Genomic DNA, 56,153 nt, shown 5'->3' with positions numbered 1-56,153 from the left:
CGCTCGACTCGGTGAACGCGCTGCGCGCCGCGTCGGCGCGATAAAAGCGATCGAACAGACGGCCCAGTTGCTCCTCGGGAATCGGCGCGCCGTCGTTTTCGACCACCACGGTGGCGCCCCCTTCGTCCTGTGTGCCGCGCAGGCGCACTACCGTATCGCTCGCGCCGTAGCGCACCGCATTGACGACCAGGTTGTTGATCGCGCGCCGGCACAACATCGGATTCACCGATGCCACGCCCTCGGCCTCGACCACGAAGCGCATGCCGCGTTCGTCAGCCGGCCCTTCGAAATAGTCTGCGATCCTTACGAGTTCGCCACGCAGGTCGACCGGCTCGCGGTCCACAGAAAGCGCCGCATGATCCGCATGCGCCAGAAATAGAATATTTTCCGCAATATGACTGAGGCGACTCAGTTCCTCGAGATTCGATTCGAGCAGTTGCTGATACTCTTCGGGCTCGCGAGTCCTGGCAAGCGTGACCTGGGTTTGCCCGATCAACGCACCGACCGGCGTGCGAATCTCGTGCGCCAGGTCGGCCGAAAACTGCGACAGACGTTGATAGCCATCCGCAAGACGGTCGAGCATGGCATTGAACGCATGCGTGAGCTGGCGCAATTCGAGCGGCGCCGCCTCGCTGTCGAGCCGCACGGACAGGCTCGCCGGGCTGATCTGCGCGGCCCGCGTGGCAATCTCGCGCACCGGGCGCAACGCGCGGCGCAACACGTAGTAGGCGAGCAGCGTCGCGGCCAGCATGCCGATCAGCGTGGCCAGCACGATACGGTTGCGGTAGGCGGCCAGCATGCGCACTTCCTGCGTCATCGGGTGGCCGGCGATCACTTCGACTTCGGTGCCGTCTTCGCGCGCCGTGGCGGTAGCGATTGCCCAATGCACCGGCACGCCGTCGGCCAGCCGGGTCTGGCGAATGTCGGCAATGGTCGGCAGACGGCCCGCCTCGCCGGCCTGCAAGGCGGGCACGGCCACGCCCTCCGGATTCACGTCGATAAACGGTGCTTCGCCCGGACGGCGAAACAGCAGCACGTCCTGTTCCGCGCCGAGCATGGTCTCGAACAGCAACGGCCGGTTCTTCAACTCGCTGACCGAATAGAGATCGTGCACAATGCGGCTGAAATGCTCGACGCGGGCGGTCAGCACCAGGTCGGCGCGGAGCTGCAACGACAATTCCGCCGAACGGTAGAAATAGGCGCCCAGCGTGCCGATCACCACACACGCAATCGACGCGAACAGCACTGTGGTGCGAGCCGTGAGCGAGCGCCCGGTCCAGAATTTCATGAGCCGTCGCCGAAGGTGTAGCCGATGCTGCGCACCGTATGAATCAGCTTCTTTTCGAACGGATGATCGACCTTGGCGCGCAGCCGTTTGATGGCCACGTCCACCACGTTGGTGTCGCTGTCGAAGTTCATGTCCCACACTTCGGAGGCGATCTGCGTGCGCGAGAGCGCTTCGCCCTGGCGGCGCACCAGCAGATGCAGCAGCATGAATTCCTTGTTGGTGAGCGGAATCTCCACGCCTTCGCGCGTTACCTTGCGGCGCAATACGTCGAGTTTCAGGTCGGCGATTTCGAATACGTCGCTCTCGCGGGTCACGCCGCGGCGCAGCAGCGTGCGGATGCGCAACACCAGTTCGGTAAATGAAAACGGCTTAACCAGATAGTCGTCCGCGCCGAGTTCGAGACCGCGAATACGGTCGCTGACGTGGTCGCGCGCAGTGAGGAAAATCACCGGCAGATCGCGCCGTGCCCGCAGCGCACGCATGATTTCCCAACCGTCGATACCGGGCAGCATCACGTCGAGCACCACGAGGTCGTAAGCATTTTCGAGCGCCATGTGCAGGCCGTCCGTGCCGGTGCGCGCGAGATCGACCGCATAGCCGCTCTCGCGCAAACCCTTCTTCAGGTAATCGCCGGTTTTCGGATCGTCTTCAATGACGAGGATGCTCATGGTGTTCGGTGCTCCAATTCGGGCTTCGGCCCGAAGGCCCGCTACGCTGCTCGCTGAAACGCTAAAACGCTGGACGTGGATATGTCAGCCATTCTACGTGGCCCTCGCGCGCCATTCATGACGTTTTTGTCATCCGTCTGTCACTCGCCGGAGCCGGTCGCGAGTCTAATCTGCCCCCATCGTTCACCACCTGGAGCAGATTCATGAAGATCGTTTCCGCGCGTGCGTTGCGCACCTTCGTCGCCCCCGCGCTCGCCGCCGCCGCATTCCTCGCCGCAGGACCCGCGGCATTCGCCCAGAGCGCTGCGCCCACCGGCGTACGCGGCACGGTGACGTCGTTGTCGGGTGACCTGCTCAAGGTCCACACGCGCGACGGCAAGGACGTCGACGTGAAGCTCGCCAAGGACACGCCGATTCGCGGCGTCGTGCTCGCCAATGTGAACGACATCAAGCCGGACAGCTATGTCGGCACCGCCGCGATTCCGCAGGCGGACGGCACGCTGAAGGCGCTCGAAGTACACGTGTTCCCGGCCAGCATGCGCGGCTCCGGCGAAGGCCATCGTCCGTGGGATCTCGGCGGAAACAGCTCGATGACCAACGGTACGGTGGGTTCACTCGTGGTCAGCAACGGCCGCACGATCACCGTGAAGTACAAGGACGGCGAAAAGAAGATCGTGATTCCGCAAGACGTGCCTATCGTCGCGCTGGAACCGGGCGACCGTTCGTTGCTGGTGCCGGGCGCGAAAGTCGTGCTGTTCGCACACAAGGAAGCTGACGGCTCGATGGCCGCCAACTTCATCTCCGCGGGCGAGAACGGCGTAACGCCGCCGATGTAATACGGCGTTGCCTTTGTACCGTTTGTACCGCTTCTCCCGCTTGTCCGGGCAGCCGTGTTCTTCAATGGCGCGGCTTTCCACTTCCCGTTCGTCTCGTGACCTCCGCACCATGCCAGAACCGCAAAAGCGCCAGCTTGTTCACCCGCTCGTCGTGCGCATCACGCACTGGATCAACGCATTTGCGATGGTCTGCATGGTGATGAGCGGCTGGGCCATCTATAACGCGTCGCCCTTTTTCCCGTTCAGATTTCCGGTGTGGGCGACTGTTGGCGGATGGCTCGGCGGCTCGATCGCCTGGCATTTCGCCGCAATGTGGCTGCTGTGCGCGAACGGACTGCTGTACTTCGCGTATGGCCTCGGACGTGGCCATTTCCGGCGCAAGCTGTTGCCGGTTCATCCGCGCGACGTGATACATGACGCAAGCCTCGCGCTGCGGTTCCGGTTGCCGCACGATACCGGCAAATATAACGCGGTGCAGCGTGCGCTGTATCTGCTCGTACTCTGCCTTGGCGTGTTGCTGGTCGCATCGGGGTTATCCATCTGGAAGCCGGTGCAATTCTCCTGGCTCACCGCGCTATTCGGCGGCTTCGATTTCGCACGGCGCGTGCACTTCATCGCGATGGCGGGCGTGGTCGGCTTCGTGGTCGTGCATCTGGCGCTGGTACTACTGGTGCCGCGCACCTTGCTGCCCATGCTGACCGGTCGCGCACCGCGCGCAGCCCATGAAGGGGGCCGGGCATGAGCACATCCGAACGCAACGGCGACGCCCGCAAATCCCGCATCGTCCTCGCCGATCATCAGCCGCAAATCGAACGGCTGCAACGGCGCCTGTTCTTGCGCTCGTCGCTCTCCATTGGCGCACTGGCGATGCTCTCCGGCTGCAACATGCAGGACGGCGATTCGGTCGACAAGGTGCTCTGGGCCATGTCGCACTGGAACGATCGCGTGCAGGGCTGGCTGTTCGACCGCAACAAGCTGGCGCCGACCTACTCGGCGCGCCAAATCACCGACCCATTCCCGTTCAACGCGTTTTATCCGGAGTTCGACGCACCGGATATCGACGGCTCGACGTATCAACTGGAAGTCTCGGGACTCGTGTCGGACAAGCGCAGCTGGAACCTCGATCAGTTGCGCGCGTTGCCGCAGGTTTCGCAGATCACGCGCCACATCTGCATTGAAGGATGGAGCGCGATAGGACAATGGCGCGGCGTGCCGTTTCGCACGTTTCTGGAACGCGTCGGCGCCGATCTGAGCGCGCGCTATGTCGGCTTCAAATGCGCGGATCGCTATTACTCCAGTCTCGACATGGCAACGGCATTGCATCCGCAGACGCAGCTCACACTCGATTTTCGCAATGAGCCGTTGCCGGCCAAATACGGCTATCCGCTGAAATTGCGCGTGCCGACCAAACTCGGCTTCAAGAATCCCAAGCACATCGCGGCGATCTTCGTGACGAACACGAATCCCGGCGGCTATTGGGAAGACCAGGGCTACAACTGGTTCAGCGGGCTGTAATCGCGCTTGCGTGTCCGGTCACACGGCGGTGACGTAACGCGCCACCGGCTTGACCACGCGCGGCGGCGGCGCATCGTAAAGGGTGCGCATGCGCTTGACCTCGTCGACCGGGCTCAGCCCGAACAGGCGCTTGAACTCGCGGCTGAATTGCGACGCGCTTTCATAACCGACTCGCGCAGCCGCCGCACCCGCATTCAAACCATCCTGCACCATCAGCAAACGCGCGTGATGCAAGCGCGTGGTCTTCACGTATTGCATTGGCGAGGTAGCCGTGACGGCTTTGAACTGCGCATGAAACACGGCGAGGCTCATGCCTGCTTCCGACGCGAGCGTATCGACGTCGAGTTCGCCGTGGTAATCGGCATGAATCCGCCTCAATGCCTTGGCAATGCGGCCGAAATGATTCTGATGCGTGAGCGCCGCGCGAATCGCGTCGCCCTGCTCGCCCGTCAGCACGCGATAACAGATCTCCCGCACCACGCCAGGCGCGAGAATGCGTGCGTCGAGCGGCGAAGCCAGCGCTTCCATCAGGCGCTGCACCGCATTGCATAGCGCCGGATCGAGCGGCGTCGAATAGATGCCGACGGGTTCGTTCTGCGCGGCGCCCTGGGTCTCGTTCAACGCCATCAGCAATTCGGCCACCATGGTGAGATCGACACGCACCGAGATGGCGAGGAACGGCTCTTCCAGGCTCGCCTCGGTCTCGCATTCGAACGGCAAGGGCACAGAAAGCACCAGATACTGCTGCGCGTCGTACTGGAACACCTGATCGCCGAGAAAGCCGCGCTTGCGGCCCTGGCAGACAATCACGATGCTCGGCTCGTACATGACCGGCATACGCGGCATGGGACTATTTGCGCGCATCAGGTTGACGCCTTCGAGACTCGTGCGCGTGAAGCCCGGATTGGGCGCGAGCGCGTCGAATAATTCGACCACACGCTGCTGGGCGGGATCGGCCGGAACGGGTTCAACTGATCGGGTTGACATGACGGTATAGTGACGCGCAAGAGAATAATGCTTGAAATTTAGCACCAAACGACCTATCGCGCTGCTCGCCAGGAGTTTTAGGCAAATCTTCAAGACATTCAGGTATTCCCGGGGTTCGTTCCTGCTCCTATGATGGGAACCCTGCCGGATCATCCATTTCCGCGCTGCGCCGGGCTGGGTTGCCAATTCCATGTTTGACGAATTTGCCAGCCACCGCCCGCGCCGTGATTCCGGTTCATGACGAGGTTGGCCACATCGGTGACATGTGTTGCCTATCGCCGGCGCCTTACGATTTCACCCTCTTTGCTGGAGCTACCCATGAGCACGACTTATGCCTATGCAGCGACCGACGCCACCGCGCCGCTCGCCCCGTTCGAAATCCAGCGCCGCGAACTTCGCGCCCATGACGTGCAGATGGAAGTTCTGTTTTGCGGCGTGTGCCATTCCGACTTGCATCAGGCACGCAACGAATGGAAGAACACGGTTTTTCCGGTGGTGCCGGGCCACGAAATCGTGGGCCGCGTAACCGCGGTCGGCCCGGACGTGACGAAGCACAAGGTCGGCGATCTGGTCGGCGTTGGCTGTCTGGTCGATTCGTGCCGTACGTGTGCGAGTTGCGAGGAAGGACTTGAGCAGTATTGCGAGAACGGATTTGTCGGCACGTATAACGGTGTCGACCGGGTAGACGGTCAGATCACTTACGGCGGCTATTCCACGCAACTCGTCGTGGACGAAGAGTTCACGCTGAGCGTGCCGGACAATCTCGACCCTGCCGGCGTGGCGCCGCTGCTGTGCGCGGGTATCACGACGTATTCGCCGCTGCGCACCTGGGGTGCGGGTCCTGGCAAGAAAGTCGGCATTGTGGGCCTTGGCGGCCTGGGTCATATGGGCGTGAAGCTCGCGCATGCGATGGGTGCGCATGTCGTGCTGTTCACCACGTCGCCGTCGAAGATCGAGGATGCGAAGCGCTTGGGTGCGCATGAGGTGGTGATTTCGAAGAATGCCGAAGAGATGGAAGCGCATTTGAACAGCTTCGATTTCATTCTGAATACGGTGGCTGCGCAGCATGATCTGAATCCGTTTTTGAATCTGCTCAAGCGTGATGGGACGATGACGCTGGTCGGCGCGCCCGAGCATGATCATCCGTCGCCGCAGGTGTTCAATCTGATTTTCAAGCGTCGCCGGTTGGCTGGGTCGCTGATTGGTGGAATTGCCGAGACGCAGGAAATGCTGGATTTCTGCGGCGAGCATGGGATTACTTCGGATATCGAGGTGATTCCTATGCAGGGGATTAATGAGGCTTATGAACGGATGCTGAAGAGTGATGTCAAGTATCGGTTTGTGATTGATCTGGATTCCTTGCGGAAGTAAGGGGGCTTGGGCCGCGCTGCGGTGGTTCTTTTTGCCTGCGGCGTGGTGGTTTGTGGTTTGTGCTTTCTGTTCTTTTTTGTTGGCCTTTCCTTGAGTTCTTTGTGGTCTATTAGTGTTGCCCCTGTGCGGGGCGGCACTCACTTTCTTTGCGGCCGCAAAGAAAGTAAGCAAAGAAAGCGGCTCACACCGCCAATTCTTAAGTGGGGGCCTCGCACATCCACGGCAGTGGTGCATCTGGAATCCGTGCGCTCGCACGTTCCGCGTTCGTGACAAAGCCGTCATTCGCTCCCGCTCCGCACTACGTGCGTCGCGAACGGGTTTGCATAGGAAACCGTCAGGAGTTCCGTGCGGGTGGGGCCGTTGGCTTCGCCTCGGCGACACGCCATTAAAAACCGCTGGTCAATGCAATACGCAGCGGCGCCGGAAGTATGACGGCCTTGTCACCGGGGCTGAATGCGCGAAGACACGAATTCCAGATGTACCGCTATCCCCTCCAAGCCAGGGAACCCGCTTATGAGTTGGCGGTGTGAGCCGCTTTCTTTGCTTACTTTCTTTGCGGCCGCAAAGAAAGTGAGTGCCGCCCCGCACAGGGGCAACACTAATAGACCACAAAGAACTCAAGGAAAGGCCAACAAAAAAGAAAAGCACAACCCCAAACCGCCGCGCAGCCCCCAACCCCGACTGGAGCAAAAACCGTGATCGACAGAATAACCGCAATGCGCACATTCATCCGAATCGTGGACACCAACAGCTTCACCCGCGCAGCGGAATCATTAAACATTCCGCGCGCCACGGCGACCACCATCGTCCAGAATCTGGAAGCGCTACTAGGCACCGCCCTCCTCGCCCGTACCACGCGGCGTCTAAGCGTCACACCAGAAGGCGCGGCCTACTACGAACGCTGCGCGCAAATCCTCGCCGACATCGACGAAATGGAAGCCAGCATCCGTCACGCCACGGATAACCTGACAGGCCGTCTACGCATCGAAATGCCGGGCGCCGTAGCCAGCACCATCGTCCTGCCGGCACTGGACGATTTTCACACACGCTACCCAAACCTCGATCTCGCCATCGGCATCAGCAACCGCACAGTCGATCTGATCTCCGAAGCAATCGACTGCAGCATCCAGCTAGGCGAATTGCCGGATTCCAATCTGGTCGCGCGCCAACTCGGCACCCTCGAACACGTGACCTGCGCAAGTCCGGCCTACCTGGCCCGCTACGGCACGCCCACGGACCTCGACGATTTGCGTGGACACGTCGCCGTCAATTGCATGTCCCCGCATAATGGGCGCGAAGTGGACTTCGACTTCGAAGTGGATGGCGACGCGCAAAACGTCAAGGTAAAAGGGTTCGTCAAAGTCAGCGACGAGCAGGCCTATCTCACCTGCGGCCTGCAAGGCCTCGGCCTGATCCAGCCCGCCCGGATCGCCGCGCAACCCTATCTGGACTCAGGCCTCTTGCGCGAAGTCCTGCCGCAATGGAAGCCGGTGCCCATGCCGGTCTCGGTCGCATACGTGAAGAATCGCCGCGTGTCGCCGCGCGTGCGCGCGTTTGTCGACTGGCTGGCAGAGTTGTTCGAAAAAGCGGAGCACGTCGATCAGGATCTCTCGCGTGTCCGTCAGTTGCTGCGCGGCCTGCATCCCGCCTGAGGCGGGTTCAATGCAGGCGCGCAAGGCGGCAAAAAAACTCGAACTCAAAAGAATCGGGATTATCGAAGCGATCGACGGTCATCACCTTCCACTATTCCGCCGACGGCAAACTCGACTAGCCGGCAGCCCTGCCATCGTTGGCGCCGAAGAAGCTCATATCCACCCCCACCCACTTATCCACGGCCTGCGTGCCAACTGAAGGATGCATCAATTCGCCTGGCGTCAGCGTGCCCGCGCCATTAAGGCTGGCGTGCCTGCTGTGCCGAACCCGGGCATGCGGGATCCTTACCCCAGTGACCGTCGCATACGCGCCAGCGGCACAACTGGTCTTCAAAGAAGCCACGCTGTCCACACTCTTTCACGCGTTCCGCCAGTTTGGCATTGCCGGTAGCGCTCGCGCTAACCTTGGTCGCCTTATCCGCTGCTGCGGTTTTGGTGTCCGCCGGCTTGGTCCGAGCGACGAGCGCGGCCAATAGATCGGCATCCGAATCATCTTTCGAAGCGTTGCTGTTCGCGTGGGCGTTCTTCGATTGAGCGACCGCGGTCGGCGCGCTCGCGTGACGGTTTCCGGCAGTCGTGCTTTCCTTCCTGCCGTGCGCCACGCTCTCGTGTTTTTCCTTGCCGGCTACAGCCACCGCACTTTTGCCGTGCTTCGCCGCCGGCGCCGTGACCGCCGAAGCCGCCGTCGCGGACGCAATCAGTAGAGGCGCACTACTCGGCTCCGCGCCATCGGCCAGCGCGCGCGACAGCCGGCTCCCGTCGCCGCTGGCGGACGCTGTAGCGGATGCCGTAGCAGCCTTGCTGTCACTATCGTCGGCGACGATCGTCGCCGCTTGCGACGACGCCGCAGCCGGCGCCTCCGGCGAGCCGCTCGCAGCAGCGGCCGGCGCGGCCGCCTTCTCGACGCCGGCCGCCGTGGCCGCTGCCAGCGATTCGCTCTGAACGCGGCCCTGCATATGCCACGCCCCCCAACCGCCCGCTGCGATCACGAGCAAGGCGACCAGCAGGAGCGTCGCCTTCGGCCGGCGTGATTTCTCCGCAGGCGGCGCAACGCGGCCTTCGAGGTTCGCAAGAATTCGCGAACCATTGCCGTCAGCGCCTTTAGCCTTATCGGATAACAGGCTAGGCGGGGCTTTGGAATTCGAACTTTCCGGCGCACTCATTCACTGTCTCATTGAATCCTGGATTATTTCGCCGCGATAATACGTTCCGGCTCCTCTCAGAGCAGGCCTGATTCTAAGAGCAAGCATTACAAAATACAATTGTTTCCAATTTCCGGGGTCGCCTTTGATTGCCGTAGTACTTCTTGCCTATTTCGCCGTCGCCGTCGTGATCGCCGCAATGCTGCTATTGCCGGCGGTCCGCGCCTCTTTATTAGGCGCCGCACTTACTATTCATGGTCGCGTTATGCGCGGAGCATCGCGTAGTGCATCGCGCGCACGTGGCCAATTAGCACGCTCGGCAAAAATTTCGCAATCGACAGCAGTCGATATGCAAAAGTTACTGGTAAAGCGGCGCTTGCTGATTTTTACCACGGCAGGTATTCTTGCCACGCCTCCATTGGTGGCATTGGCTTTACGTGGTCGGCAATTATTCCAATTCGATGACACTGCGCGCGTACCGGACGAGAAAATTGCCGCGTTATTGAAGGGCGAACAGCTCGTACCCCCGCCGCCGCTACCGCCGGAGGTATTCGCCACGCGGGAAGTCGAGCAGATCCGGCCCGCGCTAAAAGACGCGAGCCGCGACTGGAATCTGCTCGACGCTGATTTCAGAACCCGTTTATTGCTCGTCTACAAAATCATGCACGAGCAATATGGCTATGAAATGGCTTTGCTGGAAGGTTATCGCAGTCCTGAGCGGCAAAACCGCCTGGCGCAAATGGGGGGCAACGTCACTAATGCCGCGGCGTTTCAAAGCTACCATCAATACGGTCTCGCCGCGGACAATGCGTTTTTGCGCGACGGCGAGCTGGTCATTTCAGAAAAAGACCCTTGGGCCATGCGAGGTTATCAGTTATACGGACAGACAGCGGAACAGGTCGGTCTTACGTGGGGTGGCCGCTGGAAAATGATGGATCTTGGGCACGTCGAATATCACAAACCCGGCTTCGTCCTCGGGCGCGGTCATTAAGGCGAGACGGGTAATAAAGAGGTAGCAATGGGACGTTCAATCAATTTTTCTGGCAAAAATCGGCAATGCCACGTGCATATCGGCATTGAGCCGGGCATCTTCTCCAAGACCGTTTGTCGCGGATTTAACAATTCAGCCGCATTCGCTTTGGCCTGAATATGCTTTCGTTTTATTTCAAACGCCGTACGCGCCATGTTCTGCGCCACAGCATGCGCCACGACACTCATCACCAAGACCTGAACGGCTTATGCGACGCTTTCTCAACGTGTTGACTCACACACGCACGCTCTCGATCATCGGCCTGCTCGCGCTCGCTGCCGTTTTATTCATTGGCGCCGATACCTTGCAGATCGACCTGATGTGGCCGGCTGTCGTCCTCGGCACGGTGGTCGCGCTTTGGCTGCTGGTGTGGGCGGTGCGCCGTCTGCGCGCACGGCGCGCGAACCGCAAGCTCGGCGAAATGCTCGAACAGCAGGCCGAGAAGCAGACTGAAGCCGGCCCCGCGCCCACGCCCGCGCGCCAGGCTGAACTCGACGTGCTGCGCACGCGCCTCGTCGAAGCCGTGAAGACCATCAAGACCTCGAAGATCGGCCAGGTGTCGGGCGGCTCGGCGCTGTATGAACTGCCGTGGTACATCGTGATCGGCAACCCCGCGGCGGGCAAGAGCAGCGCGGTGCTGAATTCTGGCTTGCAATTTCCCTTCGCCGACATGAACAATGCGGTGGTCCACGGCATTGGCGGCACGCGCAACTGCGACTGGTTCTTCACGACCGAAGGCATTCTGCTCGACACCGCCGGGCGCTATTCCGTGCATGAAGAGGACCGCACCGAATGGCTCGGTTTCCTCGGCCTGCTCAAACGTTTCCGGCCGAAGGCGCCGATCAACGGCATCATCGTCACGGCGAGCATTGCGGAACTGACCGGCAGCAAGCCCGAATTCGCGATCAATCTGGCGAAGAATCTGCGCCAGCGCGTGCAGGAGTTGACCGAGAAGCTCGAAGTGTTCGCGCCGGTGTATGTGATGTTTACGAAGGCCGACCTGATTACCGGCTTCACCGAATTCTTCAGCGGCAGCGATCGCCACGAATACGACCGTGTGTGGGGCGCCACCCTGCCCTACGAGCCGGACGAGAAGCGCGACGTGGTGGGTCTGTTCGACGAGCACTTCGAAGAACTGTACGACGGTCTGAAAGAGATCAGCATCGCGCAGATGTCGATCAGTCGCGGCAACAAGCTTTCGCCGGGTCAACTGAGCTTTCCGCTCGAATTCTCGACTATCAAGCCCGCATTGCGCGCGTTTCTCGCCACGCTGTTCGAGACCAACCCGTTCCAGTACAAGCCGATTTTCCGCGGCTTCTATTTCACCAGCGCATTGCAGGAAGGCGAAACCAGTAGCGCCGCGGCCACGCGCATCGCGAACCGTTTCGGCCTGAGCGCCGAGAGCCTGCCCAAGCCGCACAGCGCGTTCTCGAAGAACGGCTTCTTCCTGCGCGATCTGTTTTCGAAAGTGATCTTTGCCGACCGGCAAACGGTCAGGCAATTCGCGAGTCCTGCCAAAACGCGCATGCGTTATGCGACCTTCTTCGGCTTCGTTGCGGCGCTCGCGCTGGCGCTCGGCGGCTGGACCTGGTCGACGGTCAACAACCAGCAGCTCACGGCGAACGTGCAGGCCGACCTCGACAACGTGGTGCGCCTGCAGCAGAACCGCAACGATCTGCAATCGCGCCTGCAGGCTATGGACGTGCTCGAAGACCGCATCGACCAGCTCGAACAGTTCCGCCGCGACAAGCCGCTCGCGGTATCGCTCGGTCTCTATCAGGGCGATCGCCTCGAACAACGTCTGCTGACCGAGTACTACAACGGCGTTCGCCAGATTCTGCTCGACCCGGTCTCGCAGAATCTCGCTTCGTTCCTGAAGGACGTCAACGCGCATCCCGATCAGCTCGCGCCGTTGAACCGCGCGCCGGACGCCGCCGCGATTCCGGTCTCCACGCATTCGGCCATGAGCGCGAACAGCCAGGGCGGTCTGTATAGCGACGCCTCGCCGACCAATGTGGAAGACGCGTACAACGCGCTCAAGACCTACCTGATGCTGAGCGACAAGCGTCATGTGGAAACGGCTCACCTCACCGACCAGGTCGCGCGCTTCTGGCGCGGCTGGCTCGAAACGAATCGCGGCAACATGCCGCGCGACGAGATGATCCGCAGCGCCGAACGCATGATCACGTTCTACCTCTCGCGCGTGTCCGACGACGACTGGCCGATGATCGACCAGAACCTCGGTCTCGTCGATCAGACTCGCGAGAATCTGCGCCGCGTGGTGCGCGGCATGCCGGCCCGTCAGCGTGTCTATGAAGAAATCAAGGCACGTGCGTCGACCCGTTTCGCGCCAATGACGATCGCGCGCATTGTCGGCGAAAACAATACCGCGCTGGTGGCGGGCAGCTATGCGATCCCCGGCACGTTCACGCGTGAGGCGTGGTTCCAGTATGTGCAGCCCGCCATTCGCGACGCGGCCACCAAGGAACTGCAGGCCAAGGACTGGGTGCTCAACACGTCCGCTCACGACGACCTGACGCTGGAAGGCAGTCCTGAGCAGATCCAGAAAGCGCTCGTCGCGATGTACAAGACCGAGTACGCGATGCATTGGCAGAAGTTCATGCAAGGCATTGCGGTGCAGAGCTTCGGCAGCTTCGGTCAGGCCGTGGATGCGATGAACCGTCTCGGCGACCCGCAGGATTCGCCGATCCGCAAGGTGCTCGAAACCGCGTACGACCAGACTTCGTGGGACAACCCGTCGCTGTTCAACGCGAACCTGAAGCGCGCGCAAACCGGCGTGACGAGCTGGTTCAAGAACTGGTTTTCGCGTGCGCCGACCGGCCAGCTCAACGCGAACATCGACATCAACGGTAATCCGGTTGAAATGCCGATGGGCCCGATCGGCCAGGAGTTCTCGGCGCTGGGCCGCATCGTGGTGAGCGGCGACAACGGTTCGATGCTCAAGGGCTATATGGACACGCTGTCGAAAGTGCGCACGCGCTTTAACGTGATCAAGAATCAGGGCGATCCCGGACCGGGCGCGCGTCAGTTGATGCAGCAGACGCTCGACGGCAGCGGTTCCGAGCTCGCCGATTCGCTGAAATACGTCGACGAGCAAATGCTCACGGGCCTCACCGACTCGCAGCGCAAAGCGCTGCGCCCGCTGCTCGTGCGGCCGTTGATGGCAGCGTATGCGGTGGTGATCCAGCCGGCCAGCGTCGAAGTCAACAAGGTGTGGAATGCGCAGGTCTATCAGACCTTCCAGGGCTCGCTGGCAAACAAGTACCCGTTTGCGAGCGACGCGAAAGTCGAAGCCGGCGCCGGTGAAATCGCCCAGGTGTTCGGCCCGGACGGTGCGATCGCCAGGTTCGTCGGCACCACGCTCGGCCCGCTCGCCGTGCGCCGTGGCGACACGCTGACGGCTCGCACGTGGGGCGATATGGGTCTCGCGCTCACGCCGGACTTCACCAACGGCTTCGCGCGCTGGGTCGCGCCGCTCGCCGGCGGCGCGGCGAGTGCGTCGGCTCAGAGTTCGTCCGAACCGCAGACTGTGTTCCAGATCCTGCCGCAGCCAAGCAGCGGCACCACGGAATACACGCTGGCGATCGACGGCCAGCAGATGCGCTATCGCAATACGCCGCCGCAGTGGACCAACTTCGTGTGGCCGAATCCGTCGGGCTCACCGGGCGCGACGTTGAGCGCCACGACCTTCGACGGCCGCACGCTGCAACTGGTCAACGAACCGGGCCGCTACGGTCTGGAGAAGCTGATCAATTCGGCGCAGCGCAAGCGTCGCCCGGACGGCACGTTCGATCTGTCGTGGACGCAAGGCAGCGTCACGGTGGCGGTCAGCATGCGCATCATCAGCACGTCGCAGGCTTCGAGCGGCACCAGCGATGCGCCGCAACAGCAGAGCCTGCGCGGCCTGCGGCTGCCGTCCTCGGTGGCGGATGTGAGCGCGGCGGCGAATTCGGTCAACGCGACTGTCGCGGGGGCGCCGGGCGCCGCGCTCGCCACCGCGCCGGCAACGCCTGCGGCACGGCCGGCTACGGCCGCCGCCGCGGTTTCGAACCCAGGGGGTGCGCAATGACGCAGACCGTGCAGGCGCAAATCGCCTACTTCGGCAAGATCCCGTCGCGCGGCGACTTTGTGAAGAGCGCGCATAACCCGCAATTGCTGGCCACACTCGACCGCTGGATCGCCGAAGCAATGGAGTTGCTCACCGACGATCCGCGCTGGAAGATCGTCTACGAAAACGCCAAGCCGATGCACTTCGCGTTCCTCGGCTCGCGCAGCAAGCTGGCAATTGCCGGGCATATGATGACCAGTCACGATCAGTCGTCGCGGCGCTTTCCGTTTCTCGCCGCGACCGCGCTCGAAGTCGAAAAGCCGCTGACGTTTCTGGCGCACAGTCCACTCGCCTTCGCACGCCTCTGGTCACGCGTCGCGGCGCAGATGAAGCCGCTGCTCGGTGCCAGCGAACCGCCCGGCGCCCTGCAGGCGCTCGGCGAAACGCAGGTGCCGATCGAAATCGGCGCCGGTCCCGGCAATCCGCACGACGGCACCTTCAATGATTTCGTCGAACACCAGACGCTCGCCGGCCTCGAACAGATGCTGCTCGGGAGCGGCCATCCGGTGCGTTTGCGCGGCGCGATGCTGGCGCTCGGCTCGCTTTTGCGTCCGGTGATGCAAAGCGGCTCGTCGCATCTCGAACGCGGGCTGACCTTGCCGCTGCCGAACGATCCGTTCTACCGGAGTCTCGTCGCGGCATTCTGGCTCGAACTGATTGCACCGTTCGTCGCGCAGGCGGATTTCGAACTGGCGATTTTCATCGGCACGATTGCCGAGCGCGAGCGGCTCATCATCGGCTTTAACGGTGCTTCGGCCAAAACGCTGCACAGCGTGGTCGATCCGCAGTCGTACGCGGCGCACAACATCGATATCGACGATCCCGAGTGGATCGACGAACACGCACAAAACGATCATGGCATCAGCAAGCTCGTCAGTTACCTCGACCAACCGCAACTGTCGCTGCGCGTCAGCATCGACACGTTCCGCGAAGCATTCACGGGAGCGTGACACGATGCTGAACCAACCTACCCGTATCGCCGCGCTGCTCGCGGGCCTTTTTCTCAGCGCGCTCGCGCATGCCGACAACGACGGCCCGGCTCGCGTCATGCCGGTCGACAACAGCGGTATTTCGATTCACACCACGATCCTGCCGCCTGCTTCGTCGGCGCCGGTGGGCAACGCGGGGCCGGCGGTGAACACGGCCGGACTCGCCAGCGGCACGACCGGCGCCGGCACTGGCGCCATCACCGCGGCACCGCCGCCCGCCAACGCAACGCCGGGCCAGGTGGTGGTAGGCGGCAAGGTGCCGGATGAAGCGACCAAGGCAGCCGTGCTTGCGCGCCTGCGCGACACGTACGGCGCGGCCAATGTGGTCGATCAGATCGAAGTCGCTGACGTGGCGACGCCGCCGAACTGGTCCGCCAACGTACAGAAGCTGATCGGGCCGCAATTGAAACAGATCAGCAAAGGCCAACTGAAAATCGACGGCACGCAGATCGACGTGAAGGGCGAAGTCCACAACGAATCGCAACGCCAGCAACTCGCAAGCGACATGGCAAATGCGTTGAACCCGACCTATACGATCAAGAACGGCCTGCGTGTAAGCGCCTCTGAACAGGGCCTGCTCGATCAGACACTCGCGAACCGCACGATCGAATTCGAAACCGGCAGCGCGACGCTCACGCCGCAAGGCCGTGCGATTCTCGATCAGATGGCCGCCGCAATGATGAAAATGACCAACAAAACGGTCGCGATCATCGGGCACACCGACAACTCGGGTAATCGCACGTCAAATATCGCATTGAGCCAGGCGCGCGCGGATGCGGTGAAGGGCTATCTGGTCGCCAAAGGTATCCCGCCGCAGCAGATGACGACGACCGGCGTCGGTCCGGATCAGCCGATTGCGTCGAACGACACGACCGATGGGCGGGCACGGAATCGGCGCATCGAGTTTCGCGCGGGGTCTTGAGTCGGCGTGTGTGCGGTGCGTATGAAAAAAGCCCGGCTTCGATCTTCGACAGATAACCGAAGCCAGGCTTATTGCTTAACGCGTCGAGGATTTTATCTAGCTGTTCTCTTCCGGCTTCACACCCAGCAACTCGCGAATATGCGCGAGCGATCCGTCGTCTTTCACCACGGTCGATAGCCATTGATGCAATGGCATATCCGCCGCCTCCGCCGCCTTGTCGGCGAAATACGCCGCGGGATTATGCGGCTCCGTGCTGCGGAAAAATTTGGCCACCGCACGCAATTGCGCGACGGCCTGCGCACGGCTCTGGATTCCTGCAATCGGGCTGGTCGGCATGGTCGTCAACACAGGTTCCTCGCGTTGCGGTGAGGTCTTGAAGGTGGGCTCGGCGCGTTCGTGCTCGTTCGGCGCGGGTGCTTTCGCGGGCGGCGCTGCATCGGCGTTCACACCCAGTTCGCGGGCAAAGCGCTCGGCCAACCGGTAGACGCTTTCATACGCGTCCTTTGCCTGGCGGAAACTCGGCGCGAAATCTCCGGCACGCCGGTCCAGTTCCTGTTCGAGGGCGAGCATGGCCGCTTCGAATGCTTTCAGATCGGCGAGCAGTGTCGGGTAAAACACCGTCGGCGTGGCGCGCTTCGACGCTTCGATCTGCTCGATCGACGGTTTGCCGCGCGCGATGTCGTCGGCGTGATCCGGATCGCGCTTGACAGCTTGCGCGACGTGCGTGGCCACATCCCAATCGATCGTGCTGTACGTACTGCCCTGCGACGACGTAATCGGCATGGCGCGCAACAGATCGCCCGTGCGGCCGACCAGCCACGCGACGTTGCCAAGGCGATACTCGGTGTCGTCGCCGTCCGGCAGCGGATGCACGTGATCCCAGTAGCGCTCGCAAAGTCCCGTCAACAACGCATAGCCTTGCGAAAGACCGTTGACGCCTTCATCAATCGCGAGGGCTTCCGTGAGCCAGACGGCGAGGCGCAAATCTTTAGTCTGCGTTTGCAGCAGACTGCCCGAACACTCGACAACGAAGGGCCAATCCGCCTCCTTGATCTCCGTGACCCATTCGCCCTGATCCAGCGATGGGTCTTCGAAACGGCGCGCGTGCTGAATCGCGTCGAAATCCGCTGAAAAAAGCAGATCTTCGCCACAGGGCGAGGTTTCGCTGAGCGGAGCCAGCAACGTGTTCAGATTAATCGGCATGGAAGAAAGCGATCACTGTCCGGTACGATATTAAAAGAAATTGAAGCACGCATGAGTGCGCGTGGACGTCCGCTCACACCACCGTGTAGTCGAATTCACCCGCCTCGCTCGCCCGCACGGCAATGCGTTCGATCGCCTCGCCGTTCGCCACACGTTCCAGCACTCGCCGCGCAATTTCGGGCAACAGGGTACCGTTCAGAATGTGGTCGACATTGCGGGCGCCGGAATCCACTTCGGTGCAGCGCGCGAGCACCGCATCGACCAGCGACTCGTCCCATTCGAACACAGCCTTGTGATTCGCTTCGATACGGCGGCGAATCCGTTCGAGCTTCAGTTCGATGATCTCAGCAAGCACGTCGTCGGAGATCGGGTAGTACGGCACTACTTTCATGCGGCCGAGGAATGCCGGTTTGAACGCCTTGTACAGTTGCGGGCGCAACGTCTCCGCGAGTTCGTCGGCATCAGGCAATTCTTCAGCGCTCCTGTTCAGGCAGGCCTGCATCACGGCCTGCGAGCCGACGTTCGAAGTCAGAATGATCAACGTATTGCGGAAATCGATCTCGCGGCCCTCGGCGTCGTCCATCGTGCCTTTGTCGAACACCTGGAAGAACATTTCGAGCACATCCGGGTGCGCCTTTTCGACTTCGTCGAGCAGTACCACGGAGTAAGGATTACGACGCACCGCTTCGGTCAGCACGCCGCCCTCGCCATAACCGACATAGCCCGGCGGCGAGCCTTTCAGACCGGACACGCTGTGCGCTTCCTGATACTCGCTCATATTGATCGTGACCATCTTGCGTTCGCCGCCGTACAGCACGTCGGCCAGCGCAAGCGCGGTCTCGGTCTTGCCGACGCCCGACGGCCCGACGAACATGAACACGCCGCGCGGCTTGTTCGGATCTTCGAGATTCGCACTCGCGGTGCGCACGCGCTGAGCGATCGCTTCGAGCGCGTGGTCCTGACCGATCACGCGCGCGGCCAGCAGCGGCTGCAGGTTGAGCACGGTCTGGATTTCATCCTTGACCATACGGCCGAGCGGAATGCCCGTCCACGACGCGACGATTTCGGCGACCACGTGACCATCCACCTGCAATGGCACCATCGGCTGGCCGCCTTGCAAGGCGTGCAATTCGGCCACGCGCATGGCGAGCGTTTCGCGTGCCTGCTGCGCCTTGCCGGCCTGTTCAGGATCCGCGCTACTCACGCGGGCCGCGTCGATGTCCGCGCGCAGGCCGACAATTTCCGTCACCAGTGCGCGTTCCTTGTCGTAGCGTGCTTCGTCTTCGGCGAGATGCCCGAGGTCTTCCTCACGCAGTGCGCGCAATTCCGCGAGCCGCTCGTCGTGCAGCGCACCGCTTGCCACTTCCCGTTCCAGCGCCGCGATTTCAGCGTCGATACGTTCGAGGCGTTTCTTGGTGTTGTCGATGGCAGCGGGGGTGGAGCTATGCGCGAGCGCCACTTTTGCGCAAGCCGTATCGAGCACGCTGATCGCCTTATCCGGCAGTTGCCGGCCGCTAATGTAGCGATGCGACAGGCGCACGGCTTCGGTGATCGCATCGTCCAGCACGCGGACGTTGAAGTGCTTTTCCATCAACGCGGCCATGCCGCGCAGCATGGCCGCGGCAAGCGCCTCGCCCGGCTCCTCGATCTTCACGACCTGGAAACGCCGCGCAAGTGCCGCGTCTTTCTCGAAGTACTTCTTGTACTCGCTCCACGTGGTGGCCGCGATGGTGCGCAATTCACCACGCGCCAACGCCGGCTTCAACAGATTAGCCGCGTCGTTCTGCCCGGCCTGGCCACCCGCGCCGATGATCGTGTGCGCTTCGTCGATAAACAGAATGATCGGATGCGGGCTCTTCTTCACTTCGTCGATCACGTTCTTCAGGCGGTTTTCGAACTCGCCTTTCACGCTGGCGCCGGCTTGCAGCAGTCCCATGTCGAGCACGTGCAACGCCACGCCTTTGAGCGGCGCGGGCACGTCGTCGGCGGCAATGCGCAGTGCGAGACCTTCGACTACCGCTGTTTTACCCACGCCCGCTTCGCCCGTCATGATCGGGTTGTTCTGGCGGCGGCGCATCAGAATGTCGGTGGTCTGGCGAATCTCGCCTTCGCGGCCTATCACCGGATCGATCTTGCCTTCGCGCGCCCGCTGCGTGAGGTTGCTGGTGTAGGTGTCGAGCGCCGGCGTTTGTGACGGCGCGCCCGCCGTGGTATCGCTCGCTGCTGCTGCGTCGTCCGCGCCGCTTTGCGCGCTCTCTGTCCCGTTGCTGCGCTCCACTTCGCGCGAACCCGCGGTCAGCTCGTCGAATTTGTGCTTCAGGTCGGTCACGCGCACGTCGCGCAGCAACGGCGACATGCGCTCGGCGAACTGCGCGAGATCCGGTGCGCTCAGCAACGCCAGCAGCAGATGCCCGGAACGGATCCGTCCGATCTGCGAATCGAGCGATGCAATCAGCCACGCCTGTTCGAGCAATTCGATCAGATGCTTCGAAAATACCGGCGTGCGCGTGTTGCCGGTTTTCAAACGCTGCAATTCGCGTTCGAGATCCGCTCGTAACGCATGCGCGTCGATTCTGCTTGCGCGCAGAACCAGCGCGACGTCGCTTGCCGGTTCGTCCAGCAACGCCAACAGCAGGTGCTCGAGATCGACCTCGTAGTGACCGCGCGCGAGACAATTGTTCGCCGCGAGCAACGCCGCCTGCCGGCAGGTCGGATTCAGTTTGGCGATCAGGGTGTTGAGTGACGTGCTCATGTGGTGCGATCCGGTCCGGGTTCTGTCGTGATAGTCAGTGAATCACATGCAATTCGTAGCGGGCATCCGCGCGGTCACGGTCAGCTTCCTTCGTGCAAAGGAACGCATCCCAGCCGAGGCGCGCGCCCTTGCTCAATACGCTCGGCCCAACGGCCTCGCGACGCAGCACCAGCGACACCTCGTATTCGAGCGTGACGCCTGCCAGCAGCGTGAGCATGCGTTCGAGCGCCACTGCGCGATCGGCGCCGGGTAAAAACGCTTCGTAGTCCGCCTTGTCGAGCGGTCCGATCACTAGCCGCGCGCGCATGTCGCGCTGCCAGACGCGCTCGCCCGCCAGCGCGGTCGCGCCGAGCGTCGCGTTGACGCTTCCTAGCAAAGTCAACTGATCGCGCGGCACGTCGTACCATTTGCCGATGAACTGCTCGACGCGCACCCGCACCTTGAAGTACTCCGATAGCGTGCGCTGCAAATAAGCGGCCGATACCGGTCGATGCCGCGCGGCGAGCGCGTAGCCGGCAATCGCTTCGTCGAACAACGCGCCTTCGCCGTTTTGCAGACTGTTGCGCGTGTCGTCGTCGGCGACACCGGCGAGTGCGAGCAGCAACGGCAAATAGCGTTCGTCGCGATCCAGTTCGTAATGAAACGGCAGGCGGTATTTCTTCCACGCCGCGTAGAACAGCGCCGTCGCGCGATTCGAAAACACGTCGAAGAACTCACGCGCGGCACGGTCACGTTTGATCTGCTCGCGCGCGACGATCTGTTCGGTGTAGTGCAGCGGCAATGCGCCCTGCCCGCCGAGCAAACCGAAAAAAGCGGGCGTGATATCCACTTTGTCGAGCGAGCCGTCTTCGAGCGCCGCCGTGCGTTGCGCCTTCTGTTTCAGTGCCGCGCCCGCGGCGCCGTAAGACTGCGCGCCGTGAATCTCGCTCGGCGGGAACGACATGGACAGCGAATTGCGAAAACCGATACGCTGGGCGACGATTTCGCCTGGGCGTCCGGTGTGAGAAGGCGATTGCTGCGCGAACCACTTCTCGAGAATCCGCACCGCCTGAAAAAATTCGAAGCGATGCGGCTCGTCGAGAAGTTGTTCGATTACGCCAGGATCGATTCGCCGCTGCGCGGTTTGCATCGCAGAATCTCCTCGCCGGTGCGCTTCGACACGACGACCAGTTGCACAAAGCTGTTCAGATGCACGTACAGCCCAAAAAACGTATCGATCACCCGCACGAACGACGCGAGACTCGTGCCGACGAAATGTTCTTCGTCGATCGTCAACTGAATCTCGATGCCGCGCACAAAAGTGGCAAACGGCTTGCCAGGCAGCCATTGCACAGCCGCGCGTTGTTCGATGCCCACCAGCCCGTCGATATGCCGCGCGGACACCGCCGTGCGCCGCAAATCGTAGAGCACGAGCATTTCCTTGAGTGCCGACAGGCCGCTATTCGCCAGCGATACGTGGTTCAACGCCAGATGCGAGATCAGCCGCCAATGCGCGGCGCGCCCGCGCTCGAAACGCACGCTCGGCGTAGGGCGGCGCAACATCGAGATGTTGCCGGTCAGCGAGCCGCCTTCGAGAAACAGATCGCCGCCTTCGAGCCCCACGGCGAGGCCGGCTGGCAAGTCGCGATTGGTACAGGTCAGATCGAGACTCAAGGTATCGGTTTGCGGCGCGGCCGGTTCGAAGTCGATATCGACGATCGAGATTTCGGTCTCGTAGCCCGGGCTTTTCTGCGCGACCCAATCGTTGCGCCTCGCGAACCAGTAATGCCCGGCACGCGCCGCTTCGCCGTGATGCAATGAATAGAAAGGCCGGAACTCGATCACCGATTCTTCATGTGCCTGCTGCCGGACGAGCTTCACCGAGTCGATCGAATAGACTTCGTAGGCAAATGCACGGCGCGCTTCCGCAATCACCGGATACGAAATCGCCTGATGGCTGATGCGGATCGGTTCGCCGTGCTGCTCGAACAGATTCACCACCGGCGTGCAGAACAGGCGGAAATGGTGCGCGCCCAATGAGTCAAGCAGACGCGCAACGTGCGAGTCGCTCCGCACTTCCTTGAGCACGACGTGCAGCGTCAGACGCTGGCAGCGGCCGCTCGCGCGCGTCATTGCGGCCAGATCGAAATCGGCGAAATTGAATTTTTCGGGGAACGCGAAGTATTCGGTCAGCAGCCGATACGCCGGATGCGACTTGGCCGGATAGTCGATCAGCGCGTCTTCTTCGGCGAAACCGGCTTGCACGACCGGCGACTCGCGCATGGCCTTCCACACGCCGCGACGATCGGCTTCCACGTAAGTGGCCATTCCGTTCACGAACAGACAGTCCGCCAGCGCAGCAATAAAAGACTGCTCGCCATGTAGATGCGTACGCAGCGTGCCGACTTTCAGCGCGGACAGATCCAGTTGCGCCGCCGTCGATTCGAAGGTGATCGACACGATCGCCGTGGCATTGCCCGGTAGCACGGTCGCGCTCGGCGCCATCGCCACCGACGTGTATTTCGCCTCCGAGATGCGGATCGGCGCCAGCGTCACGTCGTACGCGGTACGAAAACGGCATTGCACGCCGCGAATGGGCCGTGATTTGAGTTCGGTGCCGCACTCCACCAGCACCGGCTCGGTCAGATGACTCAGCGCGGCGGACGTGCCCAACTGCGCAATCGAGCACGACGGAAACGGCCGCAGGTAGTGCGGATACAGCACTTCCAGCAGCGCTTCGGTGAATTCGGGGTAGTCGTCGTCGAGTTTCTTGTTGATGCGCGCGCCGAGCAGCGCGAACGATTCGATCATCCGCTCGACGTGCGGGTCTTCGCAGTGCTCGCCGGACATAGCCAGCCGCGCGGCAATCTTCGGGTAGCGCTCGGCGAAGTCGCGCGAATAGCGCCGCAGAAATGACAACTCGCGCTCGTAATACGGCAGCAATTCTTCCATCGATCTATCCCCGGACCTGAAACCGCTCCGCCCAATCTGTCGCCACCGTTGCGCGTAACGGCGGCGGCAAAGCGGTACTGAAACACCACGACTCAAATGCCGCTGCTCAATCGCAGCGGCCAGAACAACTCCGTGCTACTACAGTTTCGCGCGTGCGCGCGTCACCGAGTATTGCAACGTGGAGGGCTGCAGCATCGCATCGAAACTCACCGGTTCTTCCGCCGGATGCACGACCAGCAACGCCTGAATCGCGAAGTTCAGCGCATTGGTCGATTGTTCGTTCAATTCGAGCGTGACGGCCACCTGCTGCAAGCGCGGCTCGTGCCGCGCAATGGCCTGCTGAATCGACTTGCAGATGAAAGTGCGATCGTAGTGGCTCGCAAGGCTCAGCCCCGCAAAATCGTTCAGACCGTACGTGAGCACCGAACGCTGACATTCCGGCAGCGCCGCCAACTCGTGCTCGGTCAGCGCGATGCGCGTATTCAGAATCGCCTCGACATCTCGCGCGACGGTGCTCTTCAATTCATCCAGCGACAATTGCCGCATTGCCGGAGAAGCCGGCAGATGCGGTTCGTCGTCGAACAGCTTGTCGAGAAAGCTGGGTTCGAAGCGTTTCATCAGCGTCCGAAGAAACTGCGCGACGCGCGGCGCACAGCATACGCGGCAACCCTTTCGAGCCGCGCGCGCCGGGTGCGCCCGCGCATCAGACCGCGTAAGTCTTGTCGTTCTTCGTCAGGCTCCACGCGCCCTGCGCGTTGCCGCCCTGGTTGCCGCCGATCTTCTGCTGCGTGTACTTCCATTGCACGGCGGCGTACTTCAGCGAGAACTGTTCGGTCGGCAAGCCTTCGCCCACCACGCTCGGCGTCACGCTCGAAATGATCACGTACTTGAGCTTCACTTCCAGATACTTGATGCGATTGCCTTCGCCGTCCGAGCGCATGAAGTCGATCGTGACTTCGTCGAACGTCGTGCCGCCCGATGCGTGTTGATAGATCAGCGGGCTGACCACGTCGATGTCTTTCGTGAACCGCATGTCGGCGTGTTCGCAGCGCTCGGAGGTGTGGCCACCTGCCGTCGAAGCCGTTGCCGAACGCGGTTGCGTGATCGAATGGTTCCACGAATCGATTTCGATCCAGCCAGCATGATCCTTATCGGCAGACTCGCCCTTGATCGCCGGATTGCCGAATTTTAAATAGATATCCTTCATAACTCCTCGACTCCCCAAAGAGGTGGTTTTAACAGCCAACCCGGACGGCTAGCCCGGGTTCTCTGATTTGCTTATGAATTGGCCGGTTTCGGCAGATCAGCGACAAGCCGCAAAGAGATCGACAGCTCGTCCAGTTGAAAATGCGGGCGCAGGAACGCGACCGAACGATACGCACCGGGCTTGCCCGGAATCTCCGAGACCTGAATCGACGCCTCGCGCAGCGGGAACTGAGCCTTCTGTTCCTGCGTGGCGTTGTCGTCGAGCAGCACGTATTGCGAGATCCAGCGGTTCAGGAACACTTCGACGTTCTGTGCCGATGCAAAGCTGCCGATCTTGTCGCGCATCATTGCCTTCAGGTAGTGCGCAACGCGCGACACCGAGAAGATGTACTGCAATTGCGCGGACAGAACCGCGTTAGCATTTGCGCTATCGGTGCTGTATTTCTTGGGTTTCTGCACCGATTGCGCGGCGAAGAACGCAGCGTAGTCCGAGTTCTTGCAGTGCACGAGCGGAATGAAACCGAGATCGCTCAGTTCTTTCTCGCGGCGATCGGTAATCGCGATTTCGGTCGGGCATTTCAGCGCGACTTCGCCGTCGTCGGTCTTGAAGGTGTGGGTGGGCAGATCTTCCACCAGACCGCCGCCTTCCACGCCGCGAATCGCCGCACACCAGCCGAAGTCGTCGAATGCCGCCGTCAGGCGTGCAGCGAATGCCCACGCCGCGTTACACCACAGGTATTTGCTGTGATCCGTGCCGTCCACGTCTTCGACGAAGTTGAAACCCTCCGCCGTGGCGCCGTCTTTCGGATTGAACGGCAGGCGGCCGAGAAAACGCGGCAGCGTGAGGCCCACGTAGCGCGAATCTTCGGCGTCGCGAAACGACTTCCACTTTGCGTATTCGACCGTGTCGAACACCTTGCCGAGATCGCGCGGCCTGCCGAGGTCGGCAAAGGTTTCGAGGCCCAGCAATTCGGGCGACGCCGATGCGATGAACGGCGCATGCGCGGCCGCCGCGACGTGTGACATCTGTTCGATGAAGTACACGTCTTCCGGCTGGCGCGTGACTTCGAAGTCGCCGATGATCGTGCCGAACGGCGAGCCGCCGAAGGTGCCGAATTCTTCTTCGTAGATCTTCTTGAAGAGCGCGCTTTGATCGAATTCGATCGCGGTCTTGAAGTCGCGCACCAGGTCGCGCTTGGGCGCATGCAGTGCCTTGATCTTGACCGTTGCGCCGGTATTGCTTTCCTTGCACAGGTAGTCCAGACCGCGCCACGTGCTTTCCATACGCTGGAATTGCGGCGCGTGCATCACCGCGCTCAGTTGCGCGGAGATCAGGCGGTCGAGTTCGGCGACGCGCGCGTCGATGGTGGCCGACAGGTTGTCGGACACCACCACCGTGCCGTCGAGCACCTGATGCACAAGCTCGCCGATCAGGTCTTTCGCGCGCGCGTGCTCGGAATCGGACTTCGCCACGCGGCTTTTCTCGACGATTTCGTCGAGCAGCGTGGATTCCGCACCGCTTTGCGCGGTGGCGAGTTGGGCTGCTGCCGTTTGCTGATTCATCTCACACCCCGTGCTTATTCGCCTTGCTTGTCGTGGTCCGGCGCGCCGCCGTGCTGGTCCGCCGCGTTGCCCTGATCTTTCGCCAGGGTTTGCAACTGCTGCGTGTTGTTGAGCACTTCGCTCAGCAGGTCTTCGAGTTTGTCGTTGCCGGCCAGCTTGTTGCGCAGATCGGCGAGCTTCGAGCGTGCTTCGAGCAGGCGCCGCAGCGGTTCGATTTGCGCGACCACTTCGTCCGGATTGAAATCGGCCATCGACCTGAAACGCAGGTCGACCGCGAATTTGCCGCCGCCCTCGCTCAAGCGGTTTTCCACCTGGAAAGCGGCGCGCGGTTCGATCGCTTTCATCACGTCGTCGAAGTTGTCGCGGTCGATATTGACGAACTTGCGATCGCGCAGCTTCGGCTGCTCGACTTCGGACTGTCCCGCCAGATCGGCGACCACGCCGACGACGAACGGCAACTCCTTCACCTCGATCGCATCGCCGCGCTCGACCTCATAGGTCAATTGAACGCGGGGCGGCCGCACTTTTTGCAAGCGTTTCTGAATGCTTTCTTTCTTCGCCATCGTCGGCTCCCGGGTGCTGGTGGATCAGGCTTGGGTCAGCGCAGCGCGCTGAACGGATCGGACGCGCCGCCGCTTTGCGCGGCTTTGGCAGGTGCGGCAGGTGCCGCCGGCACGGCGGGCGCAGCCGGCGGCGCGGCGGCAGGCGCGGTGCCTGTGCTGGCGTCAGGTGTATCCACCGGTTTGCTCTTCGCGATGTGACGAATGACGCGCTTCTTCTTTACGGCCGGCTTGTCGTTCGGGTCGGGCGGGAACAGCGTGGCTTCGCCGAGCGTGTCGCGCAACTGCTTCGCGAGCGCCTGCGCGTCCGACTTGGCATCACCCGCGAGCGAGGCGTCCTGACGCAATTCGCCGAGCGATTGCGTGGCGACGCGCAGGCCGGCCACGGCCAGCACGCTCTTGGCCTGGCGATCGGTCTGGTCGCGTTGCAGCGCTTCTTGCGCGGCGACGATTGCCTGGCCGTAGTGACCTTGCGCGAACTGGATCTGCGCAATACGCGACCACGGTTCTTCACGCGTCGGATCGGATTTGGAAAGCTGCTGATAAAGCGCAATAGCGCGATCCTGATCACCGCCCTTAGCGACGGTATCGGCATCCGCGAGTTGCTTATTAAAAGCCTCCGGTGTGGTCGCGAGATTGTTGCCCTGTGTCGCGCAACCGGCCATCACGCCGCATGCCAACACAACCCCAGATAGTTTTACTAACAGACGCTCATTCATCGTTTTTCACCGACGTGCGAATTTTTTATTTCAAGGGAAAACCGGAGTTTTGCTTTGCTTCAAGTGCGCGGGTATAGTACAGGCCAATTTTCGATAATTCAACTTTCGTGTGAAGAAGCATTGCACAAAAAAAATGCATGGGCTCAATTAAACGAAACATGCAGAAATTGTTTCCTGTTTCAATAGAGTCAAACAGAAAACGGAAAAATTTGCCACCCACCTGCGGCAATCCGGCAAGTCACGCGTAGTTACATGCGCTTTGCATAAAGCGGCATTACGCGGCAAACCGTTGCTACAAATCACTGATTTGATTTCGTTATTAGATGTTTAGACGGGGGACGGCGCCGAGCCGCTCGATGTATATGAACTCGCATGTTATTCGCCATGCATCGCAATTGATTGCCAGTGCTACCGCGTGCGCGTTGCTAGGTGGCTGCGCGGCCGGCGTGACCGTGCTCGGAGCCGCAGCCAACGCGGCTTTGCAGGCGAGCGGCCTCGGCAAGCCGGACCTGCCGGACGCCCAGAAACCGCCACGCAATGTCGGTCTCACCTTATATGCCGCGCCAAATCTGAATGCCGCGAATGACAAACGCCCATTGGCACTGGTCGTGCGGCTATATGTCCTGAAAGACCCCACTTCATTCCAGCAGGCGCCATTCGACGCCTTTACCGATCCGGCCCGTGAGAAGACTATCCTGGGCGGCGATTTGCTGGGCGTGCGCGAAGTTACTCTAATCCCCGGCCAGCGCTACGCCGTTACCGAAAAAGTCTCGCGTGAAGCGCAGGCATTCGGTATCGTCGCGCTATTCCGCGATCCGGCAATGCAGCGCTGGAAATTCGCCTTCGACCCGGCGAAGTCGGAGAAATCCGGCATAATGATCGGCCTGCATAACTGTGCAATGACGGTGACCAACGGCACTGTGATCCCGTCAGAACAGGGATTGCCCGCGCAACCGCTGAATATGCTTTCTTCTGTAAGCTGCGGATAAAGATGCCGGTCAAATACGATTTAACATTCTTTAGAGAATTAACAATTCGGCGCTCGAATCGGTTATCTCCCGATGCGCCATACGCTGAACGCATATAACAGGTTTGAGATGAGTTATTCCGCAAAAGTGCTCTGGGGGGAAGGCCTGTTTCTGAGGCCGCAGCATTTTCAGCGTCAGGACGCCTATCATGAGGCGCGCCTGTTCGAATCGATCCAGGCGATCCAGCCATACAACTGGGGCGTACGTTCGGCGCGCTTCGACCGCGACGCGCTCGGCAGCAACGTGCTGCGCGTGAGCGAACTTTCGCTGGTGTTTCCCGACGGCGCGCTCTACTCCGCGCCGCAAGCCGACGACCTGCCGCCGCCCATTGCGCTGGATACGCTGCCCGACGGCATCAACGAATTCACGTTTTATCTCGCGCTGCATCCGCTGCGCGAAACCGGCGCGAACTATTCGCAGGACAGCAACGCGGGTTTCGTGTCGCGTTACGTCAGCGAGCAGACGCCGGTGGCCGATCATTTCACCGACGCCGCCGAAGCCGACATCACCTTCCTGAAGACCAGCGTCAAACTGATCGCGCATAGCGAGCCGCGGGATCAACTGCTCTCGGTGCCGCTCGTGCGTGTACGCCGCACCGCTACGAGCGGTTTCGAAATCGACGACAGCTTCGTGCCGCCCTGCCTCGCCATCGACGCTTCGCCGATCCTGCATCAACGGCTGCGCCAACTGATCGATGCATTGCAGGCCAAGGTCAACGCGCTGTACGGTTTTCATCGCGAGCCGACCAAGAACATCATCGAATTCCGCTCCGGCGACATCGCGTCGTTCTGGCTGCTGCATACCGCGAGCGCGGCGTTCGCCTCGCTCGCGCATCTGTACCAGCATTCCGCGCTGCACCCTGAACGCCTGTTCCAGGAATTGCTGCGCCTTGCCGGCCAGTTGATGACGTTTTCGAAGGGCTATGCGCTGTCCGACTTGCCGGCTTACCGGCACGACGATCCGGGCCCCGGCTTTGCACGTCTCGACACGATTCTGCGCGATCTGCTCGAAACCGTGATCTCCACGCGCTACTTCGCGATCTCGCTCGAAGAAGTCCGGCCGTCGTTTCATGCAGGCCGCCTCGACTCGGGCAAGATCGACGATAAGACCATGTTCTACGTCGCGGTGTCGGCGGACATGCCGACTGCCGAACTGGTGGAAGCCGTGCCCGCACGCTTCAAGGTCGGCGCGCCCGACGACGTCGACAAGCTGGTGCTCTCGGCCATGCCGGGCGTGCGGCTCGTCTACACGCCGCAGGTGCCGCCCGCCATTCCGGTTCGTCCGGGCGCGTGCTACTTCTCGTTCGAATCGCGCGGCGCGCTGTACGACCGTATGTTGCAGGCCCAATCGGCAATGATCTACGCACCGTCGGGCATCAACGATCTTCAACTCGAACTGATTGCCGTCACATCATGAGCTACGCGCCCTCCCTGTTTGGCGGCAGCACGCCCGCCGCGACGCCCGCACCGGTCACCGAGCCGACCTACCAGGTCCGCTCGCTGCTCGATCTGCTGTACGACGGCTTCTTCATGCTGTTCCTGTTGAAGAACGGCCGCGAGCCCGGCGACGCGCAGGAATTCAGCCAGCGCATCCAGCAGTTCCTCGGCGACTTCGAGCGCGGCGCGAAGAAGCTCAATGCGTCGGCGGAAGATGTCTACGCGTCGAAGTTTGCGTTCTGCGCGGCCATCGACGAATCGGTGTTGTCGTCCACCTTCAGGATCCGCACGGAATGGGAGCGCCGGCCGCTGCAGCTCGTGCTGTTCGGCGAGCAACTGGCGGGTGAGAAATTCTTCCAGTATCTCGAGGAGTGCCGCGCACAGGGCGCGGCGCGTCTGCAATCGCTCGAGGTGTTTCACATGTGCCTGCTGCTCGGCTTTCAGGGCAAGTATCTGCTCGAAGGGCCGGAGAAGCTCGCGTATCTGACCGCGCGTATCGGCGATGAAATCGCGCATATGAAGGGCAAGCGCGCGCCATTCGCGCCGCATTGGCCGCTACCCGATCAGGTCGCGCACCGGCTCAAGCGCGAGGTGCCGTTGTGGTCGATCGGTGCGGTATTCGCGCTGGTTGGGCTGCTGGCTTATCTCGGACTGAACACCTATCTGCGCGACCAGACTTTGCGCTCGCTCGCGCCGTATTCGCAGGTGGTCAAGCTTGGACCGCAATCGGCCACGTTGACGATTTCGTTGCCTTAGGCATCGAGCGCTGATCGATGGAATAAGAAAGCCCGCTCATGCGGGCTTTCTTTCGTTCTCGACGGCCTGGATATGCGCATCGAATCGGCCGGTGTAAAACTACGTCTTGTCTAGCCCGCTGGCATTTGCGGGCTTTCTACCGCGCTGAAGAAAAATCTTATTGCGACTCTTCCGCCCACACCGCATTCTCCCGCGCCATCAGCGCCGTGGATGCAGCCGGCCCGAACGTGCCCGCCGTATAGCTGCGCGGCTTGTCGCCCGACTTGCTCCAGCCCGCCAGAATCGGCTCGGCCCACGCCCATGCCGCTTCGAGTTCGTCGCGACGCATGAAGTGCGTGAGACGTCCGCGAATCACGTCGATCAGCAAACGCTCATACGCTTCCGCGCGCCGCTCGGTGAAGGCCTGCTGCAAATCCAGATTCAGATTCACCGGCAGCATATGCATGCCGCTGCCCGGCTCCTTGGCGAGCACCTGCAACTGGATCGACTCCTCAGGTTGCAACTGGATCACGAGCCGGTTGCCGTAGTTGCGCCCGCTATGCCCGTTCGGGATGATCGAGAAAGGCAGTTCTGAAAACTCGATGACGATCTCCGACACTTTCTTCTGCATCCGCTTGCCCGTACGCAGGAAGAACGGCACATGCGCCCAGCGCCAGTTATTGATGTGCGCGCGCAACGCGACGAAGGTTTCGGCGCGGCTGCCCGCAGGCACGTTGTCTTCCTCGAGATAACCCTTCACCGCCTCGCCGTCCACCGCGCCGGCGGTGTACTGGCCGCGCACGGTGTCGCGCGCGATGTCTTCCGGCGTCATGGGCCGCAATGAGCGCAGCACCTTGAGTTTTTCGTCGCGGACCGCGTCCGGGTCCAGCGACACGGGCGGCTCCATCGCGACGATGCACAGCAGTTGCAGCAAGTGGTTCTGCACCATGTCGCGCAGCGCGCCAGTCTTGTCGTAGAAGCCCGCGCGGCTGCCCACGCCGACCGTTTCCGCCACCGTGATCTGCACACTCTTGATATACGGCGCCTGCCACAGCGGGCCGAAAATCGGATTACCGAAACGCAGCACCATCAGGTTCTGCACGGTTTCCTTGCCGAGATAGTGGTCGATCCGGTAGATCTGCGCTTCGCTGAAATGCTTGCCGACCGCCGTGTTGATTTCCTGAGCGGAGGCCAGATCGTGGCCCAGCGGCTTTTCGAGCACCACCCGCGAGTTGCCGTCGACCAGTCCCGCCGCTGCGAGGTTATCGCAGATGTTCGTGAACAGATCCGGCGACGTCGCGAGGTAGAACACGCGGCGCACACCCTCGCGCGACGCCTCCTTCAGGCGCTGATAGTCCTCGACCGAGTCCACGTCCATGCGCACGTATTCGAACAGCGCCAGAAATTTGTCCCAGGCGGCGGCATCGAACGCTTTCTTTTCGATGAAGGGCTTTGCCTTCTGCTCCATGAATTCGTTGATGTACTCCTCACGCGACCAGGGCTTGCGCCCGATCGTGAGAATGCGGGTCTCCGGCGGCAGGTTGCAATGCAGATGCGCCATATAGAGCGCGGGCAGCAGCTTGCGAAACGACAGGTCGCCGGTGCCGCCGAAAATGATCATGTCGAGCGGCAGGTCGGGAGTGGCAGAAGCGTGGTGGGTCGTCATAGCGCGGTCGCAGCGTCGTGAGGGATAAGGCGTGGATGAAGGGCAGAAAAAAGCGGGCAAAAAAACAGCAGCAAAGCACCGTGCCGACGGCCCGGCGCTCTTTTCTGACAAACGCCTATGGTGCAACGTTTTGAGATTGTTTGCACGGCAACATGTGCCGCAGGTTGGCGCAATATGCCAACCTGCGGCATCAACGGCCTGCCCGGAAGGTTTTTTCCGGCTTTCGCCGGCAGGCCGCCGCCCGTTGTGTTGCCCGCTGTGTCGCCCGCTGTCGTAGCGCTTGCGCACGCCACACCCACGGGCTGCCCTTACATGCTTCCGGCACACGCTTTTTCATCAAGCCTTCAGGCGCCTGACAATGCCTCGCGCGCCACGCGGCACGCCGCCAGATCCCAGGCCGCACAGCCGACGCTTTTAAAAACGACCGGTTTCTTTTGCGGCCGCAGCGCCGGGTTGTCGAGCACCGAAGCGATCCCGCCGACCTGCGCCCAGTCCACGCCCGCCTGAATGAAGTCACCGGCCTCGTGGCGCGCGCCAGCCTCGTCGTCGACAAAAAGCGCGCTCCCGGCGAGAGTGCGCGCGCCGATCTCGACCATGGCGGGCGTGAATGCGCCGACGCCGATCACGAGACGCTCCGCGCGCGCGGCTTCGTCGTAGATCGGCTGTCTGCTCGTGGTCAGCGCGATCACCACGTCGACCGACTCGGGAATCGCCGCGCCGTCCTGCGTGAACGGCCGGACCTCAAGCGCCTTGTCGTGATGGCGTGCGCAAAACGCTTCGGCACGCGCGGGCGCACTGCCTTTCACCCACACGCGCGCTTCGGGAAACAGCTCGCCGATCGCCTCCAGATGGTTGAGCGCCTGCGTACCGGTGCCGATCAGCAGGAATTCGCGCGGAGCGGCGGCGGCGAAGGTTTCGACGCCGAGCATCGAGATCGCCGCCGTGCGGCGTCCCGTGACGATCGGGCCGTCGAGGATGAAGAGCGTCTCGCCGGTGTCGGCGTCGAACGTCATGACTTTGCCGTGAATCGTCGGCAGGCCGTGCGGGCCGTTGGCCGGGCACACGTTGACCAGCTTGTGGATCGCGAGGTCGGGCGCGGTGGCCGGCATGGACAGCATGATGCCGCCTTCGTTGAGCGGCACGACGAGCCGCTCGGGACTCGCGATGCGTTGCTGCGCATACTCGATGCTCGCGCGCTTGAGTGCGTCGACGAGTGCGGCATACGGAATCAGCCGCGCGGTCGCGGCGGCGTCGAAAATCTGCGTGATCGGGCGAGTCATGGGCAGGTTGTTCCAGTGCTTGGCAAAAGGTTGAGTTGGAATTGACTAGCAGGCGACGCTCGCTTCGTTCGGCTGGCGCGACGACTGGATCAGCATCAGCAGATCGCCCGCCTCGATCGGAGACGGCTCGTCTTCGTAAAACGGGGGCACGCGCGACGCGCGCACCGGGCCGACCACTACCGCGCCTGGCCGCGCATTGCTCCAGCGGCCAACTTCCTGCGCCGTTGTGCGACGGTCGAGCAGGGCGACGCGGCCGCGCGCCGACAGCGGACAGTTGGTGAATGGGACAATGAGCCGCGTGCGGGCGCGCGGCGGCTGCCAGGGCGTGCGGACACGGCGCGGCAAACGCGCGCGCGATAGACGCGGCTCCGGCATGGGGCAGATCGGGCACGCGGCAGCTCCGGAGAATCTATGACAAGCGATTCTACGACGCCTGACGCGCGGTGGGGCCGGATCGCGGCAGAGCAGCGACGTGGCGGGAGGCAATGGGTGGTTCAGCCGTCGCCTAGGGCGCCGCCTGGAGGCGAGTCATGGGCGGCTTACGCGTAACGCCGTGAACAGATCAATGGCCTGGCCGACTGGCAGCCGGTCAGGGCCGGCATGCCGGCTTGGGGACGAATCGCAGGCTCCTTATGGTGGAAGTAGAGTCGTGCCGGCACCACCACCACAGCCTCGGGTAGACCCCTTCGTGGAAGCGGCCGAAGGCGAAGCCGACCACCTCGCCGTCATTGCGAAGTATCTTTGTCGCCGCCCTTCTTGCCGCCCTTGAACATGGCGCGGCACGCCGGGCTCAGTTCATCCACGTGCTGCTTCATGCACGCGGTGATCTTTTCTTTGTTGGGAATGTCAGCGGCGCAGAAATGCATGGCGTCGCCACGGCAGGCCTTGGTTTGCTCGTCGCGGCTGGCGGCGCTCACCGGGTCGGCAAAGCCAGTCACAACAAGGCTGGCGGCAAGCAGGAGGTAGACTCGATTCATGGCAGCTCCGGTATCGCAGAAGTCGGTGCAGGCTCCTCAGCAGAAAACGGGCCTGATCACTGCGTTCACCGAACGATCCCATCGCTCCTTGCCTGGGAGGCGATGCTGAGCGTCATGCCGCGCCCCGCGTAGAAACGCGTCATGGTTTCGAACGGCAGATACACATCCGCCTGATGCGGCGCAATGCCCGACGGATTGTGAAACCATACGCCGTCGCGATCGCGTCCGTGCAGCAGGACCAGATGGCCGCCCTGGCGCCGATTCGGCCGGTCGGGATAGCGGATCTCGGGGCTCACGGAGACGATTGCCAGCGTATCGGCGTTCAGCCGCGCGGCCATCTCTTCGAGCAACGCCTGCGGCAGCACGTCGACCTGCAAGCCGAATGCGCCGGCCACCCAATCGGCAAACGGCCGGTAGATCAAACCGTCGACACCGCCGTCCTCGCGCATGCGGTACGCGCCATGCCGTAGCGCTTCGTCGAGCAGGACGGCGCGCGGCGCGTGGCCGATGCGCCAGTAGTCGAGCGCGGATTCGAGGCAGGTCAGGCCGCACAGGCGTTTAGCCCAGAAGCGGTAACGCTCGGGGTTCATGAAGCCGCTACGCCGCCATTCAGGATCGTCGCAAGGGTCGCGGTGCTGCTCGACAATCGGGCCAACCCATTCGGGGCTGCCCCATTGCGTGTAGTACGGCACGCCGGCATGGCGCAAGATCGGCTGGTTCATTGGTCGCGCCTTAAGCGGATTGAGACGGGTGTTTTTTACAGCATGCTGCGAGGCCGTTGCATCGTGCCGTCGAAGAAACGCTGCAAGCGGAACGCCGACAGATCGAGCGACGCCTCGCCGCCATCGTTCAGTTCCGCGAGCAGTTTGCCGACAATCGGTCCCATCGCGAACCCGTGGCCGCAAAAGCCGGTCGCGATCGTCAGACCGCTGACCTGCGGTGGCGCGTCGATCACCGGAATGCCGTCGGGCAGCACGTCGATCAGACCGGCCCACGATTCGACCACCTGCGCGTCTTTCAACGCGGGAAACAGGGCGCGCAGTTTTTTCAGCGCATGCGGCGCGTGGCGCTCGTTCGGCTGCGGATGCGGATCGCGCGGATGCAGCACACGTTCGTTTTTCAGCACGCCGCCCGGCAAACGGTCGCGCAGATCGCGCAGACACGCACCGTTCAGATGGAAGCTGAATTTCTCGCGCTGCGCCCACAGCTCCGGCAGAAACCATTTGAGCGCACGGAAATGGCCGAGCGTCATATCGACGTCGACCTGCATGTCGTCGGCCAGATTGATTGCGCCGTTCGCGCGTTGCCGCACGCCCAGACCGTGCCCCCAGAACGTCGACGCGGTGATGCGCGGCAGCGGATTGGTGCGCATGCAGGTGCCGCGCACGGCCTGCTGCGGCAGTTCGAGCCCGAGCGTTTCGAGCAGACGCCAACTGCTCGCGCCGGCCGCGCAAATGAAGCGCGAAGTGCGCAGGGTGCCGCGCTCGGTGACCACGCCGGCAATCGCGCCGCCCGCGCGCTCGACGCCGATCACCCCGCAGCCTTCGAAAAACAGCGCGCCCGCCCCGGCCGCCCGCGCCGCGAAGGCGGCCGCGGCGCGGCGCGGCTCCGCCTGACCGTCGCTCGGGGTGTAGAGGCCGCCGAGCGCCGGGCCTTGCATGCCGGTCACGACCGTGTCGATCTGCCTGCGGTCGAGCGTGCGCGTATCGAGCCCGTGCTGGCGCGCGACGTCCATCCATTGCTGGAACGAGCTCCAGTCTTCTTCGCCGGTCGCCACGTAGAGACAGCCCCCCTGACGCCATTCGAGGTCGAAATTCAGCTCGCTTTCGAGTTTTTCCCACAGCTTGATGCCCGCCATCATCAGCGGCACTTCGGCGGCTTCACGGCCCTGCTGGCGCACGAATCCCCACGCCCGCGACGACTGCTGCCCGGCAATCCGCGATTTGTCGAGCACCACCACCGAGAGCCCGCGGCGCGCCAGATAGTAGGCGGCCGCGCAGCCCATGATGCCGGCGCCGGCAATCACCACGTCGGCATGTTTCGGGAACACCTGGTCAGCGGGCGTGAAGTTCGCGTGCAGCGGGTAAGTGGTGGTCATCGGACTGGCAGGTTTTAAGTGTGGGCATAATCTTCGCAGGCGGCCCGGCTGTTCGCAATGCCGTAGTGCTCGAGGCTGGCGCCGGCGTATGGAAGCGAATGATGCACCGTCTATTCGTCAGGCAGAGCGGGGGCCAACGGCTGATCGGCCGGACGCCCGGCTCGACCGAGCGGGTTTCGGCGAAAGCGCCCGAGCGGGCTTCGGCCAAGGTCGCCGAGCGGATTTTCAAGGCCTGAAGAGCATGGCGGCGAGGCTCGCCGCCATGCCCGCCGGCCAGGCATTCCGGGCCGTTCGCCACGCCAGAGATATTTCTCTGCCGATGCGGCGCGGTTTCATCGGTAAAATACGACTCATGCTAAATGCATAAAAAAATCGCCGAACCGGTCCGTTCCGACTCTTGCACCAACGGGCTTGGCGGCGATCAACAAAACTACAGACTGCGATACTTTTTACGGTACATTTGCTGTCCCCTGCGTAACCGCGTCAATGCGCATCGAATGTGCATGGCCGTGTCGCGCCTGTCGTATCGCACTCCCCAGTACCCTTTAAGACGGCGGATTCTCACGCAGTATGGCCAACGAAACACACTCACCTGACTCCATCGCAGTCGCCGAGCGCGTGCGCGAGTTGATGAGCCGGCACGGAATCGGCAAGCGCCAGCAGACCACGGAGCTGTGCCGTATTCTCGACCTGAGTTTTTCACAGGGGCACCGCAAGCTGCGCGGCAACAGCCCGTGGACCCTCTCGCAGATCAAGAAGGTTGCCGAGGTGTTCGGCGAGCCGGCCGCCCAGCTGTTCGGCGCGCAATCGCTCGATCCGGGCATGGTCGGCGCGATCGCCCAGGAAGCCGTGTTCTGCATCGGCGCAATCGAACTGGCCTGCACGGCCTGGGTCGGCGCCGCGCTCGAGGCGGGCAGCCGCCCCGAATTCGTCGCGTATTCCAGGCTCGGGCAATGGCGTGTGGCGCGTCATGACGGCACGCTTTACCAAAGCGCATACGAAGTTCACAAGATCGAGATCTATCCGCGCCGCGCCGAAACCGACAAGCCGACCATCGCCGTGGTCGACGACGATCAGGCGAGCGCCGACAACCTGCGCGACTATCTGGAGCGCAGCGGCTTCGCGGCGGTGGCGATCTATGGGCTGGCGGCCTTTGCCGAACAACTGCAAACCCAGGTGTTCGACGGTATCGTGATCGACTGGCTGTTCGGCTCGCAAACCTCGGCGGCCGCGATTCGCGCAGTGCGCGCCTCGGAAAACCCGGACGCGCCGATTTTCGTGCTGACCGGCGAATTGCTGACTGGCAAGGCCAGCGAATCGGAGATCAGCCAGGTGATCCGCAATTACGACGTCGCGTGCTATGAAAAGCCTGCGCGCATGGCGATTCTGGTGGCCGATCTGTCGAAGCGGTTGAACCGGCCGTAAGCAGCGGTCTTCTTCGCATCACACCGTGTGCCGCGAAGCCAGAGCCCGCTGCAACGCGCTGCGAAGTTCCTCGTAATGGACCGGCTTCAATAGCGCATCGAAAAAGGGCTGCTGCGAGCCGGCGCCGTCCTCCGTTCCCTCGTCCGGCGCATACGCGCTGACCACGATCACCGGCACGCCCGCGGACGGCCCGCCGCGCGCGGCGAAGTCCGCGAGAAACGTATAGCCGTCGCGCCCGGGCATATGCAGATCGAGCAACACCACGTCGCAGCGGCGCGCGTCGAGCCAGGCGAGGGCGTCGTCGGCATTGGCGACGGCGTGCGCATCGAAATCCATATACGCGACCATTTCGCTGAGCGACTCGCGAATCAGGCGGTTGTCGTCCACGATCAGCACGCACGGACGCGCACCGCCAGGCTCGGTGCGCGCCGCCACGTCCTGCGGCTGCGCGGCGGCGACCGGCGTGACCGGAATGGTGACGGTGAACGTCGTGCCCTCGCCCACCTTGCTCGCCACCTCGACGGTGCCGCCGAACAGTTTGACGAGCCCCTGCACGATCGTCAGCCCCATCCCAGCGCCTTCGAAGCGGCGCGTGCGCGATGCGTCCAGTTGGGTGAACTCCTGGAAGATGAGCGGAATCTGCGCATGCGGCACGCCCGGCCCCGTGTCGCTGACCACGAAGGTCAGCAGCGCCGGCCGCTGCCGCAACAGCACCCGCACGGTGCCGGTCTCGGTGTAACGGATCGCGTTGGTAACGAGGTTGTTGACGATCTGGCGAATCCGGTGCGGATCGGAATCGACCAGGCCGCCCACACCGCTCGCCTCGCTTTCGAGCCGCAGACCGCGCGCGGCGGCGGACATCGCATGTTCGTCGACGATCGACGCGAGCAGCTCGCGCGGCTCGAAATGTTCGTGACGCAATTCAAGCTTGCCGGCGCCGAGGCGCGCATAGTCGGTCAGGTCTTTCATCTGCGCTTCCAGATGCCGCGCCGCGGTTTCGAGCCGCTGGATCACCTTGCGGTCCGCCTCGGAGTGATAGTTGAAGCCCAGCAATTCGATCGACGACACGATGGCGTGCAACGGCGTGCGCAGCTCGTGACTGATCATGCCGAGAAACGCGTCCTTGGCGTGACTGGCCTCGCGCGCCGCGCGGCTCGCCTGGTGCTCGGCTTCGAGCGCCGCGTGTTGCTGACGCATCAGGCGCGTGCGGCGCCGCCCGTTCAATACAAGCAACAGCGTCGCCGCCGCCGACAGCAACAGCAGCAACAGACCGCCGGCGAACAGCATGCGGCGCTTGTCGATGAAATCGCGGTTCATCGCTTCGCGGTCGGCGACGTCGGCAAAGCGCCGGCTCAGCGCGAGATCGTTGACCTCGTTCCAGTGCTCGCGCAGTTGCGCGACGATCCGATTGGCCTCGCCGCGGTCCTTCGGCAACGCATCGACTTCAGGTCCGATACCGCCCAGCAACCGGTCGAGCGAATGGATTTCGTCCATTTGTCTTTGCAGCAGCGAGAGCTGCGTGGTCAGCCGGCGCGTCGAGCCCGCCATCACGTGGAGTTTCGATTGCAGCAACTGGTAACGCAGCATCAGCCGCTGATAGTCGTCGTCGCCGCCCGATTGATACAGCAGCAGCTGATTCTCGAAACGCGCGTACGCGATTTGCAACTGCGCGGCGTCCCAGTAGAAGCCGTCGTAGGAACCGGTCAACTGCTCGGTGGCGCGCGGGTTGAGCAGATTCGCGTACAACAGGTAGCCGATCGCGCCGGCCGGCGCCGCGAGCGCGGTCAGCCAGATCAGCACGTAGAGGACTCGGCGCCACGGACGGCGCACTATCTGACGATGAGGGCCTTGATCTGCCATACGAATTTCGAATCGCCCGAGGCGCCCGTGAGTTCATCGGGGAACGCATCGCGCGGGTAGATGAGGAACAGCGGCCCGAAGTCGCTGATCTTCAGACGCCGGCCGTTCATGCTGTATGCGACGATCACGCCATAACGATCGCCGTCCGACACCGGAATGGTGTACGTGTAGTCGTCGAGCGTGTGGATTTCGATCTGGCTGCCAGACGCACCGACCGTCTTCAGAATATCCGCCAGCAGCGGTCCTGTGAAGGTGGAGCGCGGCGTCCAGGTGGTCGCGGTCGTAATCGTATGGACCGGCAGTGCGAGCAGTTGAGCCTCGGTGAAATGGTACGTCTGGTGCGACGCATCGGTAGTCTTGCCGATCTTGCCGCGCACGTCGAGCGATAAAGGTGGAGGATCCGACTGGGCTAGCGCGCTCCATGCGGCCAGTGAGAGAACGAGGCCCGCGGCCCAGATTGCATGTTTCCTGCCATTCACCGCTGCGGTCAACTTGGTCATCTGCTTTTTTATTCCGTTGTCTATCTTGCTGTGGGTGGCCGGACAGTCCCCGGTCCGATCTGTCGCCGCGCCCGCCACCCGTTGCCCCCGACGCGATCTTTGAACCGCATGCATAATATCGCCAAAATTCTCTGTCTCAAAAACGAGGAGCCGCGGCCGCGCGAGCACCGCAAGCCGCTCCCGCGCCAGAGAAACTCGCCCCACACGCGCCACGCGCCGCCCAACGAGTCATGAACAAGCCGGTTTTGCCCCTGACGTACGAACAACTCGATCACTGGATCGAGTCGCTGCAACCCGCCTTGCTGGCCGAGCGCTTCACGATGGCGATCGGCATTCTGCGCGGCGGCGCGCCGCTCGCGCTGATGGTGTCGCACGCCGTCGGCACGCCGGTCGCGTTCCTGCGCTACGATCGCGAGGCGCGCACGGTCGCCTGGGATTCGACGCTGCCGATCCCGCCCGCGGGCTCGGTCGTGCTGCTGTGCGAGGACATCGCGGGGCGCGGTTTTACGCTGACGGATTGCATCGCGTTTCTTCAGCAGCAGGGCCTCGTGGTCAGGACGCTGACCGGCGCCGTGGACGACCTGAGCCGCACGCAACCCGACTACGCGATCGACGCGCGCGGCTACTTCGCCCTGTTTCCGTGGGAGCGCCAGGCCTACACCGAGCGTTATCGCGAAGACTGGGCGCGCGTCGAAGCCGGCAAGGCGCCCGCGATGGCGGACGATCACGAATACGCCACGTATGCGATCGACCTCGACGGCATTCTGCTGCCCGACGTGCCGCTCGCCCGCTATGACGAAGATCTGGCCGCCGCGCTCGCCGAGCGCGATGCCCTGCTGCCGTTCGACGTGCTGCCCGGCATCGACCTGCAGCAGGTCCGGACGATCATCACCGGCCGGCCGGAGATGGATCGCGCGCGCACCGAGGCGTGGCTCGCGCGGCACGGCTTCGGCCACCTGCAACTGACGATGCGCACGCCCGACACGCACGACGAAAGTCCCGCCGGCAGCGCCGCTCACAAGGCCACGGCCGCATTGCGCGGCGGCGTCACGCATTTCATCGAGAGCGATCCGGTGCAGGCGTTGCTGATCGCCCAGCAGGCACCGCTGCTGCGCGTGATCTGGTGGGACGCGCATACGCAAACCGGCATGCTGGTCGGCGCGCGTGCGTGGACCTGAGCGTCCGGGGTGTCTGAAGCGTCCGGGCCCTACGCTTCTTTCGCTTCCCTGATCTCCTTGCCGCCGCGCAAATGCAGATGCCGCGCGGCCCGCTGCGACGCGACGACAATCAGTTTCATCGTCGCGCGCGTGGCGCCGACGAACAGCTTGCGCGCGATGCGTTCGTCGAAGGTCTCGAAGTCGACCTCGGTGAAAATCACGCACGGCGCCGCCTGCCCCTTGAAGCGGTAGATCGACTCGAACAGCACGTCCCCTTCGCGGTACTCCGGGTTGCCGAACATATCGTACTTGCCCGTGAAACTGCGCAGCCGATGCGGCCCGAGGTGATCCAGCGCGGTCATCGCCGAGCCTTCGCGGCCGCGAAACGACAGCACGACGATGTCCTGCTTGCGAAAGCCGAGCGAGAGCGCCTGGGTGATCGCGCGCTTGGTCGCCTCGATGCTGCCTTCGGCTGCACTGGCTTCGTCGTACACGGAGAGCGAAATATCGGAGCCGTCGAACGGGCTGCCTGACGCGATCGCCGCGGCGACCGGCACCGGGGCGCCGACCACGTCGCGCACATAATCGAGAATGTCACGCGGGCTGCGATAGTTCGTGGTTTCCGTCAGCGTGGTCCAACCGGGCAGCGCGACCGGTTCACGCATATACAGATTCTGCAGCGGGTCTTCGAGCCACCACCACGCGGCGCCTGGACGTAACAGGCGCTCGAGTGCGGTGACCCACGGCTGCTGGAAATCCTGGCCTTCGTCCACGATCAGCACGTCGAATTGCCAGCGCGGACCGATCGGTGTTTCCGCAAAAATCGTTTCGAGCTGATCGAACGCCGCGAGGGAAGTCCCATTGGGCGACACGCCGCCCGCCTGGAAATCCGGCTCGCGGCCCGCGTCGCGCGCGATCCAGTCGCATAGCTGGTGATAGTTGGCCACCTTCGCTTCGGGCGGCGCGACGCGTGCGATGTGATCCGCCAACGGCCGGTTGAAGCACACGTATAACGGCTGCTGGCCGCGCGCCACCGCGTCTTTCATGACCTGCACCGCGAGTTGCGTCTTGCCCGAGCCGGCCGTGCCGATCACGCGCAGCCGGAACGGCGAGAATTCGAGCCGCCTTGCCCACGTCGCGAGACCGCCTGCCAGGCGCGTGACGAGCGTGCCCGCCTGCCCGAGCAGCGCGCTGGCGTCGGGCGTGAGCGCCAGCTCGTCGGCGAAAAAATGGTGGATTTTCGGCGCGCTGGCAAGGCGCGGCTCATCGGCCGGCAAGGCTTCGCGGATAATTGCCGCGAGCCGGTCCTTGCGCGTCGCGTCGACGATCCGGGCGGGACTCACGCCGGCAATCGCCGTGTCCTTGACGACGTGATCGGGGCAATACAGCAGTTCCTCGATGAAATACGTGCCCGCGCCGAACGCCGCGGTAAAGCGCCGGTGCAGACTTTCGACGGTGTGCGCGAGCGCGATCGCCACGTTGCGCTCGGTCTGCAGATAAACCTTGACCAGTCCCTTCGGCGTTTCGCGCAGGAAGCCGGTTTTCTGTTCGACGATCATCACGCGCCCGGCCGGGCTGACGATCACGAAATCCGCTTCGCCGAACACCGAGAAGTTCTGGTTCAGACGTGTCCAGTGCACGCCGTGATAGACGGTGTAGCCCTCGGGAAGCGCTTCTTCCAGCAACGCCAGCGTTTCGCGCTCGCGGGCCGCCGCGCCGGTGGCGGCAAGGCTTTTCCAGTCGTCGGGAACAATGCGGGCCATGCGTGCCTCGTCGTATTCGGATGGGCTCATTGTACGCAACGCGCACAATTGCCGAACCCCTGTAGCGGCGGCGCTTTCAGACATGCCGCCCGGCATGCCCGGCGCCGCCGGTTGCCGCCCGGCGGCGCGCAACATCACGCGCATCGTGTATCGTTACCGGTTGAACGCCGCGCGACGGGCGCGGCTTGCCAACTGTCAAGAAAAGGATTTACCGGATGATTACGATCTGGGGACGCACCAATTCGGTCAACGTCCAGAAAGTTTTGTGGTGCTGCGACGAACTGGTTCTGCCGTATGAACGGATCGACGCCGGCCTGCAATTCGGCCGCAACGACGAACCCGCCTATCTCGCGATGAACCCGACCGGCAAGATTCCGACGCTGGTCGACGACGACTTCGTGCTGTGGGAATCGAACTCGATTTTGCGCTATCTGGTGCTGCAATACGGGGAAGGCAGCCTGCTATATCCGTCTGAGCCGAAAGCGCGTGCCAGCATCGACCGCTGGCTCGATTGGTCGCTGTCTACGCTGCAACCCGCCGAGCGGCCCGTGTTCTGGGCGCTCGTGCGCACGCCCGCCCCCGCGCGCGACACCGCAAAACTGGCCAGCGACTTCAACGCCGTCGCCGTGCTGTGGCGCATGCTTGACACGCATCTGCAAGGGCGCTTCTTCCTCGAAGGTGAGAAGTTCACGCTGGCCGACATTGTGATCGGCGCCTACGCGAAACGCTGGTTCGGCGTGGATGGCGTCGAGCGTCCGCCGCTGCCGAATCTGGAGCGCTGGTATTCGCGCATTGCGACGCGTACGGGGTTCAAGAAGTATGTGGACTTTCCGCTGACCTGAACCATCGGGTTCGAGCCATCGGGCTGCGTATGCCCAAACGCCGGCCACTCGCTCTGCTGCCCTTGCTCCCGCTTTTTCGCGCAGCGCCATTGCGCCACGACGAACGAACGCACAGCGCGCCGGCACGGCGTGGCACGATGGCCTTTATAATCGTCGCATGAAGACCGCCAAGCCCGCCGCGACCACCGCAAAAGCCACCTCCGCTCACTCTCATGAGCCGGGGCACGCGCACGGTAATTCGCAGGAAGCCGCCCTGATACTCGCGGAAGAATATTGCCGCGAACGCGGCGAAAAACTCACGCCCATCCGCCGTAAAGTGCTCGAATTGCTGCTGAATTCCGGGCGCGCCACCAAAGCCTATTCGCTGCTCGACGAGATGCGCCAGATCCATCCCGGTTCGGCGCCGCCCACGGTTTATCGCGCGCTCGACTTTCTGCTGTCGGCAGGCCTCGTGCATCGGATCGAATCGATCAATGCATTCACCGTCTGCCACGATCTGACGCAATGTCAGCATGGCATTCTGGTGGTCTGCCAGCAGTGCGGCAACGTCACCGAATTGCACCAGCCCAAGCTGCGCCAGGCGCTTGTCACACAAATCGAAGACGCGGGCTACCGGCTCGCGAGCGACGAAATCGAATTGAAGGGATTGTGCTCTACGTGTCAGGCGGCGGAAGCGGCGGCGGCGGGCAAGGATGCGGCGCAGCCTGTTGCTGCCGTCAAATAGCGCGGCTGGCTGCGCCGTCAGCCACGGCTCGTGGAGCGCACCGGAATCGGTTCGCCGCCGAGACGGGCATCTGGAGGGCAAACGCTCCGCTTTCCGGCGGGAACGCGGCTACAACGGCGCTGCGGCACGCAATTCACCGACCACGTCCGCGAAGCCGCCCCGCTCTTTCAGCCCGCCGCGCGGGCGTCGATCGCGTCGTGCAGCAGCGTCACGAGATCCTCGGGCAAGGCCGGTTTCGTCATGAAGTGCTGGAAGCCTTCGCCGATACTTCGCAAGCGATAAGCTTCGTCCGTATGGCCAGTGAGCGCGACGGCGACCGATGGTGCGTGGTCGCCACGAATCTCGTGGTCGCGCAAGCGCTGGATCAGGTAGAAGCCGTCCATGGCGGGCAGTTCGAGGTCGCATACCACGGCGTCGGGCAACAACCGCAGCGCCGCCTCCACGCCCTCTTCCGCATCCGCCACCGCGACGACATTCGCGCCTTCCGCTTCGAGTAACAAGGTCAGCGATTCCCGGCTGTCCGGGTCGTCTTCTACGAGCACGATCGTGGCCTGATCGAGTCTCAATGCTGCAGTCATTTTCTGTTGTTGCTCTAAAAAACCGGTTAGGCCGTCAGACGTGGCCAACGTTTCACTCTGCTGTTTGCCGCCCATTTGCGCGGCTGCGATATTGCTGTTCATGGTCCGACTCGATTTCATGCGCAGAGTTGCAAGCAGGCCCGCGATTGTAAAACATGGCCTGAACGCCAACGCGTACGCACAGTAACGCGCCAAAATTGCACGCCGATGAAAAACCGGCCCTCGGCGCCACAGTCACGGCTCGCCGAGGCCGACTCCCGATCCGCCGCGACAGCTCGTGCAAACCCCAATTTGGCACGGCCTTTCCCGCCCGGCGTCTCATTTCACATTCCTGTTCGTTGCGATGCCGGCGAGGTCGCGTCATGCCGCCTGCATTCACGTTTCAATCCACCACTAGCATGCGGCGTGCCTCGCCAGATTCGGCGTCGGGCGGGACTGGTTGCGCGGTGCTGCCTGCTACTTGTTCGACGAAAGCGGCTTATTAGGTGTGGGAGCGGAGACGGACGCGGAGACAGAGAGACGACGGTGGTGGTGTCGACTGCCTATCACGCTTTGCGCCACATCTGCAGACTGCGCGAGTGGCGAGTGGCGTGACAGGTGACAGGTGACAGGTGACAGACAGTCAGCCTGCTTTCTTCGGACCAATCCCCTGCACCAGCAACGCCACCGCATGCCGGGCAATCTGCTCGCCGCCGATATTGCGACGTACGGGATCGTTGCACCACAGTTTGGACGTGGCCAGCGGCAAAATCGTCAGCCCTAGCAGCGTAACGAAGACGAGCGCCGGTTCCAGCCCCGCATTCAGCCGCCCCTCTTTCTGCCAGCGGGCAATGGCCGACAGCGACGCCTTCTGATGCGCGTCGCCGAAACGTTCGTGCATGCGCTGGCGCAGCAGGCCGCCATCGCTGATGACTTCGCGCACCCACAGCGACGGAAACCACGGGTGGTCGGTGGCCACCTGCACGAGCCGCCGCGTGAGCTGCGTGATCGCTGCCACGGGATCATCGGGATTCTCCTGGAACGGCACGCCTAGACCCGCGCGCAACGGAGCGAAACGCTCGTCGATCAACACATCGAGCAACTGATCGCGGGTTTTGAAGTAGTAATGCATCATTGCGGGCGTGAAACCGGCCTCGCGGGCGATCTCTCCAAGCGTGGTATCGACAATGCCCTGCCGCGCGAACAGGACGAGCGCCGCGTCGAGCAGACGGTTGCGCTGATCGGGTCCGCGCGCGGCGCCCGAAGGCCGGCCCGGCCGACGTGGCGGCGCGGCTGCCTTGAGATTCGCCGGCGCATCTGCCTGCGAATCTGTCTGAGTTTCAGCAGGCCGCCTGAGCGCCGCTCGCGGCTTGCGCCCTTTCACTCCAGCGATGTCTTTCGGCGGGCTTTTCACCGCTTGATCGTCGGACGGAATTCTTGCCATTGCACTCGATTTGACGGGTGACGCGATGTCGCATATATTAATCTCTAAATTAATTAATTTCAACGCCAGGCCGCCATGGATCAATCGACCACGACTCAACCCGCCGAGCTGACGACACAGCACGAGGCGCAGGACAGCCCGCAGAGCGGCGCGCAGGCCGGCGATCATCCGCCGATCCGCCTGCTGTTCCCGGCGCTGCTGCTGGTGATGTTGCTCGCCGCGCTCGACCAGACGATCGTCTCGACCGCGCTGCCGACCATCGTCGGCGAACTGGGCGGGCTCAACAACCTGTCATGGGTGGTGACCGCCTACCTGCTCAGCTCGACCATCGTCGTGCCGCTGTACGGCAAATTCGGCGATCTGTTCGGCCGCAAGATCGTGCTGCAAACGGCGATCATCGTGTTCCTGGTGGGCTCCGCGTTGTGCGGCGTCGCGCAGGACATGACGCAGCTCATCGTGCTGCGCGCGTTGCAGGGTCTTGGCGGCGGCGGCTTGCTGGTGGTTACGATGGCCGCCATCGCGGACGTGATTCCGCCGGCTGAACGCGGCCGCTATCAGGGCGTGTTCGGCGGCGTGTTCGGTCTCGCGACCGTGGTCGGCCCATTGCTCGGCGGCTTTCTTGTCGAGCATCTGACGTGGCGCTGGATTTTCTACATCAACCTGCCGCTCGGCATCGTCTCGCTCGTCGTGATCGGCGCGGTGTTCAAGCCGCATGTTCGCCACGTGAAGCACACCATCGACTACATGGGCGCCGCATTTCTCGCCGGCGCTCTCACCTGCATCATCCTGTTCACGAGCCAGGGCGGCACGATCCTGCCGTGGTCGTCGCCGCAGTTGTGGTTCACGCTGGGCATGGGGCTGGTGGCGATCTGGGGCTTCATCCACGAGGAACGCAGCGCGGTCGAACCGATCATGCCGCTCGAGCTCTTCAGGCAACGCACGTTTTTGCTGAGCAGTCTGATCGGCTTCATCATCGGCGTGTCGCTGTTCGGCTCGGTGACGTTCCTGCCGTTGTATCTGCAGGTCGTCAAAGGGTCGACACCGTCGCAAGCCGGCATGCAGATGCTGCCGATGATGGGCGGCCTGTTCGTCATGTCGATGGTGACCGGCCGCGTAATCAGCAAGATCGGCAAATATCGCATGTTCCCGATCGCGGGAACCTTACTCGTTGCGGTCGCGATGCTCCTGCTTGCGCGCCTGCAAATCAGTACGCCGATTCATGTGATGTATATCGACATGGGCATTCTCGGCTGCGGGCTCGGCATGGTGATGCAGGTGCTGATTCTCGCTGTGCAGAACACGGTCGAGTTCAGGCATATGGGGGTGGCAACTTCAGGCGCGACACTGTTCCGCTCGATCGGCGGCTCGATCGGCGTGGCCGGTTTCGGCGCCGTGTTCTCGAACGGTCTTGCCGCGCGTCTGGAAAAGCTGATTCCGCCGGACACGGAATTGCCGCACGCGCTTGGGCCCGCTGCGATCCATCAGTTGCCGGAAGCATTGCGCGACGATTATCTGCAAGCGTTCGCCGGTGCGTTGCACACCGTTTATCTTGCGGCTGCCTGCGTGGTGGTACTGGCGTTCGCGCTCGCGTGGCTGCTGAAGGATCATCCGCTGCGCAAGCATTGACGATTGCGCCAATTGCTTCGAGCGCTTCCTGCAAGCGTTTAATGACGACGGGCACGATGAGGGACAACGAGGTCGAGCGCCATGCGCGCGACCTCGTTCTGTTTTTAGCCCCGCTCAAATGGCGTGAAAAAACTTTCTCCCCCATTCGTCCTGCCGACATATGGAGCATTTCGTCGTACCTACAAGTGTTCGCTAGCGCACATAAGATAGGTAGCAACGTCGATTGACGTTCTCACCGAAACGCCACATATTGCGAGCAGCGGCACCGTAAGCGTGGGCTTGCCGCTCAGGACTCTCCGGCGCATGTGGATCGTGATTCCGCGGACATTGCTCCCGCTTCAACATGATCCGGAACATGCCGTAATGGCATTGTTTTCCACAGGTGGGTCACAGCATGTCCACCCAGACACTGATCGGCCACAGCTTTCCGACGCCCTGCAAACGGTGTGGCGGCGCGCTGTACAGGCAAGTCGACTATTGCCCGTATTGCGGCGCGGTGCATCCGCTCGACGCGGGTCCGCACAAGCGCACGGTGATTCCGGGCAGCCGCGCGAGCGCCACGGGTAAAACGACACAGAAGAACAGTCCCGACCCGATGACACCGGACGAAAGCGGCCTTGCAATGCGTGCCACGGGCACCGGCGAACAGGCTTCCGCCGAGGCCGCGCTACCGGCATCGGCACTCGTTTCGCCGGATACGCCGGTCCCGCCTCTCCCCGCGCTACCTGGTTCGGCGGGTCGCGGCGCGAGGTCGGTTGGTAAGGTGCTCTTCGCCATCGGTGCGGTTGTCGCAATCGGCCTGGCGTATGTCGGATATGCGCTATTCAGCGACACTGATCTGTCGGGTGGAAATAGCGGCCAGTCGAACGAAACCGAAATTACTCAGGATGCCAGAACGACTACCGGCACGATCGCTCCGTACACACCGGCCCAGTCGGCCAATCAGGCTGCCGTCACGGGCAAACCCGCCGTATCGGTCGCGCCGGCCAGACCGGCTCAGGTGATACCGCCAACGCCTGTCGCGCCGCTTGTCACAGCGGCGCCAGTCAAACCCGCGGCACCCAGGTTCAGCGACGCGGCCCAAGCGTTGCAGTCAGCACGCCTCGCCTTGCGCGCCAACGATCTCTCTTCGGCACAAGCCGCGCTCGGCGCCGCGCAGGCGCTGCAACCGGGCAGCTCCGGCGCGCAAGACCTGGCAGGAGAACTGAAGCCGCTGATCGCACGCCGCGACGCCGCGTTGCAGGCGGCCCAAACTTGCGCGGCACAGCAGTCGTGGCCTTGCGCGCGCCAGCACGCCAACGAAGCGCTCGCGATCGACACCGGCAATGAAACAGCGAAGTCCATTCTGGAACGCGTGATTCGCGAGACCGGCTGGGCACCGCTCAACCCGCACGCTGCGACAGGCACGCAGCCGCAAGTCAAACCGCCTGCGCAAGCGCAAGCCGGGTCACCTTCGCAGCAGGCGGTTCAGCTACAAACACCGCTTCCTCAAGGCATGCCGGCGAACAACGCAGTTGTCATAGCCGCACCGCGCCCCGCCGTCGCGACGGCCGACAACAACAGCGTCGATGCGCGCCTGCGCGCCATCAAGGATTCCGGCTGGAACCGCGCGCCCGCGAATGCGGCCAAGTCTTCCACGGGCACTACCGCCAGGCAATGAAATATATTACGGATACCGAATCATATAGATAAATATCCCGGAAAATCGCACCTATAAACGCAAGCATAAGCACGCGCGGTTTGATAAGTAACAGACGGACATGGCAGTTGCGGCACATAGAACATGACATGGCACACCGGCTCACTGGTGCTTCGCGCGCGTCGACGCGCGAATCTGTATGAACCTGACCGAAAGGTAGATAGACCATGCTGAAGAGACTTCTGGCGGGATGGCTGGGGCTGGCGCTGATGGTCGTATCTTCGCTGGCTTGCGCGGAGCCGGCGCATTACAAGATCGTCACCGGTCCGGAACGGGGCACGTATATCCAGATCGGCCAGGATCTGTCGAAATGGGTTGCGCAGCCGGTGGGCATCGACCTCGAAGTGATGGCGTCGAAGGGCTCGGCCGAAAACGTGCAACGCATGCGCTTCGAGCCGGGCGTGAAACTCGCGCTGGTGCAATCCGACGTATATCAGGCTTACATCGACATGGCCAACGCCGGCAATGCCGACGCGGGCACGGCAATCCGGCCGCTACGGCTCATCATGCCGCTCTATGACGAGGAAATTAACGTGGTGGTGCGCGCGGACTCGCCGCTGAAAACGTTCGCCGATATCAAGGACAAAAGCATCAGCGTCGGGCTGATCGGCAGCGGCACCGCGCAGTCGGCCACGACGCTCTACCACCTGATGTTCGGCCAGGCCATTCCCGAGCAGAACATCCAGCATCTGAGCAATGAGGACGCACTGGCCGCGTTGATCGTGAAGAAAGTGGACGTCGCGATCATCGTGGTCGGCCAGCCGGCGAAACTGTTCAACGACATGAACCCCGACCTGTTGCAGCAAATCCGCCTGCTGAAGGTCGATCCGGCCGCGCCCGAAACCGCCCGCGCCAAACAGACCTATTTTCCCGCGACGATTCGCGCCACCAGCTATCCGAACTGGCTGAAGGAAGACGTTCCCACGCTGACCGTGAAGGCCTTTCTCGTCACCTACGATTACGGTCTGCGCGATACCGTCGGCAATCTGAATCACTTTGCCGACTCGCTATGCGCCAACTTCGACAATCTGCAGGAGCACGGGCATCCGAAATGGAAGCAAGTGAAGCTGGAGTTGCCGACTCTCGTGCGCGGATGGAAATACTACGCGCCGGTCGAAAAGCATCTGCGTGCGTGTCTTGCGAACAAGAGCGCCGCGATCAGCGCCGCCGCGGCCCAGGCCGCGCCGAAACCGCGCTCGACGTGTTCGGACCAGGAGCGTCTGCTTCTGCTATGCAAGTAGGTGGCGGCCAGGCGCCCGTCCCGCGCGCGACGGGCGGCGACTGAACTATCCGGCAACGTGACCCGTCGGCTTCGGCGGGATTGGACCGAAGAACATCGCCATGAATTTGTCGCGGCCGATCACGCGAACCAGTTCGGCAACCACGCAATAGATCGCGATCAGCGTCACCAGCAGAATCTGGATAGCCCAGAAATGCGGCCAGTTGAGATTGGCGAGCAGCGTGCGGTTGGCGGCGGCGAGGCTCGGCGCCTCCTTCCAGTATTCGTAAAGATGCTCGAGGTAGTGCACGACCAGAGCCACCAGGGTATAGATCGCCGTCTTCCAGCCGATATTCCAGATCAGCGGTTTCTCGGGAAAGCGGTTGATGAACGGCAGCAGGTTGGCGATCAGCACCGATTTACCGAGAATCAGCGCGGCGATAGTCACGGAGACCGAGGTCGGCAACGTGACGTCATAGCCGCGCGAAATCAGCGCGCGCATGATCGCGACAATGTGGAGAATGACGAGGAAGTAGAGGGTCGGCGGAATCATCTCCATGAATTCATGCTTGATCCTGGCGGTCAGATTGCTCATGTTCGTCTCCTCATCACGTGCTTGACCCAATCCCGTGAACCCATCAGTTCATGATAGACGTTCATGACGCAGCCCGAAGGCGATGCTGCCGTGCCAGTCGCCACGGTGGTGTCGCGCGGCTGTCCGTGATTGGCGTTCCGTTGCCCGGAACCGCTGACTGATATGCACGATGCGTTGTGATCCGCAGCGAAAATGGGCAGCCGCGCAACGCGCTGTACCGCTCCATTCCTCGATACAGTTTGGACGGTTTGCACCGATCCGTACCTTACTGTCCACGGCCGGATAGCCGATGCTATGCGTTCTCTCTCCTCACGCATGGACTCTGCGCATGGACAAAACAACCAACGGCTGGCTGAGCGGCCTCATAGGCGTGTTGATTTTCAGCGGCTCGCTGCCGGCCACGCGTATTGCCGTGGCAGGCCTCGACCCGCTATTCCTGACGGTGGCCCGCGCGACTATCGCCGGCACGCTCGGCCTGTTGCTGCTGCTCGTGTTTCGCCAGGCGCGCCCCGCGCGCCGCGATCTGATTCCGCTCGTCGTGGTCGCACTCGGCGTGGTGGTCGGGTTTCCGCTCCTGACGGCGCTGGCGCTGCGGCACGTGAGCTCGGCGCACGCCGTGGTGTTCGTCGGTCTCCTGCCGCTCGCCACGGCGATCTTCGGCGTGCTGCGCGGCGGCGAGCGTCCGCAACCGGCGTTCTGGCTGTTCTCGGCGCTCGGCAGCGGCGCCGTGGTGGCTTTCGCCTTGCGTCACGGGCTCGACGCATCGCCCGTTGGCGACGCTCTGATGCTGGCCGCCATCGTCGCATGCGGGCTGGGGTATGCCGAAGGCGCGCGCCTGTCGCGCCACCTCGGCGGCTGGCAGGTAATTTCGTGGGCGCTCGTGCTGTCGCTGCCGCTCATGCTTCCGCTCGCAGTATGGGCACGGCCCGCATCGTTCGACGGTGTCAGTCACGCGGCGCTCTGGGGCCTCGCCTATGTGTCGCTCTTCAGCATGCTGATCGGTTTCGTGTTCTGGTATCGCGGCCTTGCGTTGGGCGGCATTGCGGGCGTCGGGCAGTTGCAGTTGCTGCAGCCGTTCTTCGGCCTGCTGCTCGCGGGGCTGCTCCTGCACGAACAGGTGCCGCCCGCGATGATCCTCGTCACCGTGGTAGTCGTGGCCTGCGTGGCCGGCGCGCGGCGCTTTTCCCGGGTGACGCCGGCACGGCCGGCTGCCTGACGCGCGCGCTTCGGCCATTTTTCACACGCTCGCGGCATGGGCGGCCGGTTGAATATGTCATCATCCCGATGATCGACTAACCACTGCCCGCCCCGCGACTACGATGCCGACCGCTTTTGCTCAAACCGTCGAAGCCCGCTTTGCCGAACTCACGCCCACCTCCAAGCGCGTCGCCAGCTATATGCTGGCCAACCTCGACCGGCTCGGCCTCGAAACCGCCGATCAGATCGCGCAGCAAGCCGGCACGAGCGGCATTTCGGTCGGCCGGTTCCTGCGCAGCATCGGCTATCAGAATCTCGACGACCTGAAGCGCGAACTGCGCGGCACGCAGGAGCGTCCGTGGCTGATCACCGACCGCCTCGACGCGTTCCGCCGCACCGCCGGCCAACACGACGAAGCCGCGCCGGATGCAGCTTCGCCCGCCGCGCCCCGCCCCGCGCTCGCCCATTCGCTCGAACTCGAGCTCGGTGCGATCCAGCACGTCTATCAGCTCGCGCAATCGCCGGTGTTCGCGCGCGTGGCCGAGCGCATCTCCAGCGCGGATGCCGTCTACATTCTCGGCATTCAGTCCACGCGCGGCATCAGCAACGCGTTCTATAGCTACCTCGAATATATCCGCCCGCGCGTGTTCTATTCGGACGGCATGTCGGGCTCGTATGTCGATTCGCTGAACTCGGGATTCGAATCGCCGTATCTGATCGTCACCGACACTCGTGCGTATTCGAAGGTCGCACGCCGCTATTGCGAGGCCGCCACGCGCCGCGGCCTGCCCTTTGCGCTCATCACCGACATTTATTGTCCGTGGGCGCGCGAATTCGACGGCGATCTGCTACAGGTCAAGACCGACGTCGGCCAGTTCTGGGATTCGCTCGCGCCGCTTACCTGTCTCTTCAATCTGCTGATTTCGGCGATCGTCGAAAAGCTCGGGCCGAATCTCGATGAACGCGCGGCGCGCAACCGTGAACTTCAAAGCGAATTCGATCAGTTCGACGACCTCTGACGCGCTCCTCTCCCTTCGTTCCCTCTTCGTCACATGACCGACCATCGACTCATCGAAATCACACACGCCACGCACGGCGTGGACATCGACCTCGTCTACGCCACGGCGCGCAATCTCACCGGCAAACCAATCTACCGGGCCGCGCATTGCCTCCTGCTCGAACCGGCGGAGGCGGCGTTGCGCCGCGCAGTGGAACTGGCACGTCAGATCGGCACGACGCTGCGCATTTTCGACGCGTACCGGCCGCCGCAAGCGCAGCAGGTGTTGTGGGATTTTCTGCCCGACCCGACTTACGTGGCGGATCTGAAACGCGGCTCGAATCATAGCCGTGGAACAGCGCTCGACCTGACACTGCTCGACGCGCAAGGCGAGGAACTCGACATGGGCACCGGCTTCGACGCCATGACGATCGAATCGGAGCACTTTCACCCCGGTCTGCAAGCAGATGTGCAGCGCAATCGCATGCTGTTGCTCGGCGTGATGCATGGCGCGGGCTTCACGCACATCAAAAGCGAATGGTGGCACTACGAGTTGCCCGGTTCGCGCGCATTGCCGCTTATCGACAACAATGCAAGCGGGCCGCTCCGGCTGATGTGATCGATCCGCTGACAGGAAACAGGTATCCTCACCGGTTCGTTCAGAAGGAGGATCCATGAAGTTTTCAATTTGCCTCGCGGTCGCCGCCTTGACCGTGGCAGTCGGCGCGTACGCCCAGACGTCGCAAACGTTCCGTTTCGGAGAAGGCCAGAGCGCGCTGCCGTCCGGTAATACGCGGCCCGCGCCCGCGCCGCACGCGCAGGCTCAGGAGCCGGCCGCTGAGCCGCCTGCCGAACAGCACGCACCGCCGTCGAAAACCAGCTCGAAACATAAGGCGAAGCATCGCCGGCATCATCGCGCACATGTGACACAGCCGGACACGTACTCGCATAACTGAGTGTCGCAACGTTGAGCGTGCGTGCGCGCGCGATGCGATCGGCCTGTACGTGCGCTGATATCGGCCATACGTCGCAGCGATTTTTGACTCGCTTCAAATTCGCGCGCACGGCGGGCATAGTAAAACGTATCCGCAGACTTATCGCCACGACAGGAACACGTATGAGCACCACCCGCCCCGCGCCCTCCGCCCCGGACTCGGCGAATGCCGCCGCCCCGCTGATCCGCGACGCCACCGAAGCCGATCTTCCCGCGATTCAGGCAATCTACGCGCACCATGTACTGACCGGCGTCGCGTCGTTCGAGGAAATTCCGCCTTCCGTCGACGACCTGCGCACGCGGCTCGCGTCGGTGCGCAGCTACGGGTTGCCGTACATGGTGGCGCAGATCGATGGCGAAGTCGCCGGCTATTGCTACGCGACGCCTTACCGGCCGCGCGCCGCGTATCGCAACACCATCGAAGATTCGATCTATGTGAACGATGCCTATCGCGGGCGAGGCCTGGGGCGCGTATTGCTTCAGGCGCTGATCGAGCGCTGCGAAACCGGACCGTGGCGCCAGATGGTCGCCGTGATCGCGGACGGCGGCAGCGGCGGCTCGCTGTCGCTGCATACGCAGTTGGGTTTTGAATTGACGGGCACGTTGAAGGCCGTAGGCTTCAAACACGGCCGCTGGCTCGATACGACGTTGATGCAGCGCACGCTCGGCAAAGGTGACTCGACCCCGCCGGACGACGTTGCGCCCGGACGTGCCTGAAGTGCCTGAAGCACCTCAAGCGCCCGAACCACCACGTCTGCCACGGCCAAATATTCGGCACCCATAGAAACGCTAACTCTGCCGGATAGCCCAAAGGCGGAACCGGAAACACAAGCGAATCCCCGCGAGAATTCCGAACATCCGCCTGCATGCG

52 protein-coding genes (1 of these 52 only partly in view) are annotated in these 56,153 nt (G+C 62.7%); 26 read left to right on the top strand and 26 right to left on the bottom strand.

The annotated features are described in order from the left end of the window. Positions 1–1,288, bottom strand: the 5' portion of a protein-coding gene (locus PDMSB3_RS26360; RefSeq protein WP_007176963.1) for a heavy metal sensor histidine kinase. It extends 113 nt beyond the left edge of the window; only the first 1,288 of its 1,401 coding nucleotides appear in the window; it begins with the start codon at positions 1,286–1,288; the stop codon falls past the left edge of the window. Next, positions 1,285–1,956, bottom strand: a complete 672-nt coding sequence (locus tag PDMSB3_RS26355; protein ID WP_007176962.1) for a heavy metal response regulator transcription factor — start codon at positions 1,954–1,956, stop codon at positions 1,285–1,287. The genes PDMSB3_RS26360 and PDMSB3_RS26355 overlap by 4 nt, the downstream gene beginning before the upstream one ends. A 203-nt stretch (positions 1,957–2,159) precedes the next feature. Between PDMSB3_RS26355 and PDMSB3_RS26350 the strand changes: the two genes are divergently transcribed. The 3 genes from PDMSB3_RS26350 to PDMSB3_RS26340 all read left to right on the top strand — a co-directional run bounded on the left by PDMSB3_RS26350 (position 2,160) and on the right by PDMSB3_RS26340 (position 4,307). After that, complete coding sequence (locus PDMSB3_RS26350) at positions 2,160–2,792, top strand: hypothetical protein (protein WP_007176961.1); 633 nt, start codon at positions 2,160–2,162, stop codon at positions 2,790–2,792. Positions 2,793–2,901: 109 nt separating this feature from the next. Then, the gene (locus tag PDMSB3_RS26345) at positions 2,902–3,534 is read left to right on the top strand and encodes a cytochrome b/b6 domain-containing protein (RefSeq protein ID WP_007176960.1); all 633 of its coding nucleotides are present in this window, start codon (positions 2,902–2,904) and stop codon (positions 3,532–3,534) included. Continuing rightward, positions 3,531–4,307, top strand: a complete 777-nt coding sequence (locus tag PDMSB3_RS26340; protein WP_007176959.1) for a molybdopterin-dependent oxidoreductase — start codon at positions 3,531–3,533, stop codon at positions 4,305–4,307. The genes PDMSB3_RS26345 and PDMSB3_RS26340 overlap by 4 nt, the downstream gene beginning before the upstream one ends. A gap of 18 nt (positions 4,308–4,325) precedes the next feature. Here the strand turns inward: PDMSB3_RS26340 and PDMSB3_RS26335 are convergent, their stop codons facing one another. Next, complete coding sequence (locus PDMSB3_RS26335; RefSeq protein ID WP_035516583.1) at positions 4,326–5,294, bottom strand: AraC family transcriptional regulator; 969 nt, start codon at positions 5,292–5,294, stop codon at positions 4,326–4,328. A 318-nt stretch (positions 5,295–5,612) separates the two neighbouring features. On the opposite strand from PDMSB3_RS26335, the gene PDMSB3_RS26330 reads away from it, so the two are divergent. From PDMSB3_RS26330 to PDMSB3_RS26320, 3 genes are all read left to right on the top strand, one after another. Next, positions 5,613–6,665: an NAD(P)-dependent alcohol dehydrogenase gene (locus PDMSB3_RS26330; RefSeq protein ID WP_007176957.1), complete on the top strand. Its 1,053-nt coding sequence runs from the start codon at positions 5,613–5,615 to the stop codon at positions 6,663–6,665. 695 nt (positions 6,666–7,360) lie between these two features. Then, the gene (locus PDMSB3_RS26325; protein WP_007176956.1) at positions 7,361–8,317 is read left to right on the top strand and encodes a LysR family transcriptional regulator; all 957 of its coding nucleotides are present in this window, start codon (positions 7,361–7,363) and stop codon (positions 8,315–8,317) included. A 10-nt stretch (positions 8,318–8,327) separates the two neighbouring features. Beyond that, positions 8,328–8,516 carry a hypothetical protein gene (locus PDMSB3_RS26320; protein WP_007176955.1) on the top strand — a complete coding sequence of 63 codons (189 nt, stop codon included), beginning with the start codon at positions 8,328–8,330 and terminating at the stop codon, positions 8,514–8,516. 40 nt (positions 8,517–8,556) lie between these two features. Here PDMSB3_RS26320 and PDMSB3_RS26315 read toward each other — a convergent pair whose 3' ends face one another. Next, entirely contained in the window at positions 8,557–9,480 is a 924-nt protein-coding gene (locus tag PDMSB3_RS26315; protein ID WP_007176954.1) for a hypothetical protein, read from the bottom strand. Between the two features lie 124 nt (positions 9,481–9,604). On the opposite strand from PDMSB3_RS26315, the gene PDMSB3_RS26310 reads away from it, so the two are divergent. Continuing rightward, positions 9,605–10,450: a M15 family metallopeptidase gene (locus PDMSB3_RS26310; RefSeq protein WP_165188199.1), complete on the top strand. Its 846-nt coding sequence runs from the start codon at positions 9,605–9,607 to the stop codon at positions 10,448–10,450. Here PDMSB3_RS26310 and PDMSB3_RS26305 read toward each other — a convergent pair. After that, entirely contained in the window at positions 10,447–10,677 is a 231-nt protein-coding gene (locus PDMSB3_RS26305; protein WP_157187694.1) for a hypothetical protein, read from the bottom strand. The two genes, PDMSB3_RS26310 and PDMSB3_RS26305, sit on opposite strands and share 4 nt — an antisense overlap. A 20-nt stretch (positions 10,678–10,697) precedes the next feature. On the opposite strand from PDMSB3_RS26305, the gene tssM reads away from it, so the two are divergent. From tssM to PDMSB3_RS26290, 3 genes are read left to right on the top strand one after another with little or no spacing between them, the layout of a single operon-like run. Next, complete coding sequence (gene tssM, locus PDMSB3_RS26300; RefSeq protein ID WP_165188197.1) at positions 10,698–14,579, top strand: type VI secretion system membrane subunit TssM; 3,882 nt, start codon at positions 10,698–10,700, stop codon at positions 14,577–14,579. Further along, a complete protein-coding gene (gene tagF / locus PDMSB3_RS26295; protein WP_165188195.1) occupies positions 14,576–15,568 on the top strand; it encodes a type VI secretion system-associated protein TagF in 993 nt (330 codons plus the stop codon). Before tssM ends, tagF begins: the two co-directional genes overlap by 4 nt. 4 nt (positions 15,569–15,572) lie before the next feature. Then, positions 15,573–16,529, top strand: a complete 957-nt coding sequence (locus tag PDMSB3_RS26290) for an OmpA family protein (protein WP_007176950.1) — start codon at positions 15,573–15,575, stop codon at positions 16,527–16,529. 96 nt (positions 16,530–16,625) lie between these two features. Here the strand turns inward: PDMSB3_RS26290 and tssA are convergent, their stop codons facing one another. The 9 genes from tssA to PDMSB3_RS26245 all read right to left on the bottom strand — a co-directional run bounded on the left by tssA (position 16,626) and on the right by PDMSB3_RS26245 (position 27,463). Beyond that, complete coding sequence (gene tssA, locus PDMSB3_RS26285; protein ID WP_165188193.1) at positions 16,626–17,732, bottom strand: type VI secretion system protein TssA; 1,107 nt, start codon at positions 17,730–17,732, stop codon at positions 16,626–16,628. 73 nt (positions 17,733–17,805) lie between these two features. Further along, positions 17,806–20,484, bottom strand: a complete 2,679-nt coding sequence (gene tssH / locus PDMSB3_RS26280; protein ID WP_007176948.1) for a type VI secretion system ATPase TssH — start codon at positions 20,482–20,484, stop codon at positions 17,806–17,808. 34 nt (positions 20,485–20,518) lie between these two features. Next, positions 20,519–21,613, bottom strand: a complete 1,095-nt coding sequence (tssG, locus tag PDMSB3_RS26275) for a type VI secretion system baseplate subunit TssG (protein WP_007176947.1) — start codon at positions 21,611–21,613, stop codon at positions 20,519–20,521. After that, positions 21,577–23,415, bottom strand: coding sequence for a type VI secretion system baseplate subunit TssF (gene tssF / locus PDMSB3_RS26270; protein ID WP_165188191.1), 1,839 nt, complete (start codon positions 23,413–23,415; stop codon positions 21,577–21,579). Before tssF ends, tssG begins: the two co-directional genes overlap by 37 nt. Positions 23,416–23,553: 138 nt before the next feature. Then, entirely contained in the window at positions 23,554–24,033 is a 480-nt protein-coding gene (gene tssE / locus PDMSB3_RS26265) for a type VI secretion system baseplate subunit TssE (protein ID WP_007176945.1), read from the bottom strand. Positions 24,034–24,118: 85 nt separating this feature from the next. Beyond that, positions 24,119–24,622 carry an Hcp family type VI secretion system effector gene (locus tag PDMSB3_RS26260; RefSeq protein ID WP_007176944.1) on the bottom strand — a complete coding sequence of 168 codons (504 nt, stop codon included), beginning with the start codon at positions 24,620–24,622 and terminating at the stop codon, positions 24,119–24,121. A gap of 71 nt (positions 24,623–24,693) precedes the next feature. Further along, complete coding sequence (tssC, locus tag PDMSB3_RS26255; RefSeq protein ID WP_165188181.1) at positions 24,694–26,184, bottom strand: type VI secretion system contractile sheath large subunit; 1,491 nt, start codon at positions 26,182–26,184, stop codon at positions 24,694–24,696. A 14-nt stretch (positions 26,185–26,198) separates the two neighbouring features. Next, entirely contained in the window at positions 26,199–26,747 is a 549-nt protein-coding gene (tssB, locus tag PDMSB3_RS26250) for a type VI secretion system contractile sheath small subunit (protein WP_007176942.1), read from the bottom strand. A gap of 35 nt (positions 26,748–26,782) precedes the next feature. Further along, entirely contained in the window at positions 26,783–27,463 is a 681-nt protein-coding gene (locus PDMSB3_RS26245) for a tetratricopeptide repeat protein (protein WP_007176941.1), read from the bottom strand. A gap of 362 nt (positions 27,464–27,825) precedes the next feature. Here PDMSB3_RS26245 and tssJ point away from each other — a divergent pair, with 362 nt between their 5' ends. The 3 genes from tssJ to icmH all read left to right on the top strand — a co-directional run bounded on the left by tssJ (position 27,826) and on the right by icmH (position 30,683). Further along, on the top strand, positions 27,826–28,452 hold the full coding sequence (gene tssJ, locus PDMSB3_RS26240; RefSeq protein ID WP_035517140.1) for a type VI secretion system lipoprotein TssJ: 627 nt from the start codon (positions 27,826–27,828) through the stop codon (positions 28,450–28,452). A gap of 108 nt (positions 28,453–28,560) precedes the next feature. Next, on the top strand, positions 28,561–29,907 hold the full coding sequence (gene tssK, locus PDMSB3_RS26235; protein WP_035517137.1) for a type VI secretion system baseplate subunit TssK: 1,347 nt from the start codon (positions 28,561–28,563) through the stop codon (positions 29,905–29,907). Continuing rightward, a complete protein-coding gene (gene icmH, locus PDMSB3_RS26230; protein ID WP_007176938.1) occupies positions 29,904–30,683 on the top strand; it encodes a type IVB secretion system protein IcmH/DotU in 780 nt (259 codons plus the stop codon). The genes tssK and icmH overlap by 4 nt, the downstream gene beginning before the upstream one ends. A gap of 157 nt (positions 30,684–30,840) precedes the next feature. On the opposite strand, the gene zwf is transcribed toward icmH, so the two are convergent. The 6 genes from zwf to PDMSB3_RS26200 all read right to left on the bottom strand — a co-directional run bounded on the left by zwf (position 30,841) and on the right by PDMSB3_RS26200 (position 36,683). Further along, positions 30,841–32,328 carry a glucose-6-phosphate dehydrogenase gene (gene zwf / locus PDMSB3_RS26225; RefSeq protein WP_007176937.1) on the bottom strand — a complete coding sequence of 496 codons (1,488 nt, stop codon included), beginning with the start codon at positions 32,326–32,328 and terminating at the stop codon, positions 30,841–30,843. Positions 32,329–32,672: 344 nt separating this feature from the next. Continuing rightward, the gene (lhpI, locus tag PDMSB3_RS26220; protein ID WP_007176936.1) at positions 32,673–33,608 is read right to left on the bottom strand and encodes a bifunctional Delta(1)-pyrroline-2-carboxylate/Delta(1)-piperideine-2-carboxylate reductase; all 936 of its coding nucleotides are present in this window, start codon (positions 33,606–33,608) and stop codon (positions 32,673–32,675) included. Positions 33,609–33,653: 45 nt separating this feature from the next. Beyond that, positions 33,654–33,983 carry a hypothetical protein gene (locus PDMSB3_RS26215; RefSeq protein ID WP_035516574.1) on the bottom strand — a complete coding sequence of 110 codons (330 nt, stop codon included), beginning with the start codon at positions 33,981–33,983 and terminating at the stop codon, positions 33,654–33,656. A 350-nt stretch (positions 33,984–34,333) separates the two neighbouring features. Beyond that, positions 34,334–34,585 carry a hypothetical protein gene (locus PDMSB3_RS26210; RefSeq protein ID WP_007176935.1) on the bottom strand — a complete coding sequence of 84 codons (252 nt, stop codon included), beginning with the start codon at positions 34,583–34,585 and terminating at the stop codon, positions 34,334–34,336. A gap of 65 nt (positions 34,586–34,650) precedes the next feature. Beyond that, positions 34,651–35,307 (bottom strand): C39 family peptidase, encoded by a 657-nt coding sequence (locus PDMSB3_RS26205; RefSeq protein ID WP_165188179.1) that lies wholly within the window; start codon positions 35,305–35,307, stop codon positions 34,651–34,653. Positions 35,308–35,342: 35 nt separating this feature from the next. Then, on the bottom strand, positions 35,343–36,683 hold the full coding sequence (locus PDMSB3_RS26200; protein ID WP_007176933.1) for an NAD(P)/FAD-dependent oxidoreductase: 1,341 nt from the start codon (positions 36,681–36,683) through the stop codon (positions 35,343–35,345). A 98-nt stretch (positions 36,684–36,781) separates the two neighbouring features. On the opposite strand from PDMSB3_RS26200, the gene PDMSB3_RS26195 reads away from it, so the two are divergent. Further along, complete coding sequence (locus tag PDMSB3_RS26195) at positions 36,782–36,919, top strand: hypothetical protein (RefSeq protein WP_157187693.1); 138 nt, start codon at positions 36,782–36,784, stop codon at positions 36,917–36,919. 334 nt (positions 36,920–37,253) lie between these two features. Continuing rightward, the gene (locus PDMSB3_RS26190) at positions 37,254–38,108 is read left to right on the top strand and encodes a helix-turn-helix domain-containing protein (protein ID WP_165188177.1); all 855 of its coding nucleotides are present in this window, start codon (positions 37,254–37,256) and stop codon (positions 38,106–38,108) included. 18 nt (positions 38,109–38,126) lie between these two features. Here the strand turns inward: PDMSB3_RS26190 and PDMSB3_RS26185 are convergent, their stop codons facing one another. After that, a complete protein-coding gene (locus PDMSB3_RS26185) occupies positions 38,127–39,968 on the bottom strand; it encodes a hybrid sensor histidine kinase/response regulator (protein ID WP_035516569.1) in 1,842 nt (613 codons plus the stop codon). Beyond that, the gene (locus PDMSB3_RS26180; RefSeq protein ID WP_007176930.1) at positions 39,938–40,468 is read right to left on the bottom strand and encodes a molybdopterin-dependent oxidoreductase; all 531 of its coding nucleotides are present in this window, start codon (positions 40,466–40,468) and stop codon (positions 39,938–39,940) included. Before PDMSB3_RS26180 ends, PDMSB3_RS26185 begins: the two co-directional genes overlap by 31 nt. A gap of 230 nt (positions 40,469–40,698) precedes the next feature. On the opposite strand from PDMSB3_RS26180, the gene PDMSB3_RS26175 reads away from it, so the two are divergent. Next, a complete protein-coding gene (locus PDMSB3_RS26175) occupies positions 40,699–41,646 on the top strand; it encodes a phosphoribosyltransferase (protein WP_007176929.1) in 948 nt (315 codons plus the stop codon). Positions 41,647–41,675: 29 nt separating this feature from the next. On the opposite strand, the gene PDMSB3_RS26170 is transcribed toward PDMSB3_RS26175, so the two are convergent. After that, a complete protein-coding gene (locus PDMSB3_RS26170) occupies positions 41,676–43,388 on the bottom strand; it encodes an ATP-binding domain-containing protein (protein WP_007176928.1) in 1,713 nt (570 codons plus the stop codon). A gap of 215 nt (positions 43,389–43,603) precedes the next feature. On the opposite strand from PDMSB3_RS26170, the gene PDMSB3_RS26165 reads away from it, so the two are divergent. Further along, on the top strand, positions 43,604–44,230 hold the full coding sequence (locus tag PDMSB3_RS26165) for a glutathione S-transferase family protein (RefSeq protein WP_007176927.1): 627 nt from the start codon (positions 43,604–43,606) through the stop codon (positions 44,228–44,230). A 157-nt stretch (positions 44,231–44,387) separates the two neighbouring features. After that, a complete protein-coding gene (locus PDMSB3_RS26160) occupies positions 44,388–44,954 on the top strand; it encodes a Fur family transcriptional regulator (RefSeq protein WP_007176926.1) in 567 nt (188 codons plus the stop codon). Positions 44,955–45,121: 167 nt separating this feature from the next. Here PDMSB3_RS26160 and PDMSB3_RS26155 read toward each other — a convergent pair whose 3' ends face one another. Next, the gene (locus tag PDMSB3_RS26155; RefSeq protein WP_007176925.1) at positions 45,122–45,634 is read right to left on the bottom strand and encodes a response regulator; all 513 of its coding nucleotides are present in this window, start codon (positions 45,632–45,634) and stop codon (positions 45,122–45,124) included. Positions 45,635–46,154: 520 nt separating this feature from the next. Then, positions 46,155–46,955, bottom strand: a complete 801-nt coding sequence (locus PDMSB3_RS26150) for a TetR/AcrR family transcriptional regulator (protein WP_007176924.1) — start codon at positions 46,953–46,955, stop codon at positions 46,155–46,157. A gap of 75 nt (positions 46,956–47,030) precedes the next feature. On the opposite strand from PDMSB3_RS26150, the gene PDMSB3_RS26145 reads away from it, so the two are divergent. The 3 genes from PDMSB3_RS26145 to PDMSB3_RS26135 all read left to right on the top strand — a co-directional run bounded on the left by PDMSB3_RS26145 (position 47,031) and on the right by PDMSB3_RS26135 (position 51,521). Further along, a complete protein-coding gene (locus PDMSB3_RS26145) occupies positions 47,031–48,581 on the top strand; it encodes an MDR family MFS transporter (protein WP_007176923.1) in 1,551 nt (516 codons plus the stop codon). 394 nt (positions 48,582–48,975) lie between these two features. Continuing rightward, positions 48,976–50,241: a hypothetical protein gene (locus PDMSB3_RS26140; RefSeq protein WP_007176922.1), complete on the top strand. Its 1,266-nt coding sequence runs from the start codon at positions 48,976–48,978 to the stop codon at positions 50,239–50,241. Positions 50,242–50,447: 206 nt separating this feature from the next. Further along, on the top strand, positions 50,448–51,521 hold the full coding sequence (locus tag PDMSB3_RS26135; protein WP_007176921.1) for a TAXI family TRAP transporter solute-binding subunit: 1,074 nt from the start codon (positions 50,448–50,450) through the stop codon (positions 51,519–51,521). A gap of 45 nt (positions 51,522–51,566) precedes the next feature. Here the strand turns inward: PDMSB3_RS26135 and PDMSB3_RS26130 are convergent, their stop codons facing one another. Next, positions 51,567–52,094, bottom strand: coding sequence for a hypothetical protein (locus PDMSB3_RS26130; protein WP_007176920.1), 528 nt, complete (start codon positions 52,092–52,094; stop codon positions 51,567–51,569). A gap of 328 nt (positions 52,095–52,422) precedes the next feature. Here PDMSB3_RS26130 and PDMSB3_RS26125 point away from each other — a divergent pair, with 328 nt between their 5' ends. From PDMSB3_RS26125 to PDMSB3_RS26105, 5 genes are all read left to right on the top strand, one after another. Further along, positions 52,423–53,310: a DMT family transporter gene (locus PDMSB3_RS26125; RefSeq protein WP_007176919.1), complete on the top strand. Its 888-nt coding sequence runs from the start codon at positions 52,423–52,425 to the stop codon at positions 53,308–53,310. Positions 53,311–53,413: 103 nt separating this feature from the next. Then, positions 53,414–54,310, top strand: coding sequence for a sap1 transcriptional regulator SapR (sapR, locus tag PDMSB3_RS26120; protein WP_007176918.1), 897 nt, complete (start codon positions 53,414–53,416; stop codon positions 54,308–54,310). Positions 54,311–54,343: 33 nt separating this feature from the next. Then, the gene (ddpX, locus tag PDMSB3_RS26115) at positions 54,344–54,907 is read left to right on the top strand and encodes a D-alanyl-D-alanine dipeptidase (RefSeq protein ID WP_007176917.1); all 564 of its coding nucleotides are present in this window, start codon (positions 54,344–54,346) and stop codon (positions 54,905–54,907) included. 55 nt (positions 54,908–54,962) lie between these two features. Further along, positions 54,963–55,244: a hypothetical protein gene (locus PDMSB3_RS26110; RefSeq protein ID WP_165188175.1), complete on the top strand. Its 282-nt coding sequence runs from the start codon at positions 54,963–54,965 to the stop codon at positions 55,242–55,244. 161 nt (positions 55,245–55,405) lie between these two features. Further along, a complete protein-coding gene (locus PDMSB3_RS26105; RefSeq protein WP_007176915.1) occupies positions 55,406–55,999 on the top strand; it encodes a GNAT family N-acetyltransferase in 594 nt (197 codons plus the stop codon). Positions 56,000–56,153: the final 154 nt, after the last annotated feature.

Origin of the sequence: Paraburkholderia dioscoreae, assembly GCF_902459535.1 — a bacterium.
Classification (GTDB): Bacteria; Pseudomonadota; Gammaproteobacteria; order Burkholderiales; family Burkholderiaceae; genus Paraburkholderia; species Paraburkholderia dioscoreae.
Note: the sequence above shows the minus strand (reverse complement) of the source record. Positions and strands in the feature narration are given on the sequence as shown.

Bases quoted from the DNA above. Each gene is read 5' to 3' on its own strand.
- PDMSB3_RS26145 (WP_007176923.1), top strand. From the start codon at position 47,031: ATGGATCAATCGACCACGACTCAACCCGCCGAGCTGACGACACAGCAC.
- PDMSB3_RS26170 (WP_007176928.1), bottom strand. From the start codon at position 43,388: ATGGCCCGCATTGTTCCCGACGACTGGAAAAGCCTTGCCGCCACCGGC.
- PDMSB3_RS26305 (WP_157187694.1), bottom strand. From the start codon at position 10,677: ATGAGTGTCGTGGCGCATGCTGTGGCGCAGAACATGGCGCGTACGGCG.
- PDMSB3_RS26150 (WP_007176924.1), bottom strand. From the start codon at position 46,955: ATGGCAAGAATTCCGTCCGACGATCAAGCGGTGAAAAGCCCGCCGAAA.
- tssB (WP_007176942.1), bottom strand. From the start codon at position 26,747: ATGGCGAAGAAAGAAAGCATTCAGAAACGCTTGCAAAAAGTGCGGCCG.
- PDMSB3_RS26340 (WP_007176959.1), top strand. From the start codon at position 3,531: ATGAGCACATCCGAACGCAACGGCGACGCCCGCAAATCCCGCATCGTC.
- tssJ (WP_035517140.1), top strand. From the start codon at position 27,826: ATGAACTCGCATGTTATTCGCCATGCATCGCAATTGATTGCCAGTGCT.
- PDMSB3_RS26215 (WP_035516574.1), bottom strand. From the start codon at position 33,983: ATGCCGGAGCCGCGTCTATCGCGCGCGCGTTTGCCGCGCCGTGTCCGC.
- tssG (WP_007176947.1), bottom strand. From the start codon at position 21,613: ATGCAAACCGCGCAGCGGCGAATCGATCCTGGCGTAATCGAACAACTT.
- PDMSB3_RS26290 (WP_007176950.1), top strand. From the start codon at position 15,573: ATGCTGAACCAACCTACCCGTATCGCCGCGCTGCTCGCGGGCCTTTTT.
- PDMSB3_RS26330 (WP_007176957.1), top strand. From the start codon at position 5,613: ATGAGCACGACTTATGCCTATGCAGCGACCGACGCCACCGCGCCGCTC.
- PDMSB3_RS26315 (WP_007176954.1), bottom strand. From the start codon at position 9,480: ATGAGTGCGCCGGAAAGTTCGAATTCCAAAGCCCCGCCTAGCCTGTTA.
- icmH (WP_007176938.1), top strand. From the start codon at position 29,904: ATGAGCTACGCGCCCTCCCTGTTTGGCGGCAGCACGCCCGCCGCGACG.
- PDMSB3_RS26140 (WP_007176922.1), top strand. From the start codon at position 48,976: ATGTCCACCCAGACACTGATCGGCCACAGCTTTCCGACGCCCTGCAAA.
- PDMSB3_RS26335 (WP_035516583.1), bottom strand. From the start codon at position 5,294: ATGTCAACCCGATCAGTTGAACCCGTTCCGGCCGATCCCGCCCAGCAG.
- tssH (WP_007176948.1), bottom strand. From the start codon at position 20,484: ATGAGCACGTCACTCAACACCCTGATCGCCAAACTGAATCCGACCTGC.
- lhpI (WP_007176936.1), bottom strand. From the start codon at position 33,608: ATGACTCGCCCGATCACGCAGATTTTCGACGCCGCCGCGACCGCGCGG.
- tssF (WP_165188191.1), bottom strand. From the start codon at position 23,415: ATGGAAGAATTGCTGCCGTATTACGAGCGCGAGTTGTCATTTCTGCGG.
- tssA (WP_165188193.1), bottom strand. From the start codon at position 17,732: ATGCCGATTAATCTGAACACGTTGCTGGCTCCGCTCAGCGAAACCTCG.
- tssE (WP_007176945.1), bottom strand. From the start codon at position 24,033: ATGAAACGCTTCGAACCCAGCTTTCTCGACAAGCTGTTCGACGACGAA.
- sapR (WP_007176918.1), top strand. From the start codon at position 53,414: ATGCCGACCGCTTTTGCTCAAACCGTCGAAGCCCGCTTTGCCGAACTC.
- PDMSB3_RS26345 (WP_007176960.1), top strand. From the start codon at position 2,902: ATGCCAGAACCGCAAAAGCGCCAGCTTGTTCACCCGCTCGTCGTGCGC.
- PDMSB3_RS26260 (WP_007176944.1), bottom strand. From the start codon at position 24,622: ATGAAGGATATCTATTTAAAATTCGGCAATCCGGCGATCAAGGGCGAG.
- PDMSB3_RS26190 (WP_165188177.1), top strand. From the start codon at position 37,254: ATGGCCAACGAAACACACTCACCTGACTCCATCGCAGTCGCCGAGCGC.
- PDMSB3_RS26200 (WP_007176933.1), bottom strand. From the start codon at position 36,683: ATGACCACCACTTACCCGCTGCACGCGAACTTCACGCCCGCTGACCAG.
- PDMSB3_RS26130 (WP_007176920.1), bottom strand. From the start codon at position 52,094: ATGAGCAATCTGACCGCCAGGATCAAGCATGAATTCATGGAGATGATT.
- PDMSB3_RS26160 (WP_007176926.1), top strand. From the start codon at position 44,388: ATGAAGACCGCCAAGCCCGCCGCGACCACCGCAAAAGCCACCTCCGCT.
- tssC (WP_165188181.1), bottom strand. From the start codon at position 26,184: ATGAATCAGCAAACGGCAGCAGCCCAACTCGCCACCGCGCAAAGCGGT.
- PDMSB3_RS26125 (WP_007176919.1), top strand. From the start codon at position 52,423: ATGGACAAAACAACCAACGGCTGGCTGAGCGGCCTCATAGGCGTGTTG.
- PDMSB3_RS26185 (WP_035516569.1), bottom strand. From the start codon at position 39,968: ATGGCAGATCAAGGCCCTCATCGTCAGATAGTGCGCCGTCCGTGGCGC.
- PDMSB3_RS26210 (WP_007176935.1), bottom strand. From the start codon at position 34,585: ATGAATCGAGTCTACCTCCTGCTTGCCGCCAGCCTTGTTGTGACTGGC.
- PDMSB3_RS26135 (WP_007176921.1), top strand. From the start codon at position 50,448: ATGCTGAAGAGACTTCTGGCGGGATGGCTGGGGCTGGCGCTGATGGTC.
- PDMSB3_RS26355 (WP_007176962.1), bottom strand. From the start codon at position 1,956: ATGAGCATCCTCGTCATTGAAGACGATCCGAAAACCGGCGATTACCTG.
- PDMSB3_RS26180 (WP_007176930.1), bottom strand. From the start codon at position 40,468: ATGACCAAGTTGACCGCAGCGGTGAATGGCAGGAAACATGCAATCTGG.
- PDMSB3_RS26165 (WP_007176927.1), top strand. From the start codon at position 43,604: ATGATTACGATCTGGGGACGCACCAATTCGGTCAACGTCCAGAAAGTT.
- PDMSB3_RS26110 (WP_165188175.1), top strand. From the start codon at position 54,963: ATGAAGTTTTCAATTTGCCTCGCGGTCGCCGCCTTGACCGTGGCAGTC.
- tagF (WP_165188195.1), top strand. From the start codon at position 14,576: ATGACGCAGACCGTGCAGGCGCAAATCGCCTACTTCGGCAAGATCCCG.
- PDMSB3_RS26195 (WP_157187693.1), top strand. From the start codon at position 36,782: ATGATGCACCGTCTATTCGTCAGGCAGAGCGGGGGCCAACGGCTGATC.
- PDMSB3_RS26205 (WP_165188179.1), bottom strand. From the start codon at position 35,307: ATGAACCAGCCGATCTTGCGCCATGCCGGCGTGCCGTACTACACGCAA.
- ddpX (WP_007176917.1), top strand. From the start codon at position 54,344: ATGACCGACCATCGACTCATCGAAATCACACACGCCACGCACGGCGTG.
- tssK (WP_035517137.1), top strand. From the start codon at position 28,561: ATGAGTTATTCCGCAAAAGTGCTCTGGGGGGAAGGCCTGTTTCTGAGG.
- PDMSB3_RS26175 (WP_007176929.1), top strand. From the start codon at position 40,699: ATGAACAAGCCGGTTTTGCCCCTGACGTACGAACAACTCGATCACTGG.
- PDMSB3_RS26155 (WP_007176925.1), bottom strand. From the start codon at position 45,634: ATGAACAGCAATATCGCAGCCGCGCAAATGGGCGGCAAACAGCAGAGT.
- tssM (WP_165188197.1), top strand. From the start codon at position 10,698: ATGCGACGCTTTCTCAACGTGTTGACTCACACACGCACGCTCTCGATC.
- PDMSB3_RS26350 (WP_007176961.1), top strand. From the start codon at position 2,160: ATGAAGATCGTTTCCGCGCGTGCGTTGCGCACCTTCGTCGCCCCCGCG.
- zwf (WP_007176937.1), bottom strand. From the start codon at position 32,328: ATGACGACCCACCACGCTTCTGCCACTCCCGACCTGCCGCTCGACATG.
- PDMSB3_RS26245 (WP_007176941.1), bottom strand. From the start codon at position 27,463: ATGAATGAGCGTCTGTTAGTAAAACTATCTGGGGTTGTGTTGGCATGC.
- PDMSB3_RS26105 (WP_007176915.1), top strand. From the start codon at position 55,406: ATGAGCACCACCCGCCCCGCGCCCTCCGCCCCGGACTCGGCGAATGCC.
- PDMSB3_RS26320 (WP_007176955.1), top strand. From the start codon at position 8,328: ATGCAGGCGCGCAAGGCGGCAAAAAAACTCGAACTCAAAAGAATCGGG.